This is a genomic window from Burkholderia sp. JPY481 (assembly GCF_038900515.1).
Classification (GTDB): domain Bacteria; phylum Pseudomonadota; class Gammaproteobacteria; order Burkholderiales; family Burkholderiaceae; genus Paraburkholderia; species Paraburkholderia youngii.
Genome location: NZ_JAYMRT010000001.1, coordinates 922,747 through 979,659, shown reverse-complemented (window position 1 = coordinate 979,659; position 56,913 = coordinate 922,747). Strand labels below are relative to the sequence as shown.

General features: G+C 63.6%; 50 protein-coding genes and 4 tRNA genes (2 of these 54 cut by a window edge). 39 read left to right on the top strand and 15 right to left on the bottom strand.

Annotation, left to right across the window (positions count from 1 at the left end):
* From lepA to nagZ, 8 genes are all read left to right on the top strand, one after another.
* Window positions 1-116, top strand: partial view of a translation elongation factor 4 gene (gene lepA, locus VSR82_RS04465; protein ID WP_013090048.1) — the end only. 1,678 nt of this gene lie to the left of the window's left edge; only the last 116 of its 1,794 coding nucleotides appear in the window; its start codon lies beyond the left edge, outside the window; the stop codon is at window positions 114-116.
* A gap of 18 nt (window positions 117-134) precedes the next feature.
* Window positions 135-1,028, top strand: coding sequence for a signal peptidase I (gene lepB, locus VSR82_RS04460; protein ID WP_410849561.1), 894 nt, complete (start codon window positions 135-137; stop codon window positions 1,026-1,028).
* A 192-nt stretch (window positions 1,029-1,220) separates the two neighbouring features.
* A complete protein-coding gene (rnc, locus tag VSR82_RS04455; protein WP_368585212.1) occupies window positions 1,221-2,501 on the top strand; it encodes a ribonuclease III in 1,281 nt (426 codons plus the stop codon).
* 54 nt (window positions 2,502-2,555) lie between these two features.
* Entirely contained in the window at window positions 2,556-3,455 is a 900-nt protein-coding gene (gene era / locus VSR82_RS04450; RefSeq protein WP_050783920.1) for a GTPase Era, read from the top strand.
* Window positions 3,442-4,347, top strand: a complete 906-nt coding sequence (gene recO, locus VSR82_RS04445) for a DNA repair protein RecO (RefSeq protein ID WP_429458475.1) — start codon at window positions 3,442-3,444, stop codon at window positions 4,345-4,347. The genes era and recO overlap by 14 nt, the downstream gene beginning before the upstream one ends.
* Entirely contained in the window at window positions 4,344-5,108 is a 765-nt protein-coding gene (pdxJ, locus tag VSR82_RS04440) for a pyridoxine 5'-phosphate synthase (RefSeq protein ID WP_368585215.1), read from the top strand. The genes recO and pdxJ overlap by 4 nt, the downstream gene beginning before the upstream one ends.
* Before the next feature lie 24 nt (window positions 5,109-5,132).
* Window positions 5,133-5,600 (top strand): holo-ACP synthase, encoded by a 468-nt coding sequence (acpS, locus tag VSR82_RS04435; protein ID WP_368585216.1) that lies wholly within the window; start codon window positions 5,133-5,135, stop codon window positions 5,598-5,600.
* A 67-nt stretch (window positions 5,601-5,667) separates the two neighbouring features.
* Window positions 5,668-6,696, top strand: coding sequence for a beta-N-acetylhexosaminidase (gene nagZ / locus VSR82_RS04430; RefSeq protein WP_429458478.1), 1,029 nt, complete (start codon window positions 5,668-5,670; stop codon window positions 6,694-6,696).
* Window positions 6,697-6,776: 80 nt separating this feature from the next.
* Here the strand turns inward: nagZ and VSR82_RS04425 are convergent, their stop codons facing one another.
* The 4 genes from VSR82_RS04425 to earP form a co-directional block, all read right to left on the bottom strand.
* On the bottom strand, window positions 6,777-8,159 hold the full coding sequence (locus VSR82_RS04425; protein WP_429458480.1) for a sigma-54-dependent transcriptional regulator: 1,383 nt from the start codon (window positions 8,157-8,159) through the stop codon (window positions 6,777-6,779).
* Between the two features lie 189 nt (window positions 8,160-8,348).
* Complete coding sequence (locus tag VSR82_RS04420) at window positions 8,349-8,555, bottom strand: CsbD family protein (RefSeq protein ID WP_429458482.1); 207 nt, start codon at window positions 8,553-8,555, stop codon at window positions 8,349-8,351.
* 272 nt (window positions 8,556-8,827) lie between these two features.
* Window positions 8,828-9,385 carry an elongation factor P gene (efp, locus tag VSR82_RS04415; RefSeq protein ID WP_013090038.1) on the bottom strand — a complete coding sequence of 186 codons (558 nt, stop codon included), beginning with the start codon at window positions 9,383-9,385 and terminating at the stop codon, window positions 8,828-8,830.
* Between the two features lie 393 nt (window positions 9,386-9,778).
* Window positions 9,779-10,972 (bottom strand): elongation factor P maturation arginine rhamnosyltransferase EarP, encoded by a 1,194-nt coding sequence (gene earP / locus VSR82_RS04410; RefSeq protein WP_498857501.1) that lies wholly within the window; start codon window positions 10,970-10,972, stop codon window positions 9,779-9,781.
* A 252-nt stretch (window positions 10,973-11,224) separates the two neighbouring features.
* Between earP and uvrC the strand changes: the two genes are divergently transcribed.
* The 8 genes from uvrC to VSR82_RS04370 all read left to right on the top strand — a co-directional run bounded on the left by uvrC (window position 11,225) and on the right by VSR82_RS04370 (window position 17,748).
* Entirely contained in the window at window positions 11,225-13,456 is a 2,232-nt protein-coding gene (gene uvrC, locus VSR82_RS04405) for an excinuclease ABC subunit UvrC (protein WP_429458486.1), read from the top strand.
* Window positions 13,457-13,670: 214 nt separating this feature from the next.
* Window positions 13,671-14,264, top strand: coding sequence for a CDP-diacylglycerol--glycerol-3-phosphate 3-phosphatidyltransferase (pgsA, locus tag VSR82_RS04400; protein WP_410849555.1), 594 nt, complete (start codon window positions 13,671-13,673; stop codon window positions 14,262-14,264).
* A 198-nt stretch (window positions 14,265-14,462) separates the two neighbouring features.
* Window positions 14,463-14,538: transfer RNA gene (locus VSR82_RS04395), tRNA-Gly, on the top strand.
* A 63-nt stretch (window positions 14,539-14,601) separates the two neighbouring features.
* A tRNA-Gly gene (locus VSR82_RS04390) sits at window positions 14,602-14,677 on the top strand.
* A 129-nt stretch (window positions 14,678-14,806) separates the two neighbouring features.
* Window positions 14,807-14,880: transfer RNA gene (locus tag VSR82_RS04385), tRNA-Cys, on the top strand.
* Window positions 14,881-15,257: 377 nt separating this feature from the next.
* The gene (locus VSR82_RS04380; protein WP_429458488.1) at window positions 15,258-16,007 is read left to right on the top strand and encodes a TraB/GumN family protein; all 750 of its coding nucleotides are present in this window, start codon (window positions 15,258-15,260) and stop codon (window positions 16,005-16,007) included.
* 141 nt (window positions 16,008-16,148) lie between these two features.
* A complete protein-coding gene (locus VSR82_RS04375) occupies window positions 16,149-17,129 on the top strand; it encodes a sensor domain-containing diguanylate cyclase (RefSeq protein WP_429458490.1) in 981 nt (326 codons plus the stop codon).
* Window positions 17,130-17,247: 118 nt separating this feature from the next.
* Window positions 17,248-17,748, top strand: coding sequence for a GNAT family N-acetyltransferase (locus VSR82_RS04370; protein WP_429458492.1), 501 nt, complete (start codon window positions 17,248-17,250; stop codon window positions 17,746-17,748).
* Between the two features lie 36 nt (window positions 17,749-17,784).
* On the opposite strand, the gene VSR82_RS04365 is transcribed toward VSR82_RS04370, so the two are convergent.
* Genes VSR82_RS04365 through VSR82_RS04355 form a run of 3 tightly spaced genes read right to left on the bottom strand, consistent with a single transcriptional unit; the run spans window position 17,785 to window position 19,822 of the window.
* Entirely contained in the window at window positions 17,785-18,669 is an 885-nt protein-coding gene (locus VSR82_RS04365; RefSeq protein WP_429458494.1) for a cytochrome c oxidase assembly protein, read from the bottom strand.
* A gap of 39 nt (window positions 18,670-18,708) precedes the next feature.
* A complete protein-coding gene (locus VSR82_RS04360; RefSeq protein WP_410849551.1) occupies window positions 18,709-19,170 on the bottom strand; it encodes a copper chaperone PCu(A)C in 462 nt (153 codons plus the stop codon).
* 28 nt (window positions 19,171-19,198) lie between these two features.
* The gene (locus VSR82_RS04355) at window positions 19,199-19,822 is read right to left on the bottom strand and encodes an SCO family protein (protein ID WP_429458497.1); all 624 of its coding nucleotides are present in this window, start codon (window positions 19,820-19,822) and stop codon (window positions 19,199-19,201) included.
* A 471-nt stretch (window positions 19,823-20,293) separates the two neighbouring features.
* On the opposite strand from VSR82_RS04355, the gene otsB reads away from it, so the two are divergent.
* Together otsB and otsA are read left to right on the top strand one after the other, a co-directional pair.
* A complete protein-coding gene (otsB, locus tag VSR82_RS04350) occupies window positions 20,294-21,043 on the top strand; it encodes a trehalose-phosphatase (RefSeq protein ID WP_410849550.1) in 750 nt (249 codons plus the stop codon).
* 52 nt (window positions 21,044-21,095) lie between these two features.
* Window positions 21,096-22,574, top strand: coding sequence for an alpha,alpha-trehalose-phosphate synthase (UDP-forming) (gene otsA / locus VSR82_RS04345; RefSeq protein ID WP_429458499.1), 1,479 nt, complete (start codon window positions 21,096-21,098; stop codon window positions 22,572-22,574).
* 85 nt (window positions 22,575-22,659) lie between these two features.
* On the opposite strand, the gene VSR82_RS04340 is transcribed toward otsA, so the two are convergent.
* Complete coding sequence (locus tag VSR82_RS04340) at window positions 22,660-24,495, bottom strand: ABC transporter ATP-binding protein (RefSeq protein ID WP_368585231.1); 1,836 nt, start codon at window positions 24,493-24,495, stop codon at window positions 22,660-22,662.
* 695 nt (window positions 24,496-25,190) lie between these two features.
* Here VSR82_RS04340 and VSR82_RS04335 point away from each other — a divergent pair.
* The 3 genes from VSR82_RS04335 (at window position 25,191) to VSR82_RS04325 (ending at window position 27,979) form a co-directional block, all read left to right on the top strand.
* Window positions 25,191-26,255 (top strand): glycosyltransferase family 4 protein, encoded by a 1,065-nt coding sequence (locus tag VSR82_RS04335; protein ID WP_176105482.1) that lies wholly within the window; start codon window positions 25,191-25,193, stop codon window positions 26,253-26,255.
* Between the two features lie 254 nt (window positions 26,256-26,509).
* Window positions 26,510-27,364 (top strand): hypothetical protein, encoded by an 855-nt coding sequence (locus tag VSR82_RS04330; RefSeq protein WP_410849548.1) that lies wholly within the window; start codon window positions 26,510-26,512, stop codon window positions 27,362-27,364.
* Between the two features lie 150 nt (window positions 27,365-27,514).
* Window positions 27,515-27,979, top strand: a complete 465-nt coding sequence (locus VSR82_RS04325; RefSeq protein ID WP_176105484.1) for a DUF2214 family protein — start codon at window positions 27,515-27,517, stop codon at window positions 27,977-27,979.
* Between the two features lie 77 nt (window positions 27,980-28,056).
* On the opposite strand, the gene VSR82_RS04320 is transcribed toward VSR82_RS04325, so the two are convergent.
* The 5 genes from VSR82_RS04320 to VSR82_RS04300 all read right to left on the bottom strand — a co-directional run bounded on the left by VSR82_RS04320 (window position 28,057) and on the right by VSR82_RS04300 (window position 32,705).
* On the bottom strand, window positions 28,057-29,931 hold the full coding sequence (locus VSR82_RS04320) for an ABC transporter ATP-binding protein (RefSeq protein WP_429458502.1): 1,875 nt from the start codon (window positions 29,929-29,931) through the stop codon (window positions 28,057-28,059).
* A 509-nt stretch (window positions 29,932-30,440) separates the two neighbouring features.
* A tRNA-Val gene (locus tag VSR82_RS04315) sits at window positions 30,441-30,515 on the bottom strand.
* Between the two features lie 48 nt (window positions 30,516-30,563).
* Window positions 30,564-31,298 (bottom strand): DNA polymerase III subunit epsilon, encoded by a 735-nt coding sequence (dnaQ, locus tag VSR82_RS04310; RefSeq protein ID WP_368585235.1) that lies wholly within the window; start codon window positions 31,296-31,298, stop codon window positions 30,564-30,566.
* Between the two features lie 82 nt (window positions 31,299-31,380).
* Window positions 31,381-31,827, bottom strand: a complete 447-nt coding sequence (gene rnhA / locus VSR82_RS04305; RefSeq protein WP_176105530.1) for a ribonuclease HI — start codon at window positions 31,825-31,827, stop codon at window positions 31,381-31,383.
* The gene (locus tag VSR82_RS04300; protein WP_429458505.1) at window positions 31,824-32,705 is read right to left on the bottom strand and encodes a class I SAM-dependent methyltransferase; all 882 of its coding nucleotides are present in this window, start codon (window positions 32,703-32,705) and stop codon (window positions 31,824-31,826) included. The genes rnhA and VSR82_RS04300 overlap by 4 nt, the downstream gene beginning before the upstream one ends.
* 18 nt (window positions 32,706-32,723) lie before the next feature.
* Between VSR82_RS04300 and gloB the strand changes: the two genes are divergently transcribed.
* The 7 genes from gloB (at window position 32,724) to VSR82_RS04265 (ending at window position 42,929) form a co-directional block, all read left to right on the top strand.
* Window positions 32,724-33,515, top strand: a complete 792-nt coding sequence (gene gloB, locus VSR82_RS04295; protein WP_429458507.1) for a hydroxyacylglutathione hydrolase — start codon at window positions 32,724-32,726, stop codon at window positions 33,513-33,515.
* 157 nt (window positions 33,516-33,672) lie between these two features.
* A complete protein-coding gene (locus VSR82_RS04290) occupies window positions 33,673-35,361 on the top strand; it encodes a transglycosylase SLT domain-containing protein (RefSeq protein WP_429458509.1) in 1,689 nt (562 codons plus the stop codon).
* A gap of 263 nt (window positions 35,362-35,624) precedes the next feature.
* Window positions 35,625-36,866, top strand: a complete 1,242-nt coding sequence (locus VSR82_RS04285) for an MFS transporter (protein WP_429458511.1) — start codon at window positions 35,625-35,627, stop codon at window positions 36,864-36,866.
* Window positions 36,867-37,193: 327 nt separating this feature from the next.
* Window positions 37,194-38,348, top strand: a complete 1,155-nt coding sequence (gene carA / locus VSR82_RS04280) for a glutamine-hydrolyzing carbamoyl-phosphate synthase small subunit (RefSeq protein ID WP_368585240.1) — start codon at window positions 37,194-37,196, stop codon at window positions 38,346-38,348.
* Between the two features lie 167 nt (window positions 38,349-38,515).
* Window positions 38,516-41,770: a carbamoyl-phosphate synthase large subunit gene (gene carB / locus VSR82_RS04275; RefSeq protein WP_429458514.1), complete on the top strand. Its 3,255-nt coding sequence runs from the start codon at window positions 38,516-38,518 to the stop codon at window positions 41,768-41,770.
* Window positions 41,771-41,922: 152 nt separating this feature from the next.
* Window positions 41,923-42,399 carry a transcription elongation factor GreA gene (greA, locus tag VSR82_RS04270; protein WP_026228283.1) on the top strand — a complete coding sequence of 159 codons (477 nt, stop codon included), beginning with the start codon at window positions 41,923-41,925 and terminating at the stop codon, window positions 42,397-42,399.
* Between the two features lie 20 nt (window positions 42,400-42,419).
* Window positions 42,420-42,929: a DUF4149 domain-containing protein gene (locus tag VSR82_RS04265; protein ID WP_429461844.1), complete on the top strand. Its 510-nt coding sequence runs from the start codon at window positions 42,420-42,422 to the stop codon at window positions 42,927-42,929.
* A 196-nt stretch (window positions 42,930-43,125) separates the two neighbouring features.
* On the opposite strand, the gene VSR82_RS04260 is transcribed toward VSR82_RS04265, so the two are convergent.
* Window positions 43,126-43,653 carry a YhbY family RNA-binding protein gene (locus VSR82_RS04260; protein WP_429458516.1) on the bottom strand — a complete coding sequence of 176 codons (528 nt, stop codon included), beginning with the start codon at window positions 43,651-43,653 and terminating at the stop codon, window positions 43,126-43,128.
* A 197-nt stretch (window positions 43,654-43,850) separates the two neighbouring features.
* Here VSR82_RS04260 and VSR82_RS04255 point away from each other — a divergent pair, with 197 nt between their 5' ends.
* From VSR82_RS04255 to phoR, 11 genes are all read left to right on the top strand, one after another.
* Entirely contained in the window at window positions 43,851-44,513 is a 663-nt protein-coding gene (locus VSR82_RS04255) for an RlmE family RNA methyltransferase (RefSeq protein WP_410849632.1), read from the top strand.
* A gap of 189 nt (window positions 44,514-44,702) precedes the next feature.
* Window positions 44,703-46,592, top strand: coding sequence for an ATP-dependent zinc metalloprotease FtsH (ftsH, locus tag VSR82_RS04250; RefSeq protein WP_013090008.1), 1,890 nt, complete (start codon window positions 44,703-44,705; stop codon window positions 46,590-46,592).
* Between the two features lie 170 nt (window positions 46,593-46,762).
* Window positions 46,763-47,575: a dihydropteroate synthase gene (folP, locus tag VSR82_RS04245; RefSeq protein ID WP_429458518.1), complete on the top strand. Its 813-nt coding sequence runs from the start codon at window positions 46,763-46,765 to the stop codon at window positions 47,573-47,575.
* A 29-nt stretch (window positions 47,576-47,604) separates the two neighbouring features.
* Window positions 47,605-48,963, top strand: coding sequence for a phosphoglucosamine mutase (gene glmM / locus VSR82_RS04240; RefSeq protein ID WP_368585245.1), 1,359 nt, complete (start codon window positions 47,605-47,607; stop codon window positions 48,961-48,963).
* A gap of 396 nt (window positions 48,964-49,359) precedes the next feature.
* Complete coding sequence (pstS, locus tag VSR82_RS04235; RefSeq protein ID WP_368585246.1) at window positions 49,360-50,391, top strand: phosphate ABC transporter substrate-binding protein PstS; 1,032 nt, start codon at window positions 49,360-49,362, stop codon at window positions 50,389-50,391.
* Between the two features lie 160 nt (window positions 50,392-50,551).
* The gene (pstC, locus tag VSR82_RS04230; RefSeq protein WP_368585247.1) at window positions 50,552-51,553 is read left to right on the top strand and encodes a phosphate ABC transporter permease PstC; all 1,002 of its coding nucleotides are present in this window, start codon (window positions 50,552-50,554) and stop codon (window positions 51,551-51,553) included.
* Entirely contained in the window at window positions 51,550-52,446 is an 897-nt protein-coding gene (gene pstA / locus VSR82_RS04225; protein WP_368585248.1) for a phosphate ABC transporter permease PstA, read from the top strand. The genes pstC and pstA overlap by 4 nt, the downstream gene beginning before the upstream one ends.
* A 16-nt stretch (window positions 52,447-52,462) precedes the next feature.
* Window positions 52,463-53,311 carry a phosphate ABC transporter ATP-binding protein PstB gene (gene pstB / locus VSR82_RS04220; RefSeq protein WP_018433457.1) on the top strand — a complete coding sequence of 283 codons (849 nt, stop codon included), beginning with the start codon at window positions 52,463-52,465 and terminating at the stop codon, window positions 53,309-53,311.
* A gap of 28 nt (window positions 53,312-53,339) precedes the next feature.
* A complete protein-coding gene (phoU, locus tag VSR82_RS04215; protein ID WP_368585249.1) occupies window positions 53,340-54,044 on the top strand; it encodes a phosphate signaling complex protein PhoU in 705 nt (234 codons plus the stop codon).
* A 26-nt stretch (window positions 54,045-54,070) separates the two neighbouring features.
* Complete coding sequence (gene phoB, locus VSR82_RS04210) at window positions 54,071-54,772, top strand: phosphate regulon transcriptional regulator PhoB (protein ID WP_008922879.1); 702 nt, start codon at window positions 54,071-54,073, stop codon at window positions 54,770-54,772.
* Window positions 54,773-54,857: 85 nt separating this feature from the next.
* Window positions 54,858-56,171, top strand: coding sequence for a phosphate regulon sensor histidine kinase PhoR (phoR, locus tag VSR82_RS04205; RefSeq protein ID WP_368585250.1), 1,314 nt, complete (start codon window positions 54,858-54,860; stop codon window positions 56,169-56,171).
* Window positions 56,172-56,288: 117 nt separating this feature from the next.
* Here the strand turns inward: phoR and ppk1 are convergent, their stop codons facing one another.
* Window positions 56,289-56,913, bottom strand: the end of a protein-coding gene (ppk1, locus tag VSR82_RS04200) for a polyphosphate kinase 1 (protein WP_368585251.1). Its footprint extends 1,439 nt past the window's final position; the window shows 625 of its 2,064 coding nt (coding positions 1,440-2,064); its start codon lies beyond the right edge, outside the window; it ends in the stop codon at window positions 56,289-56,291.

Sequence of the window (56,913 nt, the reverse complement as noted above, 5' to 3'; positions counted from 1 at the left end):
GTAAGAAGAAGCTGCTTGAAAAGCAGAAGGCAGGCAAGAAGCGAATGAAGCAGGTGGGTTCGGTTGAAATCCCGCAAGAGGCTTTCCTCGCTATTCTGCGTGTCGAAGACAAATAAGTTGAATAACGGAACCCTATGAATTTCGCGCTGATTCTTTTTGTGCTCGTCGTTTTGACGGGCGTCGCATGGGTCGCGGACAAACTGGTTTTCCTGCCGAAACGGCGCCGCGAGGCGGAAGCCGCAGTCGCCGAATTCGATCGTCAGCAGGCGCGCATCGGCGAGCGTTTCGCCGATGAAAACGCCGCGCAAACGCGCGCGCGTTTGCGCGACGACAAGCTGCGTCAGCCGTGGTGGCTCGAATATACGGCGAGCTTTTTTCCGGTGATTCTGGTGGTGTTCGTCGTGCGCTCGTTCGTGGTCGAGCCGTTCAAGATCCCATCCGGCTCGATGGTGCCGACGCTGCTGGTGGGCGACTTCATCCTCGTCAATAAATTCGAATACGGTCTTCGTTTGCCGATCACCAACACGAGGATCACGCAGGGCCGCCCGGTCCAGCGCGGCGACGTGGTGGTGTTCCGTTATCCGAAAGACGAATCGGTCGATTACATCAAGCGCGTGATTGGTCTGCCGGGCGATCTGGTCGAGTATCAGGACAAGAAGTTGACCGTCAACGGCAAGCCGGTGCCAGAAACGCCACTGCCCGATTATCTCGACGAAGAGCGGCTCGGCTATGCGAAGCAGTTCCAGGAAGATATCGACGGCCGCAAGAACGCGATTCTGAACAATCCGGCGGTGCCGCCGTTCATCGTTGGTGCAGAAGACTTCCCCTATCGCGACAACTGTCAATACAACGCACGTGGCGTGATCTGCAAAGTGCCGCCGGGCAATTTCTTCATGATGGGCGATAACCGCGACAACAGCGCGGATAGCCGGTACTGGGGTTTTGCGCCTGAACGCAATATCGTCGGCCGCGCATTTTTCATCTGGATGAACTTCAGCGATCTGCGACGCATCGGCTCCTTCCAGTGAGTCGTGTGCATTGATCGCTTCGTGATCACTTCATGAGCGATCACACGCCGCGCGAATAACCGGCACCGGTTATCTCGGTCGCGGCGTGTTGTCATGCAACTTTAAGAACTCGCGGTAACGTCGCTTCACCACGCTTTTTCCTCTGGCGCCCCGCGTTTCCGCCGGGTCAGGCGCCCGCGTTATACTCTGCCCATGCCTCTATCTCCGTTGGAAAGCCGTTTGCGCTACGAATTTCGCAATGCGGAATTGCTGCGTCAGGCTTTAACACACCGCAGTCACAGCTCCACGCATAATGAACGGCTCGAATTTCTCGGCGACTCCGTTCTGAATTGCGCGGTGGCTGCGCTTTTGTTCCAACGTTTCGGCAAACTCGACGAAGGCGACCTATCGCGCGTGCGCGCCAATCTGGTCAAACAGCAGTCTCTCTACGAGATCGCTCAGGCACTCAATATCTCGGAAGGCCTGCGCCTCGGCGAGGGCGAGTTGCGCAGCGGCGGCTTCCGCCGGCCGTCGATCCTCGCGGATACGCTCGAGGCGGTGCTCGGTGCGATATTTCTCGACGGCGGCTTCGACGCTGCGCAGACGGTCATCAAGCGCCTTTACGTGCCGATCCTCGACCACATCGACCCCCGTACGCTCGGCAAGGACGCAAAGACGCTGCTGCAGGAGTATCTGCAAGGCCACAAGATTGCGTTGCCTACCTATACGGTCGTCGCTACCCATGGTGCGGCGCACAATCAGCAATTCGAAGTCGAATGCACGGTGCCAAAGCTCGACGTCAAAGTGTCCGGCTCGGGCGCGAGCCGTCGCGCGGCGGAGCAGGCGGCCGCAAAGAAGGCGCTCGACGAAGTAATGGCCGCAGCGCCCGCCGTGGTTGCGAAGCCGAAGCGGTCGAAAAGCGCACGCGCCGCGAAAAACGCCGAGCAGGAAATCGTGCCGGGCGTGACCGGCGTACAGGCCGCACTGGATTTACGCACGCCGGATCGCAAGAGCGCGCGCGGCGAAGGGCGCGCGCCTGCCACGATTGAAGCCCACGCCGACAAGTCTGCCGTGGAAAAGTCAGCCGTTGAACGGCCTGCAGCCGAGCGTGCCGCGCCAGGTCCCGCCGGTGCGCCGTTGGCTGTCATCCGTGCCGCGCATGTGGAGTACAGCGGACATGACAAGCCGGAACGCGCCGAGAAGTCCGAAAAAGCGGAGAGAACCGACAAGGTTTCGGTGCACTCAGGCGAGAAACCTGTCGACAAGTCAGCCGAAAAGCCCGCAGCGGACAAAACCCCCGACCTCAAAGCCGACGCGCCGTCACACACCCGTAGCGCAGAGCGTCAGCGTAACCGCGAAGCCGCGCCGGGCACGGGCTCTTCGAGCGTTTCCGCCGCACCCGCGTCGGTCGTCTCGGCGGCCCCGGCACCTGCCGAACACGAACCCGGCGTCGCCGGCGCGGTGCAAACGCGCGTCGCCGATGCGGGCCATTGATTGCCATCGGCGTGCGCGTCGCGCGCGCCGACCTGAACCTGCCGTAGTCCGAATATGAACGCTCCCACTCCCACTGGTTTTCGCTGCGGCATGGTCGCGATCGTCGGCCGCCCGAACGTCGGCAAGTCCACGCTGATGAACGCGCTGGTCGGCCAGAAAGTCAGCATCACGTCGCGCAAGGCGCAGACCACGCGACATCGCATCACCGGCATCAACACGCTCGAAGACGCTCAGTACATCTTCGTCGACACGCCCGGATTCCAGACCAAGCACAGCGGCGCGCTGAACCGCTCGCTGAACCGCGCCGTAACGTCGACGCTGACCTCGGTCGATGCGATCCTGTTCGTCATCGAAGCAGGCCGCTTCGGCCCCGACGACCAGAAGGTACTCGACCTGATCCCGGCGAAGGTGCCGACGCTGCTGATCGCGAACAAGCTTGATCGCGTATCGGATAAGGACTCGCTTTTCCCGTTCATGCAGCAGATGAGCACGCTGCGCGAGTTCAACGAGATCGTGCCGCTGTCCGCGAAAAATACCGACGACATCAAGCGTCTGATGGCGACCATCAAGCCGTTCCTGCCGGAAGGCGAGCCGATCTACGGCGAGGACGACCTGACCGACCGCAGCGAGCGCTTCCTTGCGGCCGAAATCCTGCGCGAGAAGGTCTTCCGCTGGACCGGCGACGAACTGCCGTACACCAGCACCGTGCTGATCGACAAGTTCGAAACCGAAGGGCGGCTGCGCCGTATCTTCGCAACGATCCTCGTCGATCGCGACACGCACAAGGCGATGATCATCGGGCAGAAGGGCGCAAAGCTGAAGCAGATCAGCACCGAGGCGCGCCTCGACATGGCGAAGCTGTTCGATGGGCCGGTGTATCTCGAGACCTTCGTCAAGGTGAAGAGCGGCTGGGCCGACAACGAAGCCGGGCTTCGTGCGTATGGGTACGAATGACGCGTGGATGACGCTCAATTCAGACGAGGCTCCGGACCAACCGGAGCACGAGCCGTCGCGGCCCGCGCGTAGCGCGAGGAAATCGTCGGCTCAGGCGAAAGGCGCGAAAGGCGCGCCCGCCGACGACGGCGAGCCGCGCAAAACGCCGGCGCGTCGCTCGCCGCGCACCTCCACATCAGAATACCGGATCACCGAGCAGCCCGCGTTCGTGCTGCACAGCTACCCGTATCGTGAGACCAGCCTGATCATCGACGTGCTGTCGCGCGATCACGGTCGTCTCGCGCTCGTCGCGAAGGGCGCAAAGCGCCCGCACTCCGCGTTGCGCGGCGTGCTGCAAACGTTCCAGCCTTTGTCGCTCGCATGGTCGGGCAAATCCGAAATGCGCACGCTGACCGGTGCCGAATGGGTCGGCGGCATGCTGCCGCTGACCGGCGACGCGCTGCTGTGCGGCTTCTATGCCAACGAATTGCTAGTGCGCTTCTGCGCGCGCGAAGACCCGCATCCTCAGTTGTTCCATCACTACGTCGTCACGCTGACCCGCCTTGCGCACGATGAGCCGCCGGTGCAGGTGCTGCGCTCGTTCGAACGCGTGCTGCTGCGCGAGACCGGCTACGCGATGGCGCTCGACCGCACGGTCGCGCGCAGGGCCGTGCTCGCCGACGGCCGCTACGTGTTCGATCCAGAGCGCGGCGTGCGCGAGGCATCGGACGAATGGCCCGCGCAGTGGCCGGTGGTATCGGGACAGACCTTGCTCGATATGGAAAAGGACGATTACCATCGAGCGCAGACCGTCGCGCAAAGCAAAACGCTGATGCGCTTCCTGCTCAACACCTATCTCGGCGGCGCGCCGCTTGCTACCCGCCAGATCCTGATCGACCTGCAGAACTTATGAGCTTCTTCCTGACTTCGCCGACCGTGATCGACCTCGGCGTGAATATCGACCACGTCGCCACGCTGCGCAACGCGCGCGGCACGTCCTATCCCGATCCGATCCGCGCCGCGCTGATGGCCGAAGAAGCCGGCGCCGACGCGATTACGCTGCATCTGCGCGAAGACCGTCGGCATATCGTCGACGCGGACGTGCACAAGCTGCGTCCGCTGCTGAAAACGCGCATGAATCTCGAATGCGCGGTCACGGCCGAAATGCTCGACATCGCGTGCGAAGTGCAGCCGCACGACGTGTGCCTCGTGCCTGAAAAACGCGCGGAACTGACGACCGAAGGCGGCCTCGACGTCACCGGACAGTTCGATGCGGTGCGCGCCGCATGTAAGCAACTGGCGGACGCGAACTCGCGCGTGTCGCTGTTCATCGATCCCGACGAAACCCAGATTCGCGCCGCGCACGAAGCCGGCGCGCCGGTGATCGAGCTGCACACCGGCCGTTATGCGGAAGCGCACGATCCCGCCGAACAGCAGCGCGAATACGAGCGCATCTCGCGCGCGGTCGAATTCGGCACGACGCTCGGCCTTAAGGTGAACGCGGGCCACGGCCTGCACTACACGAACGTGCAGCAGATCGCGGCGATCGACGGCATCGTCGAACTCAACATCGGCCATGCGATCGTCGCGCACGCGATCTTCGCGGGCTGGGACAACGCGGTGCGCGAGATGAAGGCGATCATGGTCGCCGCGCGTCTCGGCGCGCGCGCGTAACCCGATCTCGCGACGGACGCACGCATGGCAATCTACGGAATCGGCACCGACATCGTTCAGGTCAGCCGTGTCGCAGCGGTGATGACCCGCACCAATGGCCGTTTCGCCGAGAAGGTGCTCGGTCCCGACGAACTACGCGTCTACCACGCGCGTCACGCCCGTTCGGCGGCCCGCGGTCTCGCGTTTCTCGCGACGCGCTTTTCGGCGAAAGAGGCGTTCTCGAAGGCAATCGGCCTCGGCATGCACTGGCCGATGAGCTGGCGCGCGCTGCAGACGCTGAACCGGCCGAGCGGCGAGCCGATGGTGGTCGCCTCCGGCGAGCTGGCCGACTGGCTCGACGCGCGCGGCATCACGGCGCGCGTGACGATCAGCGACGAGCGCGACTACGCGGTGTCGTTCGTGATCGCCGAGACGCAGCGGCCGGACGAGACGGAAGCTTCGTTTGCCGCGTCGGCGTCGCGGGCTTCGTCCGCGCACTCGGCCACCGAATAAAAATGTTGAACGCGGCCGCTGTCGGTCGCGTTTGTCTTTGCGTCAGACTCTTTTCCAGCGGAATTCGATGAAAACCACACCCGGACCGGTGATGCTCGACGTGGTCGGCAAAACGCTGAACCGCGATGACAAAAGGCGTCTCGCGCATCCGATGACCGGCGGCGTGATCCTGTTCGCGCGCCACTACGAGAGCCGCGCGCAACTGGTCGCGCTGACCGATGCGATCCGCGCGATTCGCCCGGATCTGCTGATCGCGGTCGATCACGAAGGCGGCCGCGTGCAGCGCTTTCGTACTGACGGCTTCACGGTGCTGCCGTCGATGGGCAAGCTCGGTGCGTTGTGGGACCAGGACGTGCTGCGCGCGACGAAGGTGACGACCGCGGTCGGCTACATCCTCGCCGCGGAACTGCGCGCATGCGGCATCGACATGAGCTTCACGCCGGTGCTCGACCTCGACTATGGGCATTCGCAGGTGATCGGTGATCGCGCGTTTCATCGGGATCCGCGCGTGGTCGCGCTGCTCGCGAAGAGCCTGAATCACGGTCTCGCGCTCGCCGGCATGAGCAACTGCGGCAAGCATTTTCCGGGGCACGGATTCGCGCAGGCAGATTCGCACGTCGCGATGCCCATCGACGAACGCCCGCTCGACGAGATTCTCGGCAACGACGTCGCACCGTACGACTGGCTCGGTCTGTCGCTTGGCGCGGTGCTGCCCGCGCACGTAGTCTATCCGGCGGTCGACGCGAAGCCGGCCGGCTTCTCGCGCATCTGGCTGCAGGACATCCTGCGCGGCAAGCTGGGCTTCGAAGGGGCGATCTTCAGCGACGATCTGTCGATGGAAGCCGCGCGCCAGGGCGGCACGTTGACCGAAGGCGCGCAAGCCGCGCTGGAGGCCGGCTGCGACATGGTGCTGATCTGCAACCAGCCGGACGAAGCGGAGAAGGTGCTCGACGCACTGCGCGTCACGCCGTCGAAGGAATCGCTGCGGCGGTTGAAGCGCATGCGGCCGCGCGGCAAGGCGCTCACGTGGAGCAAGCTGATGGCCGAGCCACGGTACGCCGAAGCGCAGAGACTGGTGCGCAGTACCTTTGCATAAATGGAAATGGCGCCTTGAAGCAATTCAAGGCGCCATTTTTTATCAGCTTCGACTGGCCCGAACCGCCGTCGGGCAATCGTTCAGTTCAGGCGCATGCGCTGCAACTTGTTGTACAGCGTCTTCGGGCTGATTCCCAGCAACGACGCCGCGCGATGCCGCGTGCCGCCGACCGCGTCCAGCGTCGCGCGAATCAGCATTTCTTCGACGTCAGCGAGTGGCGTGCCGACGGTCACCTGCACGCGGCTGCCGTTAAGATCGCGGCCGTTGGCCGTGCCGGCTTCGTCGGCGCGCAATGATTCGATCACGTCACCCGACGCCTGATAGGCGCGCCGCACGCGTTCCTGCAGCTCGCGCACATTGCCCGGCCAGTCGTACGCGAGGCATTCGCGCAGGAAGTTCGGCCCTGCCTGCTTCGCGACCTCGGCCGTGCCGCGCGCGGTCGCTTCCATATTCAGTTCGTCGACGACTGCCTGTGCGATCAGCACCGGATCTTCGCCGCGCTCGCGCAGCGGCGGCAGGTTGACCGCGGCGGCTTCGAGACGCAGCGCGAGGTCCTGATGCAGCGAGCCGTCCGCGACCGCCGCGCGCGGCGGCTTGCGCGTCGACGCGATCAGTCGGAAGTCGGTCACGATCTGGTTGCTGCCGCCCACGCGCATAAAGGTCTGCGAATCGAGCGCGCGCAACAGCGCTTCCTGCTGCGCGCGCGGCAGTTCGGTGATTTCGTTGATGAACAGCGTGCCGCCGCTCGCCTGTTCGAAGAGGCCTGGCTCGCGCTGCTCTGCGCCGCCGAACGCGCCGCGTTCGTGGCCGAACAACAAGCTGTCGAGCGAGCGATTGAGGCCGCCGGCGGCCGCGCCGCGGCAATCGAAGGTGACGAACGGGCCTTTGCGGCGGCGACTCATGTCGTGCAGCGTGCGCGCGGCGATCTGCTTGCCGGTGCCGGCCTCGCCGGAGATCAGCACCGCGGCTTCAGTCGGCGCGAGCCGCTCGATCGTGTCGTACACGTGTTGAATCGTGCTGCTGCGGCCGAGCATCGAACCAAAGCGGCCGAGTTGACGCAGCGATGCCCGCAGCGCCTGGACCTCCTCGGTCAGCTCATAAGGCCGCGGAATGCGCGCGAGCAGGCTGCGCAGACGCGGGATGTTGACCGGCTTCAGCAGATAGTCCCAGATACCGTGCCGCAACCCCTCGATCGCACTCTCGACCGTCGCATTGCCGGTCATCACGATCACTGGAAGCGCACCGCCTGGCGGATGCGCGGGCAGATGCTGCAACAGATCGAGGCCGCTGCCGTCCGGCAGATTCAGGTCGACGAGCACGACGTCCGGAATGAAGCGCGTCAATGCGCCGCGCGCCTCGGCGAGCGTGGTCGCGGTGTCGACTGAAAAGCCGTCGGCGGCGAGGATTGCCGACAGACCGGACAGGCTATTGGGATCGTCTTCAACAATCAGGGCGTGTGGCATGGCGAGCGCAATTTTATGAATGGGTTGAATGCCCGGGGCGCCGCCAACGCTGATGGCGCGCACCGTGGGCTCCTGGGGGCTCGATGACAGGGCTAAACGAACGGTCCTTGCACGGTGAAAAAACGACAGCCGCCGGCACTGCGTCTTGAGCGGCGCGGGCCGGCGCCTGTAGTTCCTTCACTGCTCCTGTCAGAAATCCCGGTTGCTATCGAAAAACCGGCGCACTTCGAGTTCCGCCTGTTCACGGGTTTTGCCATAGCGTTCCTGAATCAGACCGGCGAGCCTGTCGGCCCGGCCTTCGGCTTTGGTCAGTTCGTCGTCAGTCAGTTCGCCCCATGCGGCCTTCGCCTTGCCGACCATCTGTTTCCATTTGCCTTCAGCAATGTCGTTGTTCATGGTGGCTCTCCCAGGTGGATATTGAGCGGTACTCGCGTAACTCTCTCCACCTAGCAGGCATCGTGCCAAAAAGCCTGGATGAAATGGATCAAGGGCCTGGCGCGCGCCCGACGCGAATTCATGATGTCGCGATGGCAATTTTGAGAAATTTGCCGGTAAAGTTTTCCTAAACCATACACGGCGCGACAGAAAAGAAAAAGCGCCCAAAAATTGAGCGCTTTCGGTGCAGGCCGGCAGGGCGCCGGCGCTGGCGGGGTGACGCAGGCCGCCGTTTAGGCGCGGCTGCGGTACTCGTGCGTACGCGTGTCGATTTCGATCTTGTCGCCGATGTTGCAGAAGAGCGGCACTTGCAGTTCGAAGCCGGTGTTCAGCTTGGCGTTCTTCAGGACCTTGCCCGACGACGTGTCGCCCTTGACAGCCGGTTCCGTGTAGATGATTTCGCGAACCAGCGTGGTCGGCAGTTCGACCGAAATGGCCTTCTCGTTGTAGAACACGACTTCGCAAGCCATGCCGTCTTCGAGGTAGTTCATCGCGTCGCCCATCATTTCGGCTTCGACTTCGTACTGGTTGTAGTCGGCGTCCATGAACACGTACATCGGGTCGGCGAAGTACGAGTACGTCACTTCCTTGCGCTCGAGCACGACGACGTCGAACTTGTCGTCCGCCTTGTACACGGCTTCCATGCCTGCGCCGGTCAGCAGGTTCTTGAACTTCATTTTGACAACGGCGGAGTTACGGCCCGATTTGTTGTATTCGGCCTTTTGCACGACCATTGCGTCTGCGCCGATCATCACGACGTTGCCGGTGCGGAGTTCCTGTGCGGTCTTCATAAAACTGTCCTGTACGAGATAAATAGCTTAACTGTTGCTCAACGGCATAGGTGCCAAGCGGCTTCGGCGTTTCGCCCACCGCCTGCCGCGCGCCGCTCGAAGCGACCGCAGCCCGGATGCGTGAAACGGGACCGGCTCACGGCGAAAATCCGCGGCGTGATGCCCCGGCGTTTCCACCTGTCCGTTACCTGAGTTTTACCCTGTTCGGGCGTGTACACGAGTGGCGCCGATCTGCAATACGCCCAAACATACGTCCCTTTTTTGACATTCGCGTGCCCGACCAGGAGATTGGGACACGTGCTGTGTTTTTCGAGGGGACCGGTCAGACGGGCTGACCATGGGGTTGTTGCTCGAATCGGGCCGCGCTTGCGTCGTCGGCCGTTGGATAACCGCTTATTTTAACTGAGTTTTTGCGAACGAGGTCAGATTTCCGGCGAGATCGCCGACTTGCGCGAGTTCGACCGACCACGCGGCGGCGCGCCGCTTAAGCGCCGGATAGTGGCGCTGGAATTCCGCCCAGTCCGGCTGACCGGCGCCGTTCCACGCGTGCCAGAAACGCCCGAGCGCGGCGCGTGCGTCCCTCGACAGCGTGCGCGTGTAGTGCGCGAGCGCGGCGTCGAGCTTTGGCAGATGGGCGTCGTCGGCCTGCGGATAGATGTGCCAGACGAACGGTTTGGCGGCCCACTGCGCGCGCACGAACGAGTCCTCGCCGCGCACGAAATTGATGTCGCTCGCCCATAGCAGTGCGTCGTAGCCCGGCTGTTCGGTGAAAGCGAGTGCGTGCGCCCTGAGGTTGCCGCGCATCGCATGGGTGCCTGCTGCAAATGACGGTAGGCCGAAAAAACGCGCGAGCGCGCCGGAAATGCGTCCTTCGGGCACCAGCAGCACGATCGGGCTTGCGCTGTCGCGCCATTGTTCGAGCAGACTGTCGACCGCCGGATTTTCGTATGCGAACAGGGAAACGACGGTCGCGTCGGCGGGCGGCGGCGCGTGGCCCGTGACGTTGCGCCACCAGTCGGTGCGCGCGGCCGGTGAACCTTCGAACGCGGCGCGCGCCGCGTCGAGATCGCGCTCCTTCAGGACGCCACCGGTCCCGGGGCCGAGGCCGGGAAAAAAGAAGATCTTGCTCAGCGCGTAGCGCGGATGCGGCGAGGGCCGCAAATGAAAATCGGCGACCCAGTCCTCGGCGCTCAGATATTCGAGGTTGAACCACAGCGGCGCGCGCGCGCGCTTTGCCATCGCCGCGATATAGACGGGCGGCAATTCGCAGCCGAACGCCTCGATCACGACGTCGGCGACTTCGAGCGTATCGCCTGCGTGAGACGGCTCGTGCCAATGCTCGATGACAATGCCGTCGAGCGTCTGCCGCGCACGCTCGAGCATGAGCGACGGGCACAACCTCTTGAACGCATGCAGATCGTCGACGAACACGCGCACCTGCCAGCCATGCTCGTGCGCGAGTTGGCGCGCGAGGCGCCAGCACACGCCGATGTCGCCGAAGTTGTCGATCACCGCGCAGAAGATATCGCAGGCGACCGGGTTGGCAGGGGCAGCGGGTGATCCGGAAGCGGGCGCGACGGAGGACATGGCGGCTCGGCTGGCTTGGTGACTCCGGCGACGCGGAGCGGGTTCGAACGAACGCGGAATGTTCTAAACTGGCGATTCTAAAGCCTCGCTCGCGATCGCGCGCGCCGTTTGTCCGCCACGCGGGCCGCATGGCACGATGCGCGACACGACCCCCGGCGCGTAGTGCCGGGCAATCGGCGCAATCCGCGCAATCCACGTAATCGGTGCAAGCGGCGAGGCGGCGCGAGACAGTCCCACCCCAATCGATCCCGCATGACCGAACCCGAAGCAACCGACGCCCCCGACACCTTCGAGCCGAAAAAAGTGCTCGCCCAACTGCCGCATCTGCCCGGCGTGTACCGCTATTACGACACGAGCGGCGTGGTGCTCTATGTCGGCAAGGCGCGCGATCTGAAGAAGCGCGTATCGAGCTACTTCACGAAGACGCAGCTGTCGCCGCGCATCGCGATGATGGTCACGCGCATCGCGCGTATCGAGACGACGGTCACCCGTTCCGAGGCCGAGGCGCTGCTGCTCGAAAACAACCTGATCAAGGCGCTCACGCCGCGGTACAACATCCTGTTTCGCGATGACAAGTCGTATCCGTACTTGAAGCTGACCGGTCACAAGTTTCCGCGCATGGCCTATTACCGCGGCTCGGTCGATCGCAAGAACCAGTACTTCGGTCCGTTCCCCAGCGCGTGGGCGGTGCGCGAGAGCATCCAGATCCTGCAGCGCGTGTTCCAGCTGCGCACCTGCGAGGACTCGGTGTTCAACAACCGGACGCGGCCGTGTCTGCTGCATCAGATCGGCCGCTGCACCGCGCCGTGCGTCGCGAATATCAGCGAAGAGGATTACGCGCGCGACGTCGCCAACGCGTCGCGCTTTCTGCTCGGCCGCCAGGGCGAGGTGATGAGGGAGCTCGAGCAGAAGATGCACGCGTTCGCGAGCGAGCTGAAATTCGAGCAGGCCGCGGCGGTGCGCAACCAGATGAGCTCGCTGTCGACGGTGCTGCATCAGCAGGCGATCGAAGTCGGCAGCGATAGCGACGTCGACATTCTCGCGGTGGTCGCGCTAGGCGGCCGCGTGTGCGTGAATCTCGCGATGGTGCGCGGCGGGCGGCATCTCGGCGACAAGGCGTACTTTCCCACGCACGTGGAGAGCGCGTTGACGGCGGAGGAAGGCGGGCTCGAAGAAGACGGCGATCAGGACGGTGCATCGGCGGGGGGGCAGGCAGTCGCGCCGTCGGCCGAAGCGGCGAGGGCCACGGCCGATGCGCTCGCGATCGCGCAGGACATGCCGTCGGAAGACGAAGACACCGATGGTAGTGACGAAGAAGCGCTCGACGAGGCTACCGAAGCGGCCGCGGACGCCATCAGCGACGAAGGCGTGGACGAAGGCGCCGACGGGCGCCCGGAATCCGGCCCGGCGGCGAAGGGCCGCAAAGGCCGCGCGCCCGGCGGCGTCGAATCCGAAGTGCTCGAAGCGTTCATCGCGCAGCATTACCTCGGCAATCGCGTGCCGCCGGTGCTGGTGGTCAGCCACGCGCCGGCGCGCGAACTCGTCGACGTGCTGATCGAGCAGGCAGGCCACAAGGTGAGCGTGCTGCGTCAACCGCAGGGACAGCGGCGCGCGTGGCTCGCGATGGCCGAGCAGAACGCGCGGCTCGCGCTCGCGCGGCTGCTGTCCGAGCAGGGCTCGCAACAGGCGCGCACGCGCTCGCTGACCGACACGCTCGGCATGGAGTGCGACGACCTCGCGCATCTGCGCATCGAATGCTTCGACATCAGTCATACGATGGGCGAGGCGACGCAGGCGTCGTGCGTCGTGTATCACCATCACAAGATGCAGTCGTCCGAGTATCGGCGCTACAACATCACCGGCATCACGCCCGGCGACGATTACGCGGCGATGCGCCAGGTGCTCACGCGCCGCTACGAGAAGATGGTCGCGCAAGCCGCCGCGAACGCGAGCGACGAAGCCGCCGAATCGCAAAGCGATGCGGCCGCCGATCCGTCGCTCGCCGCCGATGCCGCCGAGCCCGCCGCGGCCGGCGGCGTGCTGCCGACCATCGTGCTGATCGACGGCGGCAAGGGGCAGGTCGAGATCGCGCGGCAGGTGTTCACCGAGTTGGGGCTCGACACCGGCATGCTAGTCGGCGTCGCGAAGGGCGAGGGGCGCAAGGTCGGTCTCGAGACGCTGATTTTCGCGGACGGCCGTACGCCGCTGGAACTCGGCAAGGAAAGCGCCGCGCTGATGCTGGTCGCGCAGATCCGCGACGAAGCGCACCGCTTCGCGATCACCGGCATGCGCGCCAAGCGCGGCAAGACGCGCCAGACCTCGCGGCTCGAAGAACTCGAAGGGGTGGGGGCCAAGCGGCGTCAGCGCCTGCTCGCGCGCTTTGGCGGCTTGCGCGGTGTGGTGGCCGCGAGCGTCGAGGATCTGGCGAGCGTCGAGGGTATTTCGCAGGCGCTTGCCGAGCAGATCTACCGGCAACTGCATTGAATCGACGGGCCGGGCCGCGCTGTTGTCGACACGACCGCTCGCCGGAGCTGACGCGTCGCGCGGCGGATGCGCCGGCTGGCGCCGACTCCGCAAACCACGCGCCGGGCGCGGCCCGCTTGCCGCCCCCGCGTGGCCATGCCCGGGCCGCTTGCTTGTGGCAGGCCTTGCGACACGGCACAATTGCAACTCACTCGTCAGACGCTGCGCCTGCCCCATGCCGTTTAATTTCCCGATATTCCTGACCTGGCTGCGGATCGTGCTGATTCCGCTCGTCGTCGGTGTGTTCTATTTGCCTGACATGATGATGAGCCCCGCGCACCGCAATCTCGCGGCCGCGACGATCTTCATCCTGGCGGCGCTCACCGACTGGTTCGACGGCTTTCTGGCCCGTAAATGGAATCAGACCTCGGCGTTCGGCGCGTTTCTCGATCCGGTCGCCGACAAGCTGATGGTGACCGCGGCGCTGCTCGTGCTCGTGCAGCTCGCGCGGATCGATTCGGCGATCGCGCTCGTGATCGTCGGCCGCGAAATCGCGATCTCGGCGCTGCGCGAATGGATGGCGCAGATCGGCGCATCGAAGAGCGTCGCGGTGAACTCGCTCGGCAAGTTCAAGACCGCTTGCCAGATGGTCGCGATTCCGATGCTGCTGTTCTATGGTCCGCTGTCGCTCGGCGGCGGCGTGACAGTCGATACGCGGGTGTGGGGCCTGTGGCTGATCTATCTGGCCGCGTTCCTGACGATCTGGTCGATGCTGTACTACATGAAGCTCGCGTGGCCGCAGATTCGCGAGCGCGGTGGTGTCGCGTGATGGTGTGAACAGAAGGAGCGCGGGGACGCGAAAGTGTGTTCGAACCCCGCGCTACTACGAGCGAAATATTTTCTTAAAAACTGATGGGCCAAAGGGGTTGACACGTTTCAGTCGTTTCTCCATAATCTCGTTTCTCCGATGCACGCAACGCGAAACACCGGAGACGCAGCAAAGAAGTAGCAGTGAATGCAGTACGACGCGGGAATAGCTCAGTTGGTAGAGCGCAACCTTGCCAAGGTTGAGGTCGCGAGTTCGAGCCTCGTTTCCCGCTCCAGTTTTCGAAGCATCGCGTTGTTTGGCGAAGTAAAAAACGCAGCGCGGTGTGAAGCAGTTCAATGCGGGAGTAGCTCAGTTGGTAGAGCGCAACCTTGCCAAGGTTGAGGTCGCGAGTTCGAGCCTCGTCTCCCGCTCCATACATCAGGGGAAGCAACGCTTCCCTTTTTGTTTGGAAGGCCGGTCGTTCTGAACTTTCCAGAGCTTCGGTTCTTCTGGTAACCACCAGATAAATCTGCGAACCCGTGTCTAGGTTCCAGTCCGCTTGCGGCGCGATAGCAAAGCGGTTATGCAGCGGCCTGCAAAGCCGTTTAGGCCGGTTCGACTCCGGCTCGCGCCTCCAGTCTTTGATGTAAAGAGAAGCCCCGACTTGTCGGGGCTTTTCTTTTTTCTATTCCTCTTTCGTCAGCTTTTGCCGACCGTCGTCAGCGATGCGAGAGGACCGGTCGATCCCGCCGCGTGCTGTAGACGTTGCTTCGAATCGATCAGAAATGGAGCGCGGATTTGATTGACGGCAGGGGGACGTTGTTCAGGAACCGGCATGACCGCATTTTTCGGTGCATCGCTATTACCGCGTTTGACTCCTGCTCACACATGAGCAGCGCATTCAGACTAATGGCGTGTCCGGCTCGCGGAGAAGGACAAAGTCTGCCGTCGCGCCGCATCCGGAACGGACGATAGAATCACAGCATCGTCATCGCCCGCTTTCATTGAAGCCGCATGTATTTCCAATTCACCGGCACCCAGGTCCGCTTGCTCGGCTCGATGCATCTGTTTCCTGCGACCAGCCGTCGAACGCCGCCATGGATCGCCGAGGCCTATGACTGGGCTGACACGCTCGTGCTCGAGTCCGATCCAGCGACGATCCTGCCGTTCCTCAAAGCCGACGCACACCCCGCTGCCGCACAACTGCGGCCCTTGATGCGCGACGAAGCCTGGACCCAACTGCAGGCCCTATGGCCAACCGCTGGTCTGCTGGCGCCGCTTGAAACACTGCGTCCGTGGGCCGCGCTGATCGTCGCGCCGACGCTGCTGCAGCAGGTCGTCGAGGGTGTCGAGCCGCGCATGTTGCGCTCGGCGATCGCGCAGGCGAAGCCGTACCGCTATCTCGAGTCCGCGCAGGACGTCGCCGTCGCGCTCGAATCGATTCCGCTCGAAGCCATTGCCGCCGCGCTCGACATGCTGATGGCCGATCGCGGCGAGCCGCAACGCACGCTCGAACGGATGCACGGGGCGTGGCTGGACGGCGATCTGCAAGTGATACAGCAAATCGCCGTCGAATCGCCGATGTTCAATCTACCCGGCATCCGTCAGGCGATCCTCGACGTGCGCAATCGCGCATGGGCCGCGCGGCTGAACGAATTGCTGGACGTGCGCGAGCGCACGCTGGTGGTCGTCGGCGCGCTGCATCTGTGTGGCCCCGACAACCTGCTCGACTGTCTCGCGCGACCCGTGCAAGCAGTGTTCTGAGCGCGTGCGCGGATTTCGCGGCTGTACACGGCTGTGTCGACCGCCCGGACGACTGGCCGTTTCCTCAATTCCACGCGCCGGAATGCCGCTATACACTAATCCTTACCCGCTAGAACATCCGACACCCGCCGACCTCACTTCATGCTTGTTCCTCCGATCCCCAGCAATGAAAGCGCCCGTCTCGACGGATTGCACGCACTGCATATTCTCGACACGGCGCCGGAAGAGCGCTTCGATCGCCTGACCCGCCTCGCGCGGCGGCTGTTCGGTGTACCGATCGCCGTCGTCAGTCTCGTCGATGCGAACCGGCAGTGGTTCAAATCGTGCATTGGCCTGGAGGCGAGCGAGACCTCGCGCGACGTGTCGTTTTGCGCGCACGCCATTCTCGGCGACGATATTTTCATGGTGCCCGACACGCTCGCCGATCCGCGCTTCAACGACAATCCGTTCGTCACCGACGAACCGCACATCCGCTTCTACGCAGGCTGTCCGCTGCAGGTTGCGAACGGCGGCAAGGTCGGCACGCTGTGCCTGCTCGACACGAAGCCGCGCATGCTCGATGACGAAGATCGCGCGTTGCTGCGCGACCTCGCGCGCATGGCCGAACAGGAACTCGCCGCGATCCAGCTGGCCACGCTCGACGACCTCACGCTGCTGTCGAACCGACGCGGTTTCGAAGTGCTCGCGCAACACGCGCTGAACGTCTGTCGGCGCATGGATAAGCCGGCGTCACTGCTGTTCTTCGATCTGAACGATTTCAAGCAGATCAACGATACGCTCGGGCACGCGGAGGGCGACCGCGCGCTGCAGGCCTTCGCCGAGGTGCTGCGTACCGCGCTGCGCGAAAGCGACGTGATCGGGCGGCTCGGCGGCGACGAGTTCGTCGCGCTGCTGACCGGCGCCAGCAACGCGGAGACGCATGAGGTGACGCAGCGTCTCGAGCAGCTGCTCGACCAACGCAATGCCGAGCTGCTGCCCGGCTATCAGATCCACTTCAGCGTCGGCCAGGTGACGTACGAGCCGACGCGCCACGGCACGGTCGCCGAACTGCTCGCTGCGGCCGATGCGGCGATGTATAGCCACAAGCAGGCGTCGAAGGCGCGCTCGGCGCAACGGCACTGACGGGCGCCCGACTCGCGGCCAATCTCCAGCCGACCCGTGCGATGGCCCAACCCAGGCACGCGCGGCATAATTACGGATCGTTGCCCGCGCTGTCGCGCATTGACCCTGAAAGCTACCGATGACTGATTTGCAGCACACCGCCGCCACGCGGCTCACCGAACTCGAATGGCGTTGGAAGCCGTTCGCGGACCTCACGAGCGTCGAAGTCTATGAGATGCTGGCCGCCCGCAGCGCGGTATTCGTCGTCGAACAGAACTGCGTGTATGGCGATATCGATGGGCTCGACGTCGAAGCCTGGCATCTGCTCGCGTATGGCACCGGCGGAGAAGCGGCGCCGTCGCCGTTGGCCGGCTATTTGCGCGTGTTGTTGCCCGATGCGACGGATGCCGACGTACGCATCGGCCGGGTGTTGACCACCGCGTCGTTTCGCGGCATCGGTCTCGGCAATGCGATGCTCGAACGCTCGCTCGCGCACATTCGTGCGCAGTGGCCCGATACGCTGATCCGCCTGCACGCGCAGGCGCATCTGCAAGGCTTTTACGGTGCGTTCGGTTTCGAGCCGGTCTCGGAGATTCACGACGAAGACGGCATCCCGCATGTGTGGATGCGCTCGCTCTGAACGCGAGCCGGTCAGTTCAACCTTCTTGTAAACGGGTCAGCGAGGCCCGTTCGCGGTCGTCGACGCAGCATGCGTGAGCCCGCGCGCCGCTTTCGCGCGCCGCTCGGCGCGCAGGCGTCCGCGCGCCGACAGCCGCATCCAGTGACGCAGCGCGATCAGCGCGCCGACAACGCTCATCATCGAGCCCGGAATCCATAGCAGCAGCCCGCCGATCTGCTGATCGCGCATCGGGCTCAGCCATGTGAACGCGCGGCCGCAGATCGAATAGATCGGATACAGCTCGTGCGGCGTAAAGAAGATGAACGCGCCGAGGATGATCTGCGGCGGAATAGCCGCAATCACGACGAGCACGCGCTTGCCCGGCGACAGACGCGCTGGCGGCGCCGGGCGCGGATCGAGCACGAGCCACCAGAACAGCAGACCGTCGATCGCCATGCTCCAGTTCATCACGCGATAGATCCGCCAGTCGAGCATTGCGATGAAATGGATCGGCGACAGCAGCCAGAAATAGATCAGCCCGACGAATAGCGTGACCGCCACGACCGGGTGCATGACGACGTCGAGCGCCCCGCGCACGAGCGGAGTCTGCAGCGCGGGCCGCACGAAACGCTGTCGCCAGCGCAATGGAATGCCCGCGCGCAACGCCGCGCCCGGATACGACAGCGCAATGAAGAACGGCCCGAGATGATGCAGCACCAGATGTTGCAAGCGATGCATGAAGAACTCATGCTCGAAGAAATAATCGAGCCGCGTATGCAGCACGACATACAGCGCGACCAGCCCGAACCAGAAAGACAGACGCCGCGCGAACGACAGCCGCGCCTTGCGCGCGCCGCGCACGAACAGGATCGCGGGAATCAGCAACGCGATCACCACGGTCGGCGAAAACTCCCACGGATCGAGCCAGTAGAGCAGGTTCATGGCGGTGGCGTGTGCGGTGGCGGCGGCCCGTGTTGCCGCTTACTTGGCCTGGCCCGGCGCTTTGACCGCGAACGGTGCGCTCAAGGTTTCGCCATCGGAGAACTTCAGCGTCAGATGCACGGTGTCGCCCGGCGCAACCTTGTGCTTCGCGTCCTCGAGCATCAGGTGATAGCCGCCCGGCGTGATCGCGACCTGGCCATGCGCGGGCACCGTCAGCTTGTCGACCATCACCATCTTCTGGGTCGACCCGTTCGATACGGTTTGATGCAGCATCGCGTCGCCGTAGTCGTCGCTCGATACGTCAACGAGGTCGATCGGCTTGTCGCTTGCGTTGACGAGCGTCGCATAGCCGGCCGCGGGCAGGTTGTTCGGCAGCCAGCGGACCCACGCGTCCTTGATGCTGATCGCGTGAGCATCGGCCGCGTGGGCGGCGGACGCGACGCCGAAAGACAACACGAGCGTGCAGGCGAGGGAAGCGAATGGTTTGAGCTTGATCGTCATGATGAAATGGAGTGGGATCAAAGAAGAATCAGGATTGGTCATCGATGATGCGGCGCAGGTCCTTAGCAATCGCATCGGGCGTGTCGTGATCGGTGGCGAGCAGGCGCGCGCGGCCCTGGCTGTCGAACACATAGACGGCGGAGCTGTGCGTGACCTCGTAGTTGCCGTTCGGGTCGCGCTTTTCCATCTGATACGCAACACGATAGCGCTTCGCCAGCGACTCGATCTGCCAGTCGGTGCCGGTCAGCCCTTCGGCGTGCTGCGCGTCGAATGCGCCGACATAGTCGTGCAAGGCCCGCGGCGTGTCGCGCGCGGGATCGACGGTGATGAACAGGATGCGCACTTTCTGCGCCTCGGGGCCGAGCTTGCCCAGCACCAGCATCAGACGGCCCATCGTTTCGGGGCAGACGTCCGGGCAATGCGTGTAGCCGAAGTAGACCAGCGAGGTGCGGCCCTTGAACGAAGCGGCATTGACGGGCTTGCCGGTGTCGTCGGTCAACGTAAAGTCCAGATCCGGGAGGTGCCCGGTCACGTTGGTCAGCCGCCAGGGCTCGGCGCGCTGCGTGCAACCGGTCAGTGTGACGAGCGCGACCAGCGTGCCCAGCGCCGCCGCCGCCAACCGGCGTGCTACCCCGTTCGTCAACCGGTGCATGGGCCGGTCGGATCGTGAGCGGGACAGGTTTGGCTGCGGGCGTCGGGGCGGGAAGATCGGGAACAAAGCAGGGTTCAATGACTCGATTGGGAGCAGGCCACACGAATCGATGGTGCGGGGAGGCGCACCGTCGCCCGTCATGCCGTGCAAGATTCGCGCGCGGCACGAAATTGAGCGGCAGGTGCAACGATGTCCATTACGCCGACGGTCTGCGTGGCAGCGACTGTAGCGCAAAATTGGCGCCAGCGTCGCGGGGCGCGCCGGGCGCACGATATGCGAGTCAATTTGACGCAGCAAGCTGAAGGTCGGGCGAAGCCCGATCGTTGCGCTTTTGAATGCAATCACCGCGAGCGGGCGGGCAAACGGCGCGCCGGGCTTGAGTCCCGGCTTACTTTCTCGAAAAATTGACCGATGCGCGGTAAGATGCGCACACTTTTCCGGCCCCAGATGGCTGAAAGGCGAACCTAGGCAATGCAAGCACTTCCGGCTGTTCTGTCTCCGAGTGAGACGGCATTTTTCTTCGACTTCGATGGCACGCTCGTCGAACTCGCCCCCACGCCGGACGGCGTGCTCGTGCAGCCGCGCGTGATCGATCTGCTGCGCAAACTGCGCAGTCTGACGAATGGCGCGGTTGCGGTGGTGTCGGGGCGCGGCATCGACAGCATCGACAGTTTTCTCGGCATGCCCGATCTACCGGTCGCTGGTCTGCACGGCGCCGAGCGGCGCGATGCGAACGGCGACACGCAGCGCATCGGCTTTCACGACCAGCGCCTGTTGCGCATGGAGCAGGTGCTCGCGCAGGTCGTCAACGAGCACCCGGGCATGCTGCTCGAGATCAAGGGCGCGGCGCTCGCGCTGCACTACCGCAATGCGCCGGACCGCGAGCCGGTCGCGCGCGAGGCAACCGAGCGGCTCGTCGCCGATTACCCCACGTCGTACGTGCTGCAGCCCGGCAAGATGGTCTACGAGATCAAGCCGAAGGACGTCGACAAGGGCCGCGCGACGCGGGCGTTCCTCGACGAGCTGCCGTTCACCGGCCGCACGCCCGTGTTCGCCGGCGACGATCTGACCGACGAGAAGGGCTTCGCGGTCGTCAACGAACGTGGCGGTCTGTCGATCAAGGTCGGCGCGGGCGAAACGATGGCGCGCACGCGCGTCGAGTCGGTGTCGTCACTGCTCGACTGGCTCGAAACGATTGTCGCGGCGGCGCGCGGCGCATGACGCCGGTGCGACGTTCAACGAAAACAACATACTGCATCGGGAATCGCGCTTCATGAGCCGACTGATCATTGTTTCGAACCGGGTGGCGCCCATTTCGGAGGGCGGCCCGGCGGCGGGCGGTCTGGCGGTCGGCGTGTACGACGCGCTGAAAGAGACTGGCGGCATGTGGTTCGGCTGGAGCGGCGACGTGCTCAGCTCCGGCCAGCCGCAGATCAAGCTCGAGGAGCGCGGTCCGGTGACCTTCGCGACCGTCCCGCTGATGCGCCGCGACTACGACCAGTACTACCGCGGTTTCTCGAACGCGACGCTGTGGCCCGCGTTCCACTATCGATCCGACCTGCTGCACTACGACCGGCACGACTTCGAAGGCTACTGCCGCGTCAACGCCTGGCTCGCGCAGCAACTCCTGCCGCTGCTGCGCGAAGACGACGTGATCTGGGTGCACGACTATCACCTGATCCCGTTCGCTCAGGCGCTCCGCTCCGCAGGCGTGAAGAACCGCATCGGCTTTTTCCTGCACATTCCGTTTCCGGCCGCGCAGGTGCTGCTGACGGTGCCGCCGCATCGCGAGCTCGTCGAGGCGCTGTGTTCGTTCGACCTGCTGGGCTTCCAGACCGGCCCCGATCTGCGCGCGTTCTGCGACTACGTGATCAACGAGGCGGGCGGCTCGACCGACGCGTCGCCGAAAGGTCCGCTCACCGTGCATGCATTCGGCCGCACGCTGCGCGCGTCGGCCTATCCGATCGGCGTCTATCCGGATGAAATTGCCGAGCTCGCGAAGGCGGGCGAGCGCGGCAAGCCGGTGCGCACGATGAAGGCGACGCTGCATTCGCGCAAGCTGATCATGAGCGTCGACCGGCTCGATTATTCGAAGGGGCTGGTCGAGCGATTCCGCGCGTTCGAGCGCCTGCTCGAGCATACGGCCGCGCAGCGCAACAAGGTGTCGTTCCTGCAGATCGCGCCGCCGACGCGCGCCGACTTGCACGCGTATCAGGACATCCGGCTGCAGCTCGAAGGCGAGTCCGGACGGATCAACGGACGTTTCGCCGAGCTGGACTGGACGCCGATCCTGTACATCCACAAGCAATACGAGCGCTCGGTGCTGGCGGCGCTGTTCCGCACCGCGCACGTCGGCTATGTGACGCCGTTGCGCGACGGCATGAACCTCGTCGCGAAGGAATACGTGTCGGCACAGGATCCGGAGAATCCCGGCGTGCTGGTGCTGTCGCGCTTCGCGGGCGCGGCGCAGGAGCTCGACGGCGCGCTGATCGTCAATCCGGTCGATATCGACGGCATGGCCGAGGCGCTGGCGCAGGCGCTCGACATGCCGCTCGCCGAGCGGCAGGCGCGCTATCGCGACATGATGGCGCAGCTGCGTGAGAACAACGTGTCGGTGTGGCGCGATAACTTCATGCGCGATCTGCAGGGCGTCGATCGCGCGAAGCGCGCTAGAAGCGGGAAGGCGCGCGCGGCCACGGGTGCGGCTCGCGCCGGGCGGAAGAGGGCGGCGCGCGAGAGCGTGACCGGCTAAGCTAGCCGCGAAGCCAGACAGCAAAAAGCCGCTCCCTGGAGCGGCTTTTTGCATGCGGCGCGCAGCGCCTGGACCCTGCGTGGCGTCAGGCCACGTGCTGTTCGTCGACCTTCTTGCCGCCGATATGCAGCGTCTGGCCCTTGCCATACTGCTTTGCGAGCAGGTCGCGATAGAGGCCCGGACGCTGACGCAGTTCTTCCGGCGAGCCGTCGTCGATGACCTTGCCGGCGCTCATCACGATGATCCGGTCGAAGTTGTTCAGCGTCGACAGACGGTGCGCGATCGCGATCACGGTACGACCGACCATCAGGCGGTCGAGCGCCTTCTGGATCGCTTCCTCGGACGCGCTGTCGAGCGCCGACGTGGCTTCGTCGAGCAGCAGGATCGGCGCGTTTTTCAGAATCGCGCGCGCGATCGCGATGCGCTGGCGCTGGCCTCCCGACAGCTTCACGCCGCGGTCGCCGACGATCGTGTCGTAGCCTTCCGGCATCGCTTCGATAAAGTCCGCGCAACGCGCCTCGCGCGCCGCGGCGAGCACTTCCTCGCGGCTCGCTTCCGGGCGGCCGTACGCGATGTTCTCGTACACCGTGCGATGGAACAGCGAGATGTCCTGGGGCACCAGCGCGATCGCGTGACGCAGGCTGTCCTGCGTGATCGACGCGATATCCTGGCCGTCGATCTTGATCGCGCCGCCCTGGGTGTCGTAAAAGCGCTGCAGCAGCGCGAGCACCGTCGATTTGCCGGCGCCCGACTTGCCGATCAGGCCGACGCGCTGGCCCGGCTCGATATTGAGGTCGAAGTGATCGAGGATCGGCCGGCGGCGCGGATAGGCGAACGTGACAGCGTCAAACGTGACGCGGCCGCCCTGCGGCACGAGTTCGGTCGCGTCGTCCCGATCGGGCATGCCGTGTGGTTCGAGCAGCGTGCGCACCGCCTCCGCGAGTCGCGCGACGTGCTGGGTGACGTCGACGAGCGCGACCGCGAGATCGCGCGTGCCGTGCAGGATCGTGAAACCGAGCGAGCTGACGAGCACGATGTCGCCCGAGGTCGCGCGGCCCTGGTCCCACAACCACAGCGCCCAGCCGAGCAGGCCGGCCGACAGCAGTGCGGTGATCACGGCGTGCAGCAGACGCAGCTTTTCCAGGTACAGCAGGCTTTGCTGGCGCGCGTCCATTTCCGACTTGACCGTCGACGCAAAACGGTGCTGTTCGCGGAATGTCATGCCGAACGCGCGCACGAGGCCCATGTTGCTGATCACGTCGACGAGCTCGCCGTCGACCGATGCCGCCTTGGTCGCGAAATTATGGTGACGCGCGGAGCCGCGGCCCGCGAGCTTGTAGAGCACGATCGCCAGGATCGCCGAACACAGCATCAGGCCGGCGGCCATCAGCGGGTTCACCGAGACGATCATCACGATCGCGCCGAGCACGGCGATACACGGCGGCAACACGTTCCACGCGGTGGTGTTCTCGGCGGTGTAGACGGCGTTCGAGGTCGCGGTGATCCGGCTTGCCAGCATGCCGGGCTGCTTCTCGGCGTAGTAGGTCGGCGAATGGCCGCTCAGGTACTGGAACAGGTCGCGCCGCAAATCGCCGGTCACGGCGACGAACGTGTGCGCGGCGAACCAGCCGCCGACCCGCCATAACAGGTTATCGGCGGCGATCAGTCCGACGAGGATCGCGAACGCGCCCCACAACGGCCCCGGATGATGGCGGCCACCGCCGAGCACGTCGATCAGATGTTTGATCGCGTATTGCGAAGCGAGTGCACAGCCCACGGCCGCAAACACGCTGCACAGCACGATCGCGTGCGCGACCGGATGGCGGCGGATAAAGCGGAAGAGAAACGCAAGCGGCCGGTGCGCATAGCTCGCGAGCTTTGCGTTCTCGGCGTTTCGCTGGGCGATAGTCAAGTGTTCCAATTGAGCTGAGATCGATGTGTTGCGGGTTGTGCATGCAATGCGCGGACCACACGGACAAGCATCGCTCCGTGAAGCCGATGCTTCGCATTGTAAACATGCAAAGACGATTGCGCCCTGTGTATCCGGGCTTTGACGCGATTGATTTCGCGATGGACCTCCGCGATCTGCGTCGTCTCGACACACCAGCCGACGGACCATTCGGGCAGATCGCGGAAAATTTCGAGATATAATTACAGTTTGCATTCAACCGGGCCGTAGCAATTTTGCAATGCCTACCCGCAACGTTGGATGCGTGAGAGTTCACCGACTCGGTACGCCGTGCCTCGCCTAACCTCGTCGATACTGTAGAACTGTCTTTGAAAACAAGGGTTTGCAAAGTGTTTCGCGTTTGTAACAACGTAAAGACTTTGAAATGTTGTGGTGCGGCGACAATTCGGGCATCGATAATGCGTGCTCGTTAGCCCCGGCAAATTTTCTGACAGTTTGTCAACGTAGGTGCCCCATGCGCGTTTACTCGCACATGCGCAGACGCTGATCCACTTGTCTGGGCTCGTGACCCAAGCGATCCATCGCTGGATTTCTCAAAAGAATCAGGCCCGCGCCGGTATCTCCGGCCAGACTGCCCTGGCGAGCAAGCGAGTCGCTTTTTCCAATCGCAGTACTTTTGCCTGATTTTTTACTAGGAGTTCGTCAATATGCGAATCGCTCAAATCGCTCCGCTGCACGAGGCGGTTCCTCCCAAGCTGTACGGTGGTACGGAACGCGTGGTGTCCAATCTGACCGAAGCGTTGGTCGAGCAGGGCCACGACGTCACGCTGTTTGCAAGCGGTGATTCGCAAACCTCGGCGAAGCTCGAAGCTTTCTGGCCGCAGGCGCTGCGCCTCGACCCGACGATCCGCGACGTGATGGCGCCGCATATGCTGCTGCTCGAAGAAGTGCGCCGCCGCGCGGACGAATTCGACGTGCTGCACTTCCACATCGACTACTACCCGTTCTCGCTATTCGCGCGTCAGCCGGTGCCGTTCCTGACCACGATGCACGGCCGTCTCGATCTGCCGGAACTGCAGCCCATCTTCAATACGTTCAAGGACGTGCCGGTCGTGTCGATTTCCGACAACCAGCGCATCCCGCTGCAACAGGCGAACTGGCTGCAAACCGTCTACCACGGCCTGCCGGAAAACGTGCTCACGCCGATTCCCGACGTCGAACCGGGCTACCTCGCATTCCTCGGCCGTGTTTCGCCGGAGAAGGGTCTTGACCGCGCGATCCGCATCGCCGGCCAGGCAGGCATGAAGCTCAAGGTCGCCGCCAAGATCGACAAGGCCGACCGTGCCTATTACGAAGAAGTGATCAAGCCGCTGATGGCGCTCCCGCATGTCGAGTACATCGGCGAAATCGGCGAAGCCGAAAAGCGTGAGTTCCTCGGCAACGCGCATGCGCTGGTGTTCCCGATCGACTGGCCGGAGCCGTTCGGCCTGGTGATGATCGAGGCGATGGCTTGCGGTACGCCGGTGATCGCGTTCAACCGCGGTTCGGTGCCGGAAGTGATCGAAAATGGCGTGTCGGGTTTCGTCGTTGAAGACGAAATCAGCGCGGTCGCTGCGCTCAAGCGTCTGCACACGCTGCCTCGCGCTGGCGTGCGCAAAGCCTTCGAAGCACGTTTCACGTCGAAGGTGATGGCGAAGAACTACGTCGCAGTCTACGAAGACCTGCTGCGCAGCAAGCATCGCACGGTGCTGCGCGAAGTCAACGCGGGCTGATTGGCGCTTGATTCGCCGCGGTTGTTTCGCGACGGATAAGACGCTGGCGGCGGGAACCATGCTTCCCTCGCTGCTCTGAACGCCTCGCCGGCATGTTGCCGGCGGGGCGTTGTTGCATGCGCGCCGCGTTTTTCGTCGGTGCACCGATGAAAATACCGGTTTCCGCGCGGCGCGAACGAGCCAGGCTCGGTAATATCCCTATAATTGCCGTGCCGCAAATTGGGCTGCGGTGCCGCCGACGACAGGAGGATGCCTTGGCGAGAACGAAAGAGACGCGCGCGAACGCCGCGCCCGGCGCCGGAACGATTTTTACGTTGCGCGCCATCGGTCTCGTGCTCGCCGCCCGCTGGCTTTTCTCGATGTCCGAGATGAGACTGACCACCGCGCTGACCGCGATGGCGTCTTCACCGTGGGCATGTATCAATCTCGTCTTTCTGTTCCTGCTGATCTTCCTGCCGGGCGCGCGCGCCGTCGCCGAGCGTCCGTTCCATCCGTTGCCGCAATGGCTGCGTCAGGCGCTGCGCCTGTTTGCGTTCCTCGGCTTTCTGTTTGCGCTGTGGTCGGTCGGCGCGTTCGTCGCGAGCGCGGGCTGGCGTCGCGCGATGCAGGCGGTGGCGGCCACCAACGGTTGGCTCGTCGCTGCGCCGGTGCTGTATGCGATCGTCTTGTGGATCTGCCGGCCGCTGCCGTTGTGGCGCACCAATGTGGCGGCGCGGCGTTTTGCGATCGGCCGCTACGCGGTGTCGCTCGATCCGGTGACGCGCACTGTCGTCGTGTGGGCCGAGCGGCGCAAGGTGGGGCAATACGATGCGCGCGAATTGTCGGTGCGCTGGGCGAGCGGTTCCGATGCGCGCGCGACGCCGGCGCCCGCGCCCGCAGTTGCGTTCGGCGCGGCGGGCGAGGCCGGTGCGTCGGCGGCGCCGATGCCGGCGGTCGCGGCGCCCTCGCTGGCGCGCAGCACGTTCGGCGTTCGTCCGAAGGTCGAGTTGCTGTGGGATTCGCCGGCCGCCGCTGGGCATAACCGGCAGACCGTTTTCCGCGCCGCGCTGACGACCGAAGGCGATCGCGTCGCCGCCCGCGCGCTCGACTCGACGCTGCGCCAAGTCTGACGCTGCACGTTTTGTGCTATCGGTCACATCGCGTGGCCATTGCACGCATCCCGAAGCGAAGCTTCGTCGATAATGCAATCAAGCCGCCCGGCCTGCTGGCGGGCGAGTGGGACACTCATCGATCGTATCGCGTCTTTCGCAGGAGTCGCTATGCTGGTTCGCTGGTTGCTTGCCGCCCTTCATCTGCTTGCTTATGGCTTTGCGCTCGCGTCGATTCTCAGACGCACGTGGTCGCTGCGTCGCGCATCGGTGCCTGCCGCGCTGCGTTCGGTGTTTCGCGCCGATTCACGCTGGGGCATCGCCGCGCTGGTGCTGATCGTGACCGGCCTGATGCGCGTGTTCGGCGGCTATGAGAAGGGCGCCGACTACTACCTGCACGAGCCGCTCTTTCACGTGAAGATGACGTTGCTGGTGCTGATCCTGATCCTCGAAGTGCCCACGATGCTCGGCCTGATGCGCTGGCGCGCGTCGATCCGCAGCGGCGCGGCGCCGAATCTGAAGAAGGCGCGTTCCTACGCGCATTTCAGCGTGATCCAGACCGTGCTGCTGGTTTTGATGGTGTTTGCGGCGACCGGAATGGCGCGCGGCATCGGACTGCCCGCCGGCGCGGTGTAGCGCGGCGGGCCTTCTTTCCATTGCGACGGGCTGGTGGTGCGCGCCAAGCGTGGCGCCTCGAGCACGCCTGCGTCACGCTAGCCAACCAGCAAGCCAGAATCGTCGACCCGGTCGGCTTTGACCGCTGCCGACTCGCGCATGAGTTCCGGCTCGCCGAGCCCCTTGATCAACTCCAGCGCCTGACGCTCGAACAAGCGACGGTACAAGCCGTTGTCGCGCTTGATCAGCGCGTCGTGGCTGCCTTCCTCGATCACCTTGCCTTCGTCCAGCACGAGCAGCCGGTCGAGCGCGCGCACCGTCGATAGCCGATGCGCGACTACCAGCGTGGTACGCCCCTGCATCAGCCGCTCCATCGCGCGCTGGATCAGCACTTCGCTTTCGCTGTCGAGGCTCGAGGTGGCTTCGTCGAGAATCAGGATCGGCGCGTCGGCGAGAAACGCCCGCGCGATCGCGACGCGTTGACGCTCGCCGCCCGATAGCTTGATGCCGCGCTCGCCGACCAGCGTGTCGTAGCCGTTCGGCAGCGCAGCGATGAAGTCATGCGCGCTGGCGAGCCGCGCGGCGCGCTCGATGTCGGCGCGGCTCGCCCCGGGCCGTCCATACGCGATGTTCTCGGCAAGCGAGCGGTGAAACAGCACCGGCTCCTGCTGGACGATCGCGATCTGGCTGCGCAGCGACGTCTGCTGGACCTGCGCGATGTCCTGGCCGTCGATCGTGATCCGGCCGCCCGAAATGTCGTGAAGGCGCTGGATCAGCTTGATGAAGGTCGTCTTGCCCGAGCCCGAATGACCGACCAGCCCGACGCGCTCGCCCGGCGCGATGCGGATGGAGAAGTCGTCGTAGAGCGGCCGGCTGTGCGCGCCATAGTGGAACGACACATGCTCGAAGCGGATTTCGCCGTTGCGGATCGCGATCGGGCCGGCGCCGGGACGATCTTCGATGCCGAGCGGCTGGCTTTCGAGCGACACCAGTTCCTCCATGTCGTTGACCGAGCGCTGCAGGTTGCGGATGTGCATGCCGATGTCGCGCAGATAGCCTTGCAGCATGAAGAACATCGTCAACGCGAACGTGATGTCGCCGACGCTCGCCTCACCGCGTGCCCACAGCAGCAGCGCCACGCCGAGAATCGCGGCCTGGATCGCGGCCAGCATGCCGCCCTGGAGGCCGCCGTTGAGCGTGCCGCGCACCCACGTGCGGCGCGTGCGCTGCCGCCATTTGCCGATCACGTATCCGAGGCGCGCTTCCTCGCGCGCTTCCGCGCCGAAAGCCTTGACGACGCCGTTGCAGCTGACCGCATCGGCGAGCGCGCCGCCCATGCGCGTGTCCCACGCGTTCGCGAGACGTGCGGACGGCGCGACGAAACCGAGCGACACCGTCACGGTCACGCCGATGTACAGCAGTGAGCCGATGCCGACGACGACGCCCATCATCGGCCAGCGCGAGCCGAGCAGCAGGGTCGCGCCGACCAGCATCACCAGCGACGGCAGCAGCGCGATCAGCAGCGTGTCGTTAAGCAGGTCGAGCGCCCACATGCCGCGCGTGATCTTGCGCACGGTCGAGCCGGCGAAGCTGTTCGCGTGCCAGTCGGTCGAAAAGCGCTGCACGCGATGAAAAGCGCGTGCAGCGATCTCGCTCATCATCTTCAGCGTGAAGCGGATGATGTTGAAGTACACGCCCTGGCGCAGCAGCGTCGCGGTGAGCCCGAGCGCGGCGAGCACGCCGAAGGCCTCGAGCGCGTGATGCCAGACGGGCGCCGACGACGCCGGCCCGGCCGCGATTGCGTCGACGAGACGTCCGGCGAAAACCGGCGTCAGGATGTCCGCGCCCGCCGTGAGCAGCGCGAGCGCCGCAATCACGACGATGCGCCACGGCTGTTGTGCCCAGTGACGGAAGGTGAAGCCGAGGACATCCTTGAAGGCTTGTCCGCGAAAGTCGAGTTTTTTGTTGGCCATTTGCTTTCGACCCGGCGCCGTACGAGTGCGCCGAGGTTCCAGTCAGAAGCGAAAAAAGGTAGACAGCCAGCGGATGCCGGAATGTGCGCGGGAACGCGCGAAAAAATACGGCGGCAAACAACGGCAGCGGAACAACGGACTGTCTGGAGTGAACGCAGCGCGCCTGTCGGGACGGCGGCGCATCAGCTACGACGCTGCGGCATTCAAGGTCGCGGCGGACGGGCTGACGGTCGTGGGACCATGTGAGGGAGCGCGCGATGCACTGCGAACATGTGGCGCCTCCCTGAGATGGTTCAAGATGGAGAAACCGGACAGAGCCGGACCGGGCGAATGCCCGTCTGTCGAATATAGCAACAGTGCGGGGCGCTCGCCATCCTACGGAACGACGTGGTTCTACAGCCAGTGGAATCGCGTGCTGCGCAAGCGATGTTTTTGCCGGCAAATAGAAAAAGGGCTTACGCATTGCTGCGTAAGCCCTTTTTTCTTCGGTGATCGACACACCAAGAATCTGGTGGGTAGTACTGGGATCGAACCAGTGACCCCTGCCGTGTGAAGGCAGTGCTCTACCGCTGAGCTAACCACCCGAAGAGATTGAGATTATGTCAGGGAATTTGGGGTTCGTCTAGTCTTTTTTAAGCAGTTTGCTCATCAGCTGCTGGCGCGGGTTCGAGACGCCATACGCTCGCGCCTTTGCTCGCCTTGTCGAGATCGTCGAGTACGGCTTCGTGCGCGGCGGCTTCGTCGTCGCTCGCGGCGATCACGATCAATTCCAGCGAGTCGAACGCGACACGCGGCGCATGTATATCGCCGCCGGCCTGTGCTTCGCCGAGCATATCGATGACGAGGCTTTCCTGGCCACGCGTCATCGCCAGATAGACCTCGGCGAGCAATTCCGAGTCGAGCAGCGCGCCGTGCAGCGTACGGTGCGCATTGCTGATGCCGAAGCGGTCGCACAGCGCATCGAGCGAATTACGCTTGCCGGGGAACATCTGCTTGGCTTGCGCGAGCGTGTCGATGATCTCGCCGCAGTGCGTGCTCACCGGTGGCAGACCGAGCAGCGCGAACTCGGCGTCGAGAAAGCCGATGTCGAATGGCGCGTTGTGAATGATCAGGTCCGCACCCTGGATGAAGTCGCGGAACTCGTCGATGATCTCCGCGAACTTCGGCTTGTCGCTCAGAAATTCCGTCGTGAGGCCGTGCACCGCGAGCGCGCCCGGATCGCTGTCGCGCTCTGGGTTGATATAGAAGTGCAGGTTGTTGCCGGTCAGCCGGCGGTTCACCAGCTCGACGCAACCGAGTTCGAGAATCCGGTCGCCGCCGCGGGCGTTCAGGCCGGTAGTTTCGGTGTCGAGGATCAGTTGACGCATGTCGGATTAGCCTGCTTCGAAAAAAGTGCAGAAAAAAGGCGAAGAGGGCGGCGCGCGTCGTTGGCCGATGCGCGCACGCTCGTTACATCTCGGCGAGCGATGCCACGCCGCGATTGGCCAACTGATCGGCGCGCTCGTTTTCCGGGTGGCCGTTGTGACCGCGCACCCAACGCCATTCGACTTCGTGCTGTGCGACGAGCGCATCGAGCCGCTTCCATAGATCGGCGTTCTTGACCGGCTGCTTCGCCGCGGTGACCCAGCCTTTCTTCTTCCAGCCGTGAATCCACTCGCTGATGCCTTTCTGCACGTATTGCGAATCGGTGTGCACGATCGCCTTGCATGGGCGCTTCAACGCCTCGAGCGCGGAAATCACGCCCATCAGCTCCATGCGATTGTTGGTCGTGTTGGCCTCGCCGCCGAACAGTTCTTTTTCCTGGTTGCCGAAGCGCAGCAACGCGCCCCAGCCGCCAGGGCCGGGATTGCCCTTGCAGGCGCCGTCGGTATAGATGTCGATGTGGTCCGGAGTCATTCGGTGTGGTTACGTGTGTTCGGGGTGGCGGCGGGCGCGAGGCCTGCCGCGAGCACGGGCTTTTTCACTTTGAGCGGCCCGACGAGACGCATGCCGCGCACGCGCTTGATCGCCTTGATCATGTAGGTGGCGCCGAAAATCGGCCACCAGCGGTCGCCGGCGGCCTCCATGAAGCCGTAGCGCGCGAGCCATTGATCGCTCGCGAGCGGCGGACGATAGCAGCCGAAGCGCCCGCGTTCAAGGTCGAAGCCGAGCAGCTTGATCCAGTCCTTCAGGCGCGTGAACGCGATCAGGTCGACGGCCGAAGGCACGAACGGGCGGCCCGTCATCTTGCCGATCGATTGCCGTACGCCCCACAGCGACAACGAGTTGAAGCCAAGGATGATCAGTTGGCCTTCGGGCACCAGCACGCGTTCGGCTTCGCGCAGCAGCCGATGCGGGTCACTGGTGAATTCGAGCGTGTGCGGCATCACTAGGAGGTCGACGCTTTGCGCTTCGAACGGCAGATCGAGCAGGTCGCACCATACCGCGCTACGCCCGGCCGGCGCGTGCGGACCCGGCGCGCCGGGCGCCGCGTTGGCTGGATTGTCGCCGCCAGGGTTGCCCGCGCCGCTGATGCCGCCGACGCTGGCGCGACGTGCCGCCGGCGGATACGTGTACGGCGCGCTCGCGCCGCTCGCCGCGTCGAGCACGAGGCCGCGGCACGGCATGCGGTTTTCGCGCAGCGCGTCGAGCTGCGGCAGGCCGAGTTGCAGCGCATGATAGCCGAACACGTCCGACACCACGCGATCGAGCTGGGTTTGCTCCCAGTCGAGCACGTAGCGGCCTGGCGGCGAATCGGTCCAGGCGGGCCAGTCTATAATCGCTCGGTCAGTCATATTAAAAATGCGTCGCCTATGAATGCGCTCGAGTACGTGCCGGTCCCGGCGTTTGAAGACAATTACATCTGGGTCATTGCCGACGGACATCATGCGGTCGTCGTCGATCCGGGCGAAGCCGCCCCTGTGCGCGCCTGTCTGGCCCAACGAGGCTGGCGGCTGAGCGCTATTTTACTCACGCACCATCATCAAGACCACGTCGGCGGGGTGGCCGATCTGCTGAACGGCCAGGACGTGCCTGTCTACGGCCCCGCCGGCGAGGCGATTGCGCATCTTACGCATCGTCTCAAAAGCGGTGATCAGGTGACGATCGCGGCACCCGCACTCGAATTCAGCGTGCTCGACGTGCCCGGTCACACCAGCGGACACATTGCCTATTTCCAGGCGGCCGATACGCGCGGCACGCCGCACGTGTTTTGCGGCGACACACTGTTCGCGTGCGGTTGCGGGCGCCTTTTCGAAGGCACGCCGCAGCAGATGCTGAATTCGCTCGATGCGCTCGCCGCGCTGCCCGGCGCAACCGAAGTGCATTGCGCGCACGAATATACGCTGCCGAACATCCGCTTCGCGCTCGCTTGCGAGCCGCACAACGCGGAACTGCAGGCGTGGCGCGACAAGGCGATCGAACTCCGCGGCCGCCACCAGCCGACGCTGCCGACCACGATCGCGCACGAGCGCGCGGTCAATCCGTTCCTGCGTGCAGACGTGCCGGCGATCCAGTCGAATCTCGAAGCACAATTGCACGAAACGGTCTCTGACAGGCTGAAGGCCTTCACATTGATGCGCGAATGGAAGAACCGCTTCCGTTGATCCGGAGCGCATTCGGCAGTTCTTCACGCGATGAATCGGAAAAATTCGCCAAGCCCCAGATTTGGTTGATTTTTTTCTTGATTTTCCAATTGACGGAAACGTTGACGTTTCGTACTATCGGCTGCAAATTCCAGCCCTTGTGGAAACCGAGACGTTCATGCGATTTATCTTAAGCGCGTTATTGGTCCTGACACTCGCCGCGTGCGCGAGTCAGGGACCGACGACGAATACCGCCAATAACCCCGCCAGCCAGCAAGCCGTAGCCGACGCACTTCGCAAGAACGCCACCGCTAAAGAAACCATCAATGTCGACCAGAGCTCCGTCAATCAGTTGACGAGCCAGGACGCCGATCTTTGGGGCCGCATTCGCCGTGGCTTCCAGATGCCAGACCTGCAGAGCGACCTCGTCGACATGCAGCTCAACTGGTATGTGCAACGTCCCGATTACGTGCAGCGCATGACCGAGCGCTCGCAGAAATATCTGTATCACATCGTCGAGGAGCTCGAGTCGCGCCATATGCCGACCGAGCTCGCACTGCTGCCGTTCATCGAGTCCGCGTATAGTCCGCAGGCTTTGTCGGTCGCCAAGGCGGCGGGCATGTGGCAGTTCATGCCGGGCACAGGTCGTACCTATAACCTGAAGCAGAACATGTGGCAGGACGAGCGCCGCGACGTGCTCGCGTCGACCAGTGCCGCGCTCGACTATCTGTCGAAGCTGCACGATATGTTCGGCGACTGGCAACTCGCGCTCGCCGCGTACAACTGGGGTGAGGGCAACGTGCAGCGCGCGATCGCGCGCAACGAGGCGGCTGGTCTGCCGACCGACTACCTGAGCTTGCGCATGCCGAACGAAACGCGCAATTACGTGCCGAAGCTGCAGGCGGTGAAGAACCTCGTGATGAACCCGCAGATGTACGGGCTCACGCTGCCGCCGATTCCAAACCACCCGTACTTCGTGACGGTCACGACCTCGCACGATATCGACGTCGACGTCGCCGCACGGCTTGCCAACATGTCGACCGACGAGTTCCGCTCGCTGAACCCGTCGTTCAAGAAGCCGGTGATTCTCGGCGCGACGCAGCCGCAGATTCTGTTGCCTTTCGACAACGCGTCCGCGTTCGAGCGCAATCTGAAAACGTACTCGGGCTCGCTGTCGTCCTGGACGACCTACACCGTCGACGCACGGGCGACACCCGCGGCGATCGCACAGAAGATCGGCGTCGACGCAGATACGCTGATGGAAGTGAACAAGATTCCGGTCGGCATGCGCCTGAAGCCGGGCTCGACGATCGTCGTGCCGCGCGGCTCGGACGACGATGAGGACATCAGCGCCGACATCGCCGAAAGCGCGGTGCTCGCGATGGAGCCCGACGTACCTGACACGCGCAAGATGCTGATCCGTGTGCGCCGCAATCAGTCGATGGCCGCCATCGCTTTGCGCTACGGCGTGTCGGTCGGTCAGTTGAAGGCTTGGAACAAGACCCGTCGCGATCAGGTTTCGCGCGGCCAGGTGGTCGTGCTGCACGTGCCGGTCGGCAAGCCGGTACCGAGCGAGCCGGGTCCCGAAAAGATCGCCGCCGATGTGCAAGGCGGCAGTGTGCAGAAGATTGGCGTCCATGCCGCAGACGCCCGCGGCGATTCGCGCTACGATAAGAAGAAAGGGCGCGGCCACTCTGCCATCGTCAAGGTCTCCCAGCCGGGCGGCAAGGCTGACAAACCGGCGGCGGCGCCCGCCAGCAAGGGCAAGGTCGAGAAGGTGTCGGCCCCGGTGCCCGGCAAGGCGTCGAAGGCCGCGGCTGAGAGCCGCCCGAAGACCGTGGCCAACGCGAAGAAGAAGGGTAAATAGACCAATAGCGGCTCTCACGGTAGTGACCACATGCGTTGCGGGGGCAGCGCATGGATTGCGCTCCGATCACGTACCGTGTTCATCCAACGCCGTCATCTCAGGGTGACGGCGTTTTTCATTGGCGGACGATTCCTGCGGACTTGCCGTATTTAATTTATTGTTCGTGCTTCGGCCGCGTTGGCCGCGGGACGCCGTTTTGTCCTGATCCGTCCGAACCTCGGGCCAGGTTTTCGAGGTCCATTTCCAGGTTTTCTTCCTGATTTATGTCGTCGACCCAACTGCGCGTCTTTCTGCTTTTTTCCGCCGGCTACTTCGTCTCTTACGTGTTTCGCGGCGTCAATCTCGGTTTCGCGCCGTTCATCACGCGCGATCTCGGTCTGTCAGCCGCCGATCTGGGTGTGCTGACGAGTCTGTATTTCCTCGGCTTCGCGGGCGCGCAGATTCCCGCTGGCGTGCTGCTCGACCACTTCGGCGCCCGTCGCGTGACGGCCGTCACGCTGCTCTTCGCCGCGCTCGGCATCTGGGTGTTCGGTGCCGCGCATAGTCTCGGCATGATGATGGTCGGGCGGCTGCTGATCGGCGTCGGCGTGTCCGTGTGTCTGGGCGCCGCGTTCAAGGCGCTCGCGCAGCATTTTCCGGTATCGCGTTTGCCATTGATGAACGGACTCGTGATGGCGATCGGCGGGTTCGGCGGCGTGATGGTCGGTTCGCCGCTCACGTGGGTGCTCGGCTTTTCCAGTTGGCGCTCGGTCTGTGTAGGGCTCGGTGTGCTGACAGTGGTGGTCGCGCTCGCGCAATGGACGCTCGCGCCGGACGCGCGCGACGCGCATCGCCAGACGAGCCTCGTCGCGCAGTTCAAGGGTACGTTGCATATCCTGCGCAGCGCGGCATTCTGGAAAATCGCGTCATTCTCGGTCGTTACGCAGGGTGTTTTCTACGCGATGCAGTCGTTGTGGGTCGGAGCATGGCTGCGCGATGTACAAGGCTTCGAGCCGCGCGAGGCGGCGGCGCTCGTGTCGATTCTCGGCTTCGCGATGATGGCGGGGTGCGTCGGTTTCGGCGCGGCGGCGCGTAGTCTCGAACGGCGCGGCCTCTCGTTGTATGCGTTCTGCGGCATCGGCATGGCCTTATACGTGCTGACGCAGATGCTGATTATGTTGAACGCGCCATTGCCGGCGAGCCTGTTGTGGGCCGCATACGGAATCTTCGGTGGCACCGGCATTCTGAGCTACGCAGTGATGGCGCGACATTTCCCGCCGCAGATGATCGGCCGGGTCAACACGACGCTGACGCTGATCATTTTTCTGCTGATCTTCGGTTTTCAGATCGGCGTTGGCGCGGTGCTGTCGCACTGGCCGGCGAGCGGCGGGCACTATCCGGCGGTCGCGCATCTGAGCGCGTGGAAAATCCTTGTCGCGCTGCAGGTGCTGAGCGCGATCTGGTACGTATTGCCGGGGCGGCAGCTTGCCCTGTCGGGCGACATGCGCGCGGAGCAGGAGGCCTGAACGGCCGTGCGGCACGCCGTTGCAGGTCCGCGCCCCATCTCAGATTTGGAAGGAAGGGCGGTTTCAGGCTATAATTTCAAGGTTTGAGCTTATCAACCCGCACCCTAGCGCCTACCTCCCCCATACCGTTCATCCGCCGCGCGCCATTGGCGTAGCAAGAAGGGCCCCGCACCCAGCCGAAGTCGTCCACACAATGGACTCATCGCGCCCCTTGCATCGTTACCGGCAGCTCGCGAGCGAGTCTGCGCGCGCATCCAGAATGTGTTCCGCTGCGGCTCGAAATCGGATAGACAGGTGGCAACAGGGTGTTCCCCCAAGGAGTCTCCCGTGTTGCCGTCATTTTCTCCCGCTCTTCTCGCGCTCGCCGACGGCACGGTCTTTCGTGGTTATTCGATCGGGGCCCCCGGGCATACCATCGGTGAAGTCGTGTTCAACACCGCCATCACCGGCTATCAGGAAATCCTGACTGACCCGAGCTACGCGCGCCAGATCGTGACCCTCACGTACCCGCATATCGGCAACGTCGGCGTGAACGCCGAAGACGTCGAAGCGACGAAAGTCCATGCCGCCGGCCTGATCATCCGTGATCTGCCGGTTCTCGCGTCGAACTTCCGCATGGAGCGTACGCTCCCGCAATATCTGCAGGACGAAGGCGTGGTCGCCATCGCCGGCATCGACACCCGCAAGCTGACCCGCCTGCTGCGCGACAAGGGCGCGCAAAACGGCGCGATCCTCGCTGGTTCCGACGACCAAGCCAAGGCCATCGAACTCGCGCGCTCGTTCCCTGGCCTCGCCGGCATGGACCTCGCGAAGGTCGTGTCGACCGAGCAAACCTACGAGTGGACCAAAACCGAGTGGCGTCTGGGCACGGGCTACGGCGAGCAGAAGGCGCCGAAGTACCGCGTGGTCGCATTCGACTACGGCGTCAAGCAGAACATCCTGCGCATGCTGGCCGAGCGCGGCTGCCACGTCACGGTGCTGCCGGCGCAGGCGAGCGCCGCCGACGCGCTCGCGCTCAACCCGGACGGCGTGTTCCTGTCGAACGGCCCCGGCGACCCGGAGCCGTGCGACTACGCGATCGCGGCGACCAAGGAGTTCATCGAGCGCGGCATTCCGACCTTCGGCATTTGCCTTGGCCACCAGATCATGGGCCTCGCGGTCGGCGCTAAGACGATGAAGATGAAGACCGGCCACCATGGCGCGAATCACCCGGTCAAGGATCTCGAAGACGGCCGCGTGGTGATCACGTCGCAGAACCACGGCTTCGCGGTCGACGCCGACACGCTCCCCGCGAACGCTCGCGTGACCCACGTGTCGTTGTTCGACGGCACGCTGCAAGGCTTCGCGCTGACCGACAAGCCGGCGTTCTGCTTCCAGGGCCACCCGGAAGCGTCGCCTGGTCCGCACGACATCGCGTACCTGTTCGACCGCTTCACCGCGTTGATGGACGCGCAGAAGAGCGGCAACAGCGCGGCGGCTTGAAGACGTAAAGATCGGCCCCACGAGCCAGCCCGAGACGGAAACGAAAGCGGCTCGCGGCGGCCGCGGCGGCCCGCGGCACGATGCGGCGGGCGCCGCAAACAGCGCGCGCAACGTGAAAACGGCGCGCGCCGACGGAAAGAATTCAGGAATACATTAGCGAGAGCGTTATGCCCAAGCGGACAGACATCAAGAGCATCCTCATCATCGGCGCGGGTCCGATCATCATCGGCCAGGCGTGCGAGTTCGATTACTCGGGCGCGCAGGCATGCAAGGCGCTGCGTGAGGAAGGCTACAAGGTCATTCTCGTCAACAGCAATCCGGCGACGATCATGACCGACCCGAACACGGCCGACGTGACCTACATCGAGCCGATCACGTGGGAAGTGGTCGAGCGCATCATCGCGAAGGAGCGCCCGGACGCGATCCTGCCGACGATGGGCGGCCAGACCGCGCTGAACTGCGCGCTCGATCTGCACGCGCACGGCGTGCTGGCGAAGTACAACGTCGAACTGATCGGCGCGTCGCCCGAAGCGATCGACAAGGCGGAAGACCGCCAGAAGTTCAAGGACGCGATGACCAAGATCGGCCTCGGTTCGGCCAAGTCGGGCACCGCGCATTCGATGGAAGAAGCACTCGCGGTGCAGGCGAAGATCGCCGCGGAAACCGGCAGCGGCGGCTACCCGGTCGTGATCCGTCCGTCGTTCACGCTGGGCGGTTCGGGCGGCGGCATCGCGTACAACCGCGACGAATTCGAAGAGATCTGCAAGCGCGGTCTCGACCTGTCGCCGACGCGCGAGCTGCTGATCGAAGAGTCGCTGCTCGGCTGGAAAGAGTATGAGATGGAAGTGGTCCGCGACAAGGCGGACAACTGCATCATCGTCTGCTCGATCGAAAACCTCGACCCGATGGGCATCCATACCGGCGACTCGATCACGGTCGCGCCGGCGCAGACGCTCACCGACAAGGAATACCAGATCCTGCGTAACGCGTCGCTGGCGGTGCTGCGCGAGATCGGCGTCGACACGGGCGGCTCGAACGTGCAATTCTCGATCAATCCGAAGGACGGCCGGATGATCGTGATCGAAATGAACCCGCGTGTGTCGCGTTCGTCGGCTCTGGCGTCTAAGGCAACCGGCTTCCCGATCGCGAAGGTCGCGGCGAAGCTCGCGGTCGGCTACACGCTCGATGAACTGAAGAACGAAATCACCGGCGGCCAGACCCCGGCGTCGTTCGAACCGACGATCGACTATGTCGTCACGAAGATCCCGCGTTTCGCGTTCGAGAAATTCCGCGAAGCGGATCCGCGCCTGACCACGCAGATGAAGTCGGTCGGCGAAGTGATGGCGATCGGCCGCACGTTCCAGGAGTCGTTCCAGAAAGCGCTGCGCGGCCTCGAAGTCGGCGTCGACGGTCTCGACGAAAAGACTGCCGATCGCGACGAGATCATCCGCCAGATCGGCGAAGCCGGTCCGGATCGCATCTGGTATGTCGGCGATGCGTTCCGCGTCGGCATGAGCGCGCAAGAGATCTTCGAAGAGACCGCGATCGACCCGTGGTTCCTCGCGCAGATCGAACAGATCGTGCTGAAGGAAAAGGCGCTGGCCGGCCGCACGCTCGCGAGCCTGTCGAAGGAAGAGTTGAAGTATCTGAAGCAGAGCGGCTTCTCGGACCGGCGTCTCGCCAAGCTGCTCGGCGCGAAGCCGGCGGACGTGCGCGCGCGCCGTATCGAGCTGAACGTGCGTCCGGTGTATAAGCGCGTCGACACGTGCGCCGCCGAGTTCGCAACCAGGACCGCGTACATGTACTCGACCTACGAGGAAGAGTGCGAAGCGAACCCGACCAACAACAAGAAGATCATGGTGCTGGGCGGCGGCCCGAACCGGATCGGCCAGGGTATCGAGTTCGACTACTGCTGCGTGCACGCCGCGCTCGCGATGCGCGAAGACGGCTATGAAACGATCATGGTCAACTGCAACCCGGAAACCGTGTCGACCGACTACGACACCTCCGACCGTCTGTACTTCGAATCGCTGACGCTCGAAGACGTGCTCGAAATCGTCGACAAGGAAAAGCCGGTCGGCGTGATCGTGCAATACGGCGGCCAGACGCCGCTGAAGCTCGCGCTCGATCTCGAAGCCAACGGCGTGCCGATCATCGGTACGTCGCCGGACATGATCGACGCGGCCGAAGACCGCGAGCGTTTCCAGAAGCTGTTGCAAGACCTCGGCCTGCGTCAGCCGCCTAACCGCACCGCGCGCACCGAAGACGAAGCGCTGAAGCTCGCCGACGAAATCGGCTATCCGCTCGTCGTGCGCCCGTCGTACGTGCTGGGCGGCCGCGCGATGGAAATCGTCCACGAGCCGCGCGACCTCGAACGCTATATGCGTGAGGCCGTCAAGGTGTCGAACGATTCGCCGGTGCTGCTCGACCGCTTCCTGAACGACGCGATCGAATGCGACGTGGATTGCATTTCCGATGGCGACGCCGTGTTTATCGGCGGCGTGATGGAGCACATCGAACAGGCGGGCGTGCACTCGGGCGACTCGGCCTGCTCGCTGCCGCCGTATTCGCTGTCGAAGGAGACGGTTGCCGAACTGAAGCGCCAGACCGCCGCGATGGCGAAGGCGCTGAACGTGGTCGGCCTGATGAACGTGCAGTTCGCGATCCAGCAGGTACCGCAGGCGGATGGTTCGAAAGAAGACATCATCTACGTGCTCGAAGTGAACCCGCGCGCGTCGCGCACGGTTCCGTACGTGTCGAAGGCGACCAGCCTGCCGCTCGCGAAGATCGCGGCGCGCGCGATGGTCGGCCAGAAGCTCGCCGCGCAAGGCGTGACGAAGGAAGTCGAGCCGCCGTACTTCAGCGTGAAAGAAGCGGTGTTCCCGTTCGTCAAGTTCCCGACGGTCGATCCGGTGCTTGGACCTGAAATGCGTTCGACCGGCGAAGTGATGGGTGTCGGCCAGACGTTCGGCGAGGCGCTGTTCAAGTCGCAGCTCGCGGCGGGTTCGCGTCTGCCCGAGTCGGGCACGGTGCTGCTGACTGTGATGGACGCCGACAAGCAGAAGGCAGTCGAAGTCGCGCGCATGCTGCACGAGCTCGGCTACCCGATCGTCGCGACCAAGGGCACGGCTGCCGCGATCGAAGCTGCCGGCGTGCCGGTCAAGGTCGTCAACAAGGTGAAGGACGGCCGTCCGCACATCGTCGACATGATCAAGAACGGCGAGATCGCACTCGTCTTCACGACCGTCGACGAAACGCGCGCGGCGATCGCCGATTCGCGTTCGATCCGCATGAGCGCGCAGGCGAACAAGGTTACCTACTACACGACGATGTCGGGCGCACGCGCGGCGGTGGAGGGTCTTCGTTATCTGAAGAACCTGGAAGTCTATGATTTACAAGGACTCCACGCTCGCCTAAACTAAGGCTTCGATACCTGTCCAAGATGTAAGTGCCGCGGTTAAGCGGCGTTCCGCAGGTGCTGCGGCCCAGGTCTATCCATGGGCGGCGGCTTTCGCGGAATGCACTTAACCGCGGTGATTTTTTTTATGGCCGTTTTTTGCCTCCAGAGTTGTTTATGAGCACTATTCCATTGACGAAGCGCGGAGCTGACATGCTGCGCGATGAATTGCAGCGCTTGAAATCGGTTGAGCGTCCGGCTGTGATCAACTCGATCGCGGAAGCGCGCGCCCAGGGCGATCTGTCGGAAAACGCGGAATACGACGCTGCGAAGGAAAAGCAGGGCTTCATCGAAGGCCGCATCGCCGAAATCGAGTCGAAGCTCGCGGGCGCGCAGGTGATCGATCCGTCGCAAGTGGAAGCCGACGGCCGCGTGGTGTTTGGCGCGACGCTCGAGCTCGAAGACCTCGAGTCGGGCGCGTCGGTCAAATACCAGATCGTCGGCGACGACGAAGCGGACATCGACCACGGCCTGATCTCGATCAGCTCGCCGATCGCGCGTGCGCTGATCGGCAAGTCGGAAGGCGACGTCGCGTCGGTGCAGGCGCCGGGCGGCATTCGCGAATACGAAATCATCGCGGTCAGCTACATCTGAGGATGGCGCCGGTGTCTCTGATGCCGCATCGTTTATTCCGCCTGCTGACGGTGGTGTGGGTTGGTAGTCTGTTGACCATCGGCTACGCGGTTGCGCCCGTGCTCTTCACGTCGCTCGACCGCATGACGGCGGGTGCCATTGCCGCGCAGCTGTTTCGGATTCAGGGTGTGATTGGCGTCGTGTGCGGTATTTTGCTGCTCGGTCTGGCCAATCTGCTCGTGCGGCGCGGTAGTGGCGCGTATCGCCGCCTGCGCTGGCTGCTCGCCGGTATGCTCGTATGCGTGCTGGTTGGCTATTTCGCGTTGCAGCCGTTCATGAACGCGATGCGCGTCGCCGCGCTCGAGGCAGGCGGCGACGTCGGACATTCCGTTTATGCAACGCGCTTCGGCATCCTGCATGGCGTGTCGAGTCTGTTCTATCTGATCGAGAGCCTGCTAGGTGTTGCGCTCGTGTGGCTGCTGCCGGCGCATGTCGGTACTGCGGCCGACGAAGAGGGCGCGCGCGCAGTCAGGGGGAAGGTGGCGGGCTGAAGCTCGTGGGTGGCTGGCGGTGTGACTCGGCGCTGTGTCCGCCGGTCGATGCCGATGCCCCGCGACGAACTTCATGTTGCGACGAATCGTCGCGATTCCGGCGGCCAGCTACAGTTCATTCGCGCTGTTTCGGCCTTGCGCTCAAGGCTCCCAACGCGCGGTGCGGAGCCGGTCCGCACCATGGCCGCGTGTTCTCTTACTTCGACTGATGCGAACGCTTCGCGCTGGTTTGCCGCTTCTTCGCGCGCTTGATGTTGCCGCCCTGCGTCACGCGTTCGTTGCCGCGCACCAACACCGCTTTCGCTCGCGGCTTGCGCATCGGCACGTCGGTCGGCTTCACCACCTTGACGATGCGCGGTGCGCGGCCCTTGGCCGGCCGGGCTTCTTCAGCTGCCGCTTCACGGGCGCTCGGCAATGCGCCGCGCTTCGCTTTTGCCGCAGGCTGTGCCGATTCTGGCTTCCAGATCACGAGCAACTTGCCGATATGCTGAATCGGTGCCGCGTTCAGCGTGTCGCAGATTTCTTCGTAGATGGCGATGCGCTCCTCGCGCTCATCACCGAACACGCGGATCTTGATCAGTTGATGCGCTGCGAGGTGCACCTTGATTTCGGCGAGCACAGCGTCGGTCAAGCCTTCGGCCCCGACGAGCACGACCGGTTTGAGCGCATGTGCCTGGGAGCGCAACTCGGCGCGTTGGTCGGGAGAGACTTTGAGGGCTGGCATGGAAAGTGGAAGACTCGACTAAAATGGCGGCTCCTGCATTTTCGTCCGATCGCCGAGCGATTCGGGCGGGTTGATTCAGCAGGGTGCGCGTCAGAACAACAGAATCGCGGATGGCCGCCAGTCTGGCGGTGGCCGCGCGAATTAACCGCGTATTATCCCCTAAAGCGCGACTCGACGCAGCAATAGTTCAATCTTTAATGGCAAAAAACAAGTTCAATACCGCGTGGCTGCACGACCACATCAACGATCCGTACGTCAAAATGGCGCAACGGGAAGGTTATCGTGCCCGCGCGGCCTACAAGCTCAAGGAAATCGACGAGCAGGACAAGCTGATCCGCCCGGGACAGGTGATCGTCGATCTCGGTTCCTCGCCGGGCAGCTGGAGCCAGTACGCGCGTAACAAGCTTGCCGGCGGCTCGCAGCGCAACGCGGAGCGCGAAGGTGGCATCGACGGCACGATCATCGCTTTGGACATTTTGCCGATGGAGCCGGTAGCCGACGTGCACTTCATCCAGGGCGATTTCCGCGAAGACTCCGTGCTGATCCAACTCGAAGAATTGGTCGGCGCGCGCCAGGTAGACCTTGTAATTTCGGATATGGCACCCAACCTCTCTGGCGTGGCGATCGCGGATGCGGCGCGGATCGAGCATTTATGCGATCTCGCGCTCGAATTTGCACAAAATCACCTGAAGCCGGATGGTGCCCTTTTAGTCAAATGCTTTCACGGCAGCGGATATAGTCAGATTGTCGAAAAGTTCAAGCGCCAATTCAAGGTGGTTGCGGCCCGCAAGCCGAAGGCGTCGCGGGATAAATCGTCAGAAACATTTATTTTGGGTAAGCATTTGAAGCGTCCCGCATAGGGATGCGGCGAGCCGGTTCCATTTCTGCCAATAATGAGCCCGATGCGTCGAAGACCGACGCCAAGCCGGCCTGCTACCCTATTTCCATGGTAGTGAAACGCTATGGCAGGGGTCTGCGGACTGGATTAGAATGCTTTCGTGGTGCCGCAAGGCAAATGTAGGCGCCCGTCTAAGTGAAGGAGTGGTGCTTTGAACAACAATATGTTTTCGAAAGCAGCAGTGTGGTTGGTAATCGCACTGGTGCTGTTTACGGTGTTCAAGCAGTTCGACAAGCCCCGTGTCCAGGAAGGCGTTTCCTATTCGCAGTTCATGGACGACGCGAAGAACGGCAAAGTCAAGAACGTCATTGTCCAGGGGCGGAACCTCACGGTCACTCCAGCAGACGGCCAGAAGTACCAGATCGTGTCGCCCGGCGACATCTGGATGGTCGGCGATCTGATGAAGTATGGCGTACAGGTGAGCGGCAAGGCTGACGACGAACCCAATGCACTGATGTCCGTGCTGTATTACCTCGGGCCGACGATCCTGATCATCGGTTTCTGGTTCTACATGATGCGACAGATGCAGGGGGGCGGCAAAGGCGGGGCCTTCTCGTTTGGCAAGTCGCGCGCGCGGCTGATCGACGAGAACAACAACGCAATCAATTTCACCGACGTCGCCGGTTGCGACGAAGCCAAGGAAGAAGTGTCGGAGCTCGTCGACTTCCTGCGCGATCCGCAGAAATTCCAGAAGCTCGGCGGTCGTATTCCGCGCGGTGTGCTGCTCGTGGGCCCGCCGGGAACCGGTAAGACGCTGCTCGCGCGCGCCATCGCCGGCGAAGCGAAGGTGCCGTTCTTCAGCATTTCGGGTTCGGACTTCGTGGAAATGTTCGTCGGCGTCGGCGCGGCTCGCGTGCGCGACATGTTCGAGCAGGCCAAGAAGCACGCGCCGTGTATCGTGTTCATCGACGAAATCGACGCGGTCGGCCGTCATCGCGGCGCCGGCATGGGCGGCGGTAACGACGAGCGCGAACAGACGCTGAACCAGATGCTCGTCGAAATGGACGGCTTCGAGGCGAATTCGGGTGTCATCGTGATCGCGGCGACGAACCGTTCGGACGTACTCGACAAGGCGTTGTTGCGTCCAGGCCGTTTCGACCGTCAGGTGTATGTCGGTCTGCCCGATATCCGCGGCCGCGAGCACATCATGAAGGTGCACCTGCGCAAGGTCCCGATTTCGAACGACGTCGATGCGGCAGTGATCGCGCGCGGCACGCCGGGCTTCTCGGGCGCTGATCTCGCGAACCTCGTCAACGAAGCAGCTCTGTTCGCGGCGCGCCGCGGCAAGCGCATCGTCGAAATGACGGACTTCGAGGACGCGAAGGACAAGATCTTCATGGGTCCGGAGCGCAAGTCGGCCGTGATCCGCGAAGAATCGAAGCGTGCGACCGCGTATCACGAATCGGGTCACGCGGTGATCGCGAAGCTGTTGCCGAAGGCCGATCCGGTGCACAAGGTCACGATCATTCCGCGCGGCCGTGCGCTTGGCGTCACGTGGCAGTTGCCGGAGCATGACAACGAAACGTACTCGAAGGACTATCTGCTCGACCGTCTTGCCATTCTGTTCGGTGGCCGCGTCGCAGAAGAGCTGTTCCTGAACCTCATCAGCACCGGTGCGTCGGACGACTTCAACAAGGCGACCCAGACGGCTCGCGCAATGGTTGCCCGCTTCGGTATGACGGATGCGCTCGGACCTATGGTCTATGTCGACGACGAAAACGACGCTTCGCCGTTCGGCCGCGGCTTCACGCGGACCATTTCGGAAGCGACGCAGCAGAAGGTCGATGCGGAAATTCGTCGTGTGCTGGACGAGCAGTACAATCTCGCGCGGCGCCTGCTGGAAGAAAACCGCGACAAGGTCGAAGCGATGACCGCCGCATTGATGGAGTGGGAGACGATCGACGCCGATCAGATCAACGACATCATGGCTGGCCGTCCGCCGCGTTCGCCGAAGAGCTCGCCGCCGTCGGCAAGCGACGCCTCGTCGGGCGGCAGCGCGGGCACTGAAGTCAAGCCGGGCAGCGCAACCGCGCCGGCCTGATAGGTTGCCAGTAGAAAGTGCGGGCCGGTGTGCTACACACCGGCCCGTTTTGCATTTATCCGTTCAAAGTGAAGCATTGCTACGTGTCGAAAGCCGATTCTTCCTCCGTACCCCTTCCAGAGCCGCTGCAGTGCGGCCGCTTCAAGCTGACGTTTGAACGCCCGTTGGTCATGGGCATCCTGAACGTCACTCCCGATTCCTTCTCTGATGGCGGCTTGTACGCGATGCGCGGCGATGCGCTGCGCCAGGCCGAGCGCATGATGCTCGAGGGCGCGGACATTATCGATATCGGCGGGGAATCGACGCGTCCTGGCGCGCCGCCCGTGCCGCTCGACGAAGAACTGGAGCGCGTGATACCACTCGTCGAGCAACTGCGTGGCGCGAACGTGCCGTTGTCGGTCGATACCTACAAGCCAGAAGTGATGCGGAGCGCGTTGAACGCGGGCGCCGACCTGATCAACGACGTCTGGGCCTTCCGAATGCCCGGCGCGATCGACGCGGTGCGCGACAGCGACTGCGGCCTTTGTGTAATGCATATGTTAGGTGAGCCGCAGACCATGCAGCGCGGCGAGCCGCACTATGCCGACGTTGTCAGCGAAGTGCGCCAGTTCCTCGAGGAGCGTGTCGCAGCTTTGCAGCAGGCGGGGATTGCGCGCGAGCGTATCAGCGTCGATCCGGGTTTCGGCTTCGGCAAGGTCGTCGTCGAGCACAACTATGCGCTGCTCGCGCATCTGGGCGACACGGCGCCGCGCGCCGCGTCGCCGTATCCGATCCTTGCGGGCATGTCGCGCAAATCGATGGTTGGCGCGGTGACGGGGCGGCCGGCGCCGGAGCGCGTGGCCGGCAGCATCGCCGCAGCGGTGTGCGCGGCCGAGCGGGGCGCCGCGATTCTGCGCGTACACGACGTCGCGCAAACAGTCGATGCATTGAAAGTATGGGCAACCCTGCGCGACGCGGCAAAGCAGAGCCGCGCGCACGGTTGAACCCGCAGCCAGATAGAGGGAGAACAAATATGGCACGTCGTTACTTCGGAACGGACGGCATTCGAGGCAAGGTCGGCGAAGGCCCGATCACGCCGGAATTCGTGTTGCGGCTCGGCTACGCGGCCGGCAAGGTGCTCGCGGGCGCTGATCAATGGGCGAAGACAGGCGCTCGTCCGACCGTCCTGATCGGCAAGGACACGCGCGTATCGGGCTACATGCTCGAAGCCGCGCTGGAATCGGGCTTTTCGGCGGCCGGCGTCGACGTGATGCTGGCCGGCCCGATGCCGACACCCGGCATCGCCTATCTGACGCGCGCGCTGCGGCTTGCCGCGGGCGTCGTGATCAGCGCGTCGCACAACCCGTACTACGACAACGGTATCAAGTTCTTCTCGGCCGACGGCAACAAGCTGCCGGACGACGTCGAGGCGCAGATCGAGGAGCAGCTCGAGCTGCCGCTCGCATGCGCGGCTTCCGAGCAACTGGGCAAGGCGCGCCGTCTCGACGACGCGGCCGGCCGCTACATCGAGTTCTGCAAGAGCACGTTCCCGGCCGCGTACGACCTGCGCGGCATGAAGCTCGTCGTCGATTGCGCGCACGGCGCCGCGTACGACGTCGCGCCGCACGTGTTCCATGAGCTCGGCGCGGAAGTGATCCCGATCGGCGTCTCGCCGAACGGCTTCAATATCAACGACGGCGTCGGCGCGACCGCTCCGGATGCGTTGGTTCGCGCGGTGCGCGCAAACCACGCGGACCTCGGTATCGCGCTCGATGGCGACGCCGACCGCTTGCAGGTCGTCGACGAGTCCGGCCGCCTGTTCAACGGCGACGAGCTGCTGTACGTGCTGGTCAAGGACCGTATCGCGACGGCCGGCCATGTGGAAGGCGCGGTCGGCACGCTGATGACCAACATGGCCGTGGAGGTCGCGCTGCAGAAAGCCGGCGTCAAGTTCGTGCGCGCCGCGGTTGGCGACCGCTATGTGCTCGAACAGCTTCGCGAGCACGGCTGGCAGCTCGGCGCCGAAGGTTCGGGCCACATTCTGTCGCTCGATCGCCATTCGACCGGCGACGGCATCGTGTCCGCTCTGCTCGTGCTGGCGGCGATGCAACGCAGCGGCAAATCGCTCGCGGATCTGCTGGACGGTGTCACGCTGTTCCCGCAGAAGCTGATCAACGTACGCATGAAGCCCGGCGCGGACTGGAAGGGCAGCGATACGATTCGTAGCGCGATCAAGGTGGCCGAAGGCGCGCTCGACGGCCGCGGTCGCGTACTGATCCGCGCGTCGGGCACCGAGCCGGTGCTGCGCGTGATGGTAGAGGCGCAGAACGCCGCGGACGCGCTCGAGCATTCGGAAGCGATTGCGGAAGCCGTGCGGGTAGCGACGGCCTGATCTGTTCCCGAACAGGCGGCGGGCGGTGGCGACCGCTTGCTGCCTGACGGTCGCTACGAGAAGGTTCAGCGACCCGCGTCTCATAAACTTCGTCGCCGGGCTTCACCCCAACAACTCCCCGCGCCCCAGCCACCAGAAAGTCGACGTCTCCGCACAAAAACGTCCCTCCGCACCGAGCGCAAACGTTCGCGCTCCGTCTTTTTCGTCTAACTTGCAAAATGCGATGCAGCGAGCATCGCTATGGCGGCGTTCGCCCGCTCCCGAACCTTTCACTGGGTAATGTGACTGTCACATCCGATTCACGATCAGTCACGTTTTTGTCATAAAGAGACCCTAAGCTTCGCGGTGTTCGAGTTTCCCGCTCACACCACACGCTCACACTCCCTTGGAGGTCTCATGAAATTGATGCAAACCGTGTTCGCTGGCGTCGCTGGCGCGCTTTTCGCAATCGCAGCGCAAGCCGCAGACATCACCGGCGCGGGCAGCACGTTCGCGGCACCGATTTACACGAAGTGGGCCGACGCTTATCAGAAGACCGGCGGCGGCAAGGTTAACTACCAGGGCATCGGTTCGTCGGGCGGCATCAAGCAGATCGAGGCGAAGACCGTCGATTTCGCTGGTTCGGACGCTCCGCTGAAGGACGACGAACTCGCGAAGGAAGGCCTGTTCCAGTTCCCGACGGTGGTCGGCGGCGTGGTGCCGGCAGTCAACGTGCCGGGCGTGAAGCCGGGCGAACTGGTGCTGTCGGGTGCAGTGCTCGGCGACATCTATCTCGGCAAGATCAAGAAGTGGAATGACCCGGCAATCGTCGCGCTGAACTCGAAGGTCAAGCTGCCGGATCTGGACATCGCCGTGGTGCGCCGCGCCGACGGTTCGGGCACCAGCTTCATTTGGACGAACTACCTGTCGAAGGTCAACCCGGAATGGAAGACGAAGGTAGGTGAAGGTGCGACGGTCAACTGGCCGACCGGCACGGGCGGCAAGGGTAACGACGGCGTCGCGGCATTCGTGCAGCGTCTGCCGGGTTCGATCGGCTACGTCGAATGGGCGTACGCCAAGCAGAACCACATGAACTACGTCGCGCTGAAGAACGAAGCCGGCACCGTGGTTCAGCCGCAGACCGACACGTTCAAGGCAGCGGCTGCTGGCGCTGACTGGTCGAAGTCGTTCTACCAGATCCTGACGAACGAGCCGGGCAAGAACGCATGGCCGATCGTCGGCGCGACGTTCGTGCTGCTGCACACGACGCAGGAAAAGGCACCGCAAGGCGCGGAAACGCTGAAGTTCTTCGACTGGGCGTTCAAGAACGGCGGTCAGGCTGCGAACGATCTGGACTACATTTCGCTGCCGGAATCGGTAGTGTCGGAAATCCGCACGCAGTGGAAGCAAAAGGTCAAGGATTCGGCAGGCAAGACGCTCGCCGAGTAACAGGCGTAAGCTGGCGCGGTATGTCTGAATCGTGCCTGGTAGCACCCCGGCCGTCCTCGCATGAGGACGGCCTGTGACTTTCACGCGGCATGCGCCGCATGCATCACCGCCCGCCCGACATGTGTCGTCCGGCAACTGGATACAGGTCCCTCAGGCTCTCATGTCCGATATTCATTTAGCGTCCGGCACGAGCCGGGCCACTCCGCCTGGCAGCGCGTCGCAGCAGAAAGCGCCTGGCCGCTCCGGCGATGTGATCTTCGGCGGCCTCGCACGCCTTTCCGCCATCGTCACGCTGCTGCTGCTCGGCGGCATCATCGTGTCGCTGATCATTGCCTCGATGCCGTCGATTCGCGAGTTCGGTCTCGCGTTCCTCTGGACGGCGGTGTGGGATCCACCCAGCAAACAATTTGGCGCGCTCGTGCCGATCTACGGCACCCTCGCGACGTCGATCATCGCTCTGATCATCGCGGTGCCCGTCAGCTTCGGCATCGCGCTGTTTCTGACCGAACTGTCGCCTGCATGGCTGCGTCGGCCCCTCGGCATCGCGATCGAACTGCTCGCCGCGATTCCGTCGATCGTATACGGCATGTGGGGTCTGCTCGTGTTCGCACCGATCTTCGCGGTGTGGTTCCAGAAGCCGCTCGGCGCGGTGCTCGGCGGCATTCCGATCGTCGGTGCGCTGTTCTCGGGTCCGCCGATCGGCATCGGCATCCTGTGCGCGGGCGTCATCCTTGCGATCATGATCATCCCGTACATCGCGGCGGTCATGCGCGACGTGTTCGAAGTGACGCCGGTGCTGCTGAAGGAATCGGCCTACGGTATCGGCTGCACGACGTGGGAAGTGATGTGGAAGATCGTCCTGCCGTACACCAAGACCGGTGTGATCGGCGGCATCATGCTCGGCCTCGGCCGCGCGCTGGGTGAGACGATGGCGGTCACCTTCGTGATCGGCAACACCAATCTGCTCGACAATATTTCGCTGTTTTCGCCGGGCAACAGCATCACGTCGGCGCTCGCCAACGAGTTCGCGGAAGCGGACCCGGGCCTGCACACGTCGGCGCTGATGGAGCTCGGCCTGATCCTGTTCGTGATTACATTCATCGTGCTGGCGATTTCGAAAATCATGCTGCTGCGTCTCGAGAAAGGGGAGGGCGCGAAATGAGCGGACCGTCCCTGAATATGCCGGGCCTGAAGGACCCTGCGACGCTCGAAGCGATGCGCGTGCGTCTGCAAGGGCGCCGTCGGATGACTAACGCGATCGCGCTGACGCTGTCGCTCGCGGCGATGGCGTTCGGCCTGCTGTGGCTCGTGTGGATTCTCTATACGACGCTGCATCTCGGGATCGGTGGTTTGTCGGTCGAGCTGTTCACGCAGTCGACGCCGCCGCCGAACACCGATGGCGGCGGTCTTGCGAATGCGATCGTCGGCAGCCTGTTGCTGGTCGCGCTCGCGACCTTCGTCGGCACGCCGATCGGCATCATGGCGGGCGTCTATCTCGCCGAATACGGCCAGAAAGGCTGGCTTGCGAACCTCACGCGCTTCATCAACGACATCCTGCTGTCGGCGCCGTCGATCGTGATCGGTCTGTTCGTCTACGCGCTCGTCGTCGCGAAGATGGGCCACTTCAGCGGCTGGGCCGGCGTGCTCGCGCTAGCGCTGCTGCAGGTTCCGATCGTGATCCGCACGACCGAAAACATGCTGAAGCTCGTGCCGAATGCGATGCGGGAAGCTGCGTTCGCGCTCGGTACGCCGAAGTGGAAGATGGTGCTGTCGATCACGCTGAAGGCGTCGATCGCGGGCATTGTCACGGGGGTGCTGCTGGCGGTCGCGCGGATTGCCGGCGAAACCGCGCCGCTGCTCTTCACCGCGCTGTCGAACCAGTTCTTCTCGGTCGATATGGGCCAGCCGGTCGCGAACCTGCCGGTCACGATCTACAAGTTTGCGATGAGCCCGTTCGCGCAGTGGCAGTCGCTCGCGTGGGCCGGCGTCTTCCTGATCACGCTCGCGGTGCTGGGACTGAATATCCTCGCGCGCACGATCTTCTCGAACAAGTAAGGGCGGAGTGAATCCGATGAACATGGCAGAAACCCAACTCAATCCGGTCGGGCACGCAACCGCGCCCGCGGGCTCCGACCCCGAACACAGCGCTCACGCGCAAACCCCGTCGCGTCCGAAGATCGAAGTCAAGGATCTCAACTTCTTCTACGGCAAGTACCACGCGCTGAAGAACATCAACCTGCAGATTCCCGAAGGCAAGGTGACCGCGTTCATCGGCCCGTCGGGCTGCGGCAAGTCCACGCTGCTGCGAACCTTCAACAAGATGTACGCGCTTTATCCGGAGCAGCGCGCGGAAGGCGAGATCGTGATGGACGGCGAGAACCTGCTGACCACGCGCCAGGACATTTCGCTGCTGCGCGCGCGCATCGGCATGGTGTTTCAGAAGCCGACGCCGTTCCCGATGTCGATCTACGACAACATCGCTTTCGGCGTGAAGATGTTCGAGAAGCTGTCGCGCTCGGAAATGGACGACCGCGTCGAATGGGCGCTGACCAAGGCGGCGCTGTGGAACGAAGTGAAGGACAAGCTCGGCCAGAGCGGCTACGGTCTGTCGGGCGGCCAGCAGCAGCGTCTGTGTATCGCGCGCGGTATCGCGATTCGACCCGAAGTGCTGCTGCTCGACGAGCCGTGCTCGGCGCTCGACCCGATTTCGACGGGCCGTATCGAAGAGCTGATCGCCGAACTGAAGAGCGACTACACGGTCGTGATCGTTACGCACAACATGCAGCAGGCAGCCCGCTGTTCGGACTACACTGCCTATATGTACCTCGGTGAACTGATCGAATTCGGCGACACGGAAAAAATCTTCATCAAGCCGGTCCGCAAGGAAACCGAGGACTACATCACCGGCCGCTTCGGCTGATCCGCCGGGCAATACAACGGAGTACGACATGTCCGATAAACATCTGTCCAGCCAGTTCGACGCCGACCTGAACCTCGTTTCGTCGAAAGTGCTCGAAATGGGCGGTCTCGTCGAATCGCAGATCGTCAACGCGATGCAGGCGCTCAACGAATTCGACCTCGGTATGTGCGAGCAGGTCATCGCCGCCGAAGACCGTCTGAACAAGATGGAAGTCGACATCGACGAAGAGTGCAGCAACATCATCGCGCGCCGTCAGCCGGCCGCGCGCGATCTGCGCCTGCTGATCGCGATCTCGAAGACCATCACGAACCTCGAGCGCGCCGGCGACGAAGCCGAGAAGATCGCGAAGCGCACCAAGCGTCTGATGGAAGACGGCGCCTCGCGCACCATCAACATCGCCGAAATCAAGCTGTCCGGCGAGATGGCCGTGTCGATCCTGCGCCGTGCGCTCGACGCGTTCGCGCGTCTGGACACGGTCGCTGCCGCGCAGATCGTGCGCGACGACAAGGCGATCGACGAGGAATTCCGCGCGTTCGTGCGCAAGCTGATTTCGTATATGACCGAAGATCCGCGTTCGATCTCGGTGGGCCTCGACTTCCTGTTCATCGCCAAGGCGATCGAGCGGATCGGCGACCACGCGAAGAACATCGCCGAATTCATCATCTACATCGTCAAGGGTACCGACGTGCGGCACCAGTCGCGCGACGCGCTCGAACGCGAAGCGCTCAGCTAATCCAGAGATAAGGAACAGAGGTGCCGATGCCCAGCAGCATTCTCGTCATTGAAGATGAGCCCGCCATTTCCGAATTGATTTCGGTCAATCTTCAACACGCCGGACACTGCCCGATTCGCGCGTACAACGCGGAGCAGGCGCACAACCTGATCAGCGACGTGCTGCCCGATCTCGTGCTGCTCGACTGGATGTTGCCGGGCAAATCGGGCATTTCGTTCGCCCGCGATCTGCGCAACAACGAGCGCACGAAGCATATCCCGATCATCATGCTGACCGCGCGCGGCGACGAGCAGGACAAGGTGCTCGGCCTCGAGATCGGCGCCGACGACTACGTGACGAAGCCGTTCTCGCCGAAGGAACTGATGGCGCGCATCAAGGCGGTGCTACGCCGCCGCGCGCCGCAGCTGACCGAAGACGTGGTCGCAATCAACGGCCTGAAGCTCGATCCGGCCACACACCGCGTCGCCGCGCATGCGGAAGGCAGCGAGATCAAGCTCGATCTCGGCCCGACCGAATTCCGTCTGCTGCACTTCTTCATGACTCACCCGGAGCGCGTGCACAGCCGCACGCAACTGCTCGACCAGGTGTGGGGCGATCACGTGTTCGTCGAAGAGCGTACCGTCGACGTGCACATCAAGCGTCTGCGCGCGGCTCTCAAGCCGGCCGGGTGCGATGCTATGATTGAAACGGTACGCGGCAGCGGCTACCGGCTGGCGAAGAGCGCCTGATAGCCGCCGGCGGCGCACTGCACTGCGTAACGGTGAGCCGCCACACCTCCTTGCTGCGCTGTATTTTCTCTTCGATCGCTAGACCATGAACATCATCTGGGCGCGCTCCATCGTGTCGGTCGTGCTGCTTGCTGTTCTTTGCGCGTTGGTCGGCGCACTGGTGAACGTCAAGGCAGGGCTCGCTCTCGCCATCGTCATGCTGCTCGCACAGAGCGTCTTCAGTACCTTCCACAAGCAGCGTCTGTGGCGTCTGCTCGATGCGCCGGTGTACGGCGAAGTGCCGAGCGCCCCCGGCATCTGGGGCGAAATCTATTACCGTCTGCACAAGCTCGCGAAGCGCTGGCACGCCCAGGTGCGCCAGGTCGAGCAGCAGCATTCGCGGTTCATCCAGGCGATCCAGGCGTCGCCGAACGGCGTCGCGATGCTCGACGATCACGATCAGATCGAGTGGTGCAACGCGATTTCCGAAAGCCACTTCGGGCTCGATGCGAAGCGCGATCTGCGTCAGCACATCACGCATCTGGTGCGTCATCCGGATTTCGTGCGCTATCTGAATTCGCATCGGTACGAGGAAATGCTGATCATGCGCGGCATGGGCGACAAGCGCCAGAACGTGCTGTCGGTGCAGGTGTTTCCGTATGGCGACAATCGCAAGCTGGTGCTGTCGCAGGACATCACCGAACTCGAGCGCACCGATGCGATGCGGCGTGACTTCGTCGCCAACGTGTCGCACGAACTGAAGACGCCGCTCACCGTACTGTCCGGTTTTCTCGAGACGATGCGTGAGCTGCCGTTGGGCGAGGCCGAGCGCGCGCGCTATCTCGACCTGATGGAGCAGCAAGCGTCGCGCATGCGTCATATCGTCAGCGATCTGCTGGTGCTCGCGACGCTCGAAGGCGACAACAAGCCGCCGAGCGATCAGATGATCGACATGCAGGCGGTATTGCGGCATCTGCACGACGACGCGCAGAGCCTGTCCAGCGATCATCACAAGATCGTCTTCGAAGCCGACGAAGCTTTGACGGTCACCGGCGTCGAAACCGAGATTCTCAGCGCGTTCGGCAACCTGGTGACGAACGCGATCCGCTATACGCCGGACGGCGGCTCGATCAAGGTCAACTGGCGTGCGCAGGGTGGCCATGCGGTGTTCTCGGTCACCGATAGCGGCCTCGGCATTCCGGCCGCCGATATTCCACGGCTCACCGAGCGCTTCTATCGCGTCGATCGCAGCCGTTCGCGCGACACGGGCGGCACCGGGCTCGGTCTCGCGATCGTCAAGCACGTATTGCAACGGCACGATGCGCAACTTGAAGTGAAGAGCGAAGAAGGGCGCGGCAGCACGTTCACGGTGCGCTTTCCGGTGTATCGGACCGCGCGCTGTCAAACCGCACAGGTTTGAGCACGGCAGTCGTCCGACTGGTCGATCCAACAAAAAACCGCCTGGAACAGGCGGTTTTTTTATGCGCGCAGATCGTCAGGTGCCCGCCGTCGCGGCGAGCACCCGCAACACGGGCGACTACGAACAGAACTTGCCGAGCAGGCTCATCTGCGCATTGCGCGACGCCTTGCCCGGCCGGCGCCGGCGATAGTGACCATCGCTTTGCATCAACCAGGCCGACTGGTTGTCGCCGAGAAACGCCGATAGCCCTTCCGCGATCACGCGCCGTTTCAGCCGCCGGTTGTTGACCGGAAATGCGACTTCGACGCGCCGGAACAGATTGCGATCCATCCAGTCGGCGCTCGACAGATAGACCTGCTCCTTGCCGCCGTCGTAGAAATAGTAGATGCGATGATGTTCGAGAAAGCGCCCGACGATCGAGCGCACCGTGATGTTCTCGGAGAGTCCTGGCACGCCCGGCTGCAGCGAGCACACACCGCGCACGATCAGATCGATCTTCACGCCGGCCTGCGCTGCTTCGTACAGTTCGGCGATCACCGTCGGCTCGAGCAGCGCGTTCATCTTCGCGACGATGCGTGCCTTCCTGCCCGCCCGTGCGTGCTCGGCTTCCTTGCGGATCGCTTCGACGAGCTTCGGATGCAGCGTGAACGGCGATTGCCACAGTTCGTGCAGCTTGAGTTCGCCGCCGATGCCGGTCAGCTGCTGGAATACATGGTGCACGTCCTCGCAGATCTTCTGATCG

What these genes read in the sequence shown, in the direction of transcription:
- pstC (WP_368585247.1), top strand. Translation starts at nt 50,552, where the DNA reads ATGTCCGATATTCATTTAGCGTCCGGCACGAGCCGGGCCACTCCGCCT.
- rnc (WP_368585212.1), top strand. Translation starts at nt 1,221, where the DNA reads ATGCCTCTATCTCCGTTGGAAAGCCGTTTGCGCTACGAATTTCGCAAT.
- recO (WP_429458475.1), top strand. Translation starts at nt 3,442, where the DNA reads ATGGGTACGAATGACGCGTGGATGACGCTCAATTCAGACGAGGCTCCG.
- rnhA (WP_176105530.1), bottom strand. Translation starts at nt 31,827, where the DNA reads ATGACTCCGGACCACATCGACATCTATACCGACGGCGCCTGCAAGGGC.
- pstS (WP_368585246.1), top strand. Translation starts at nt 49,360, where the DNA reads ATGAAATTGATGCAAACCGTGTTCGCTGGCGTCGCTGGCGCGCTTTTC.
- VSR82_RS04425 (WP_429458480.1), bottom strand. Translation starts at nt 8,159, where the DNA reads ATGCCACACGCCCTGATTGTTGAAGACGATCCCAATAGCCTGTCCGGT.
- VSR82_RS04260 (WP_429458516.1), bottom strand. Translation starts at nt 43,653, where the DNA reads ATGCCAGCCCTCAAAGTCTCTCCCGACCAACGCGCCGAGTTGCGCTCC.
- uvrC (WP_429458486.1), top strand. Translation starts at nt 11,225, where the DNA reads ATGACCGAACCCGAAGCAACCGACGCCCCCGACACCTTCGAGCCGAAA.
- nagZ (WP_429458478.1), top strand. Translation starts at nt 5,668, where the DNA reads ATGAAAACCACACCCGGACCGGTGATGCTCGACGTGGTCGGCAAAACG.
- VSR82_RS04335 (WP_176105482.1), top strand. Translation starts at nt 25,191, where the DNA reads ATGCGAATCGCTCAAATCGCTCCGCTGCACGAGGCGGTTCCTCCCAAG.
- VSR82_RS04420 (WP_429458482.1), bottom strand. Translation starts at nt 8,555, where the DNA reads ATGAACAACGACATTGCTGAAGGCAAATGGAAACAGATGGTCGGCAAG.
- VSR82_RS04360 (WP_410849551.1), bottom strand. Translation starts at nt 19,170, where the DNA reads ATGACGATCAAGCTCAAACCATTCGCTTCCCTCGCCTGCACGCTCGTG.
- VSR82_RS04265 (WP_429461844.1), top strand. Translation starts at nt 42,420, where the DNA reads ATGCCGCATCGTTTATTCCGCCTGCTGACGGTGGTGTGGGTTGGTAGT.
- pstA (WP_368585248.1), top strand. Translation starts at nt 51,550, where the DNA reads ATGAGCGGACCGTCCCTGAATATGCCGGGCCTGAAGGACCCTGCGACG.
- folP (WP_429458518.1), top strand. Translation starts at nt 46,763, where the DNA reads ATGGGCATCCTGAACGTCACTCCCGATTCCTTCTCTGATGGCGGCTTG.
- otsB (WP_410849550.1), top strand. Translation starts at nt 20,294, where the DNA reads ATGCAAGCACTTCCGGCTGTTCTGTCTCCGAGTGAGACGGCATTTTTC.
- VSR82_RS04285 (WP_429458511.1), top strand. Translation starts at nt 35,625, where the DNA reads ATGTCGTCGACCCAACTGCGCGTCTTTCTGCTTTTTTCCGCCGGCTAC.
- VSR82_RS04255 (WP_410849632.1), top strand. Translation starts at nt 43,851, where the DNA reads ATGGCAAAAAACAAGTTCAATACCGCGTGGCTGCACGACCACATCAAC.
- VSR82_RS04300 (WP_429458505.1), bottom strand. Translation starts at nt 32,705, where the DNA reads ATGACTGACCGAGCGATTATAGACTGGCCCGCCTGGACCGATTCGCCG.
- pgsA (WP_410849555.1), top strand. Translation starts at nt 13,671, where the DNA reads ATGCCGTTTAATTTCCCGATATTCCTGACCTGGCTGCGGATCGTGCTG.
- carB (WP_429458514.1), top strand. Translation starts at nt 38,516, where the DNA reads ATGCCCAAGCGGACAGACATCAAGAGCATCCTCATCATCGGCGCGGGT.
- gloB (WP_429458507.1), top strand. Translation starts at nt 32,724, where the DNA reads ATGAATGCGCTCGAGTACGTGCCGGTCCCGGCGTTTGAAGACAATTAC.
- VSR82_RS04355 (WP_429458497.1), bottom strand. Translation starts at nt 19,822, where the DNA reads ATGCACCGGTTGACGAACGGGGTAGCACGCCGGTTGGCGGCGGCGGCG.
- phoU (WP_368585249.1), top strand. Translation starts at nt 53,340, where the DNA reads ATGTCCGATAAACATCTGTCCAGCCAGTTCGACGCCGACCTGAACCTC.
- era (WP_050783920.1), top strand. Translation starts at nt 2,556, where the DNA reads ATGAACGCTCCCACTCCCACTGGTTTTCGCTGCGGCATGGTCGCGATC.
- VSR82_RS04325 (WP_176105484.1), top strand. Translation starts at nt 27,515, where the DNA reads ATGCTGGTTCGCTGGTTGCTTGCCGCCCTTCATCTGCTTGCTTATGGC.
- VSR82_RS04375 (WP_429458490.1), top strand. Translation starts at nt 16,149, where the DNA reads ATGCTTGTTCCTCCGATCCCCAGCAATGAAAGCGCCCGTCTCGACGGA.
- otsA (WP_429458499.1), top strand. Translation starts at nt 21,096, where the DNA reads ATGAGCCGACTGATCATTGTTTCGAACCGGGTGGCGCCCATTTCGGAG.
- VSR82_RS04370 (WP_429458492.1), top strand. Translation starts at nt 17,248, where the DNA reads ATGACTGATTTGCAGCACACCGCCGCCACGCGGCTCACCGAACTCGAA.
- phoB (WP_008922879.1), top strand. Translation starts at nt 54,071, where the DNA reads ATGCCCAGCAGCATTCTCGTCATTGAAGATGAGCCCGCCATTTCCGAA.
- VSR82_RS04365 (WP_429458494.1), bottom strand. Translation starts at nt 18,669, where the DNA reads ATGAACCTGCTCTACTGGCTCGATCCGTGGGAGTTTTCGCCGACCGTG.
- VSR82_RS04380 (WP_429458488.1), top strand. Translation starts at nt 15,258, where the DNA reads ATGTATTTCCAATTCACCGGCACCCAGGTCCGCTTGCTCGGCTCGATG.
- VSR82_RS04290 (WP_429458509.1), top strand. Translation starts at nt 33,673, where the DNA reads ATGCGATTTATCTTAAGCGCGTTATTGGTCCTGACACTCGCCGCGTGC.
- greA (WP_026228283.1), top strand. Translation starts at nt 41,923, where the DNA reads ATGAGCACTATTCCATTGACGAAGCGCGGAGCTGACATGCTGCGCGAT.
- pstB (WP_018433457.1), top strand. Translation starts at nt 52,463, where the DNA reads ATGAACATGGCAGAAACCCAACTCAATCCGGTCGGGCACGCAACCGCG.
- glmM (WP_368585245.1), top strand. Translation starts at nt 47,605, where the DNA reads ATGGCACGTCGTTACTTCGGAACGGACGGCATTCGAGGCAAGGTCGGC.
- lepB (WP_410849561.1), top strand. Translation starts at nt 135, where the DNA reads ATGAATTTCGCGCTGATTCTTTTTGTGCTCGTCGTTTTGACGGGCGTC.
- efp (WP_013090038.1), bottom strand. Translation starts at nt 9,385, where the DNA reads ATGAAGACCGCACAGGAACTCCGCACCGGCAACGTCGTGATGATCGGC.
- pdxJ (WP_368585215.1), top strand. Translation starts at nt 4,344, where the DNA reads ATGAGCTTCTTCCTGACTTCGCCGACCGTGATCGACCTCGGCGTGAAT.
- dnaQ (WP_368585235.1), bottom strand. Translation starts at nt 31,298, where the DNA reads ATGCGTCAACTGATCCTCGACACCGAAACTACCGGCCTGAACGCCCGC.
- phoR (WP_368585250.1), top strand. Translation starts at nt 54,858, where the DNA reads ATGAACATCATCTGGGCGCGCTCCATCGTGTCGGTCGTGCTGCTTGCT.
- VSR82_RS04320 (WP_429458502.1), bottom strand. Translation starts at nt 29,931, where the DNA reads ATGGCCAACAAAAAACTCGACTTTCGCGGACAAGCCTTCAAGGATGTC.
- earP (WP_498857501.1), bottom strand. Translation starts at nt 10,972, where the DNA reads ATGTCCTCCGTCGCGCCCGCTTCCGGATCACCCGCTGCCCCTGCCAAC.
- acpS (WP_368585216.1), top strand. Translation starts at nt 5,133, where the DNA reads ATGGCAATCTACGGAATCGGCACCGACATCGTTCAGGTCAGCCGTGTC.